This window comes from Sphingobacterium suaedae (genome assembly GCF_042684625.1).
Classification (GTDB): domain Bacteria; phylum Bacteroidota; class Bacteroidia; order Sphingobacteriales; family Sphingobacteriaceae; genus Sphingobacterium; species Sphingobacterium suaedae.
Map to the genome: position 1 here is coordinate 232,914 of NZ_JBHULR010000003.1, position 57,671 is coordinate 290,584.

At 41.2% G+C, this 57,671-nt stretch carries 49 protein-coding genes (2 of these 49 cut by a window edge); 23 read left to right on the forward strand and 26 right to left on the reverse strand.

Annotated features, from left to right (window positions below; all coding sequences use genetic code 11):
* Window positions 1-784 carry the 5' portion of a helix-turn-helix domain-containing protein gene (locus tag ACFSR5_RS04370; RefSeq protein WP_380901096.1) on the reverse strand. 83 nt of this gene lie to the left of the window's left edge, so the window shows 784 of its 867 coding nt (coding positions 1-784); it begins with the start codon at window positions 782-784; the stop codon falls past the left edge of the window.
* A 924-nt stretch (window positions 785-1,708) separates the two neighbouring features.
* Window positions 1,709-3,310 carry an ABC-F family ATP-binding cassette domain-containing protein gene (locus ACFSR5_RS04375; protein WP_380901098.1) on the reverse strand — a complete coding sequence of 534 codons (1,602 nt, stop codon included), beginning with the start codon at window positions 3,308-3,310 and terminating at the stop codon, window positions 1,709-1,711.
* Between the two features lie 639 nt (window positions 3,311-3,949).
* Between ACFSR5_RS04375 and ACFSR5_RS04380 the strand changes: the two genes are divergently transcribed.
* The 7 genes from ACFSR5_RS04380 (at window position 3,950) to fbp (ending at window position 11,881) form a co-directional block, all read left to right on the forward strand.
* Window positions 3,950-4,960, forward strand: coding sequence for an NAD(P)H-dependent glycerol-3-phosphate dehydrogenase (locus ACFSR5_RS04380; protein ID WP_380901100.1), 1,011 nt, complete (start codon window positions 3,950-3,952; stop codon window positions 4,958-4,960).
* Complete coding sequence (gene hemF, locus ACFSR5_RS04385) at window positions 4,961-5,863, forward strand: oxygen-dependent coproporphyrinogen oxidase (RefSeq protein WP_380901102.1); 903 nt, start codon at window positions 4,961-4,963, stop codon at window positions 5,861-5,863.
* 21 nt (window positions 5,864-5,884) lie between these two features.
* Window positions 5,885-7,138, forward strand: coding sequence for a M16 family metallopeptidase (locus tag ACFSR5_RS04390; RefSeq protein WP_380901104.1), 1,254 nt, complete (start codon window positions 5,885-5,887; stop codon window positions 7,136-7,138).
* A complete protein-coding gene (locus ACFSR5_RS04395) occupies window positions 7,128-8,408 on the forward strand; it encodes a M16 family metallopeptidase (protein ID WP_380901106.1) in 1,281 nt (426 codons plus the stop codon). Before ACFSR5_RS04390 ends, ACFSR5_RS04395 begins: the two co-directional genes overlap by 11 nt.
* 84 nt (window positions 8,409-8,492) lie before the next feature.
* The gene (locus ACFSR5_RS04400) at window positions 8,493-9,746 is read left to right on the forward strand and encodes a putative DNA modification/repair radical SAM protein (protein WP_380901108.1); all 1,254 of its coding nucleotides are present in this window, start codon (window positions 8,493-8,495) and stop codon (window positions 9,744-9,746) included.
* On the forward strand, window positions 9,710-10,531 hold the full coding sequence (locus tag ACFSR5_RS04405) for a TIGR03915 family putative DNA repair protein (protein ID WP_380901110.1): 822 nt from the start codon (window positions 9,710-9,712) through the stop codon (window positions 10,529-10,531). The genes ACFSR5_RS04400 and ACFSR5_RS04405 overlap by 37 nt, the downstream gene beginning before the upstream one ends.
* A gap of 303 nt (window positions 10,532-10,834) precedes the next feature.
* Entirely contained in the window at window positions 10,835-11,881 is a 1,047-nt protein-coding gene (gene fbp / locus ACFSR5_RS04410; RefSeq protein WP_380901112.1) for a class 1 fructose-bisphosphatase, read from the forward strand.
* On the opposite strand, the gene ACFSR5_RS04415 is transcribed toward fbp, so the two are convergent.
* From ACFSR5_RS04415 to ACFSR5_RS04445, 7 genes are all read right to left on the reverse strand, one after another.
* Complete coding sequence (locus ACFSR5_RS04415; protein WP_380901114.1) at window positions 11,833-13,221, reverse strand: exonuclease domain-containing protein; 1,389 nt, start codon at window positions 13,219-13,221, stop codon at window positions 11,833-11,835. The two genes, fbp and ACFSR5_RS04415, sit on opposite strands and share 49 nt — an antisense overlap.
* Window positions 13,222-13,278: 57 nt before the next feature.
* Window positions 13,279-14,010: a tRNA threonylcarbamoyladenosine dehydratase gene (locus tag ACFSR5_RS04420; protein ID WP_380901116.1), complete on the reverse strand. Its 732-nt coding sequence runs from the start codon at window positions 14,008-14,010 to the stop codon at window positions 13,279-13,281.
* The gene (locus ACFSR5_RS04425) at window positions 14,007-14,630 is read right to left on the reverse strand and encodes a TatD family hydrolase (protein ID WP_380901118.1); all 624 of its coding nucleotides are present in this window, start codon (window positions 14,628-14,630) and stop codon (window positions 14,007-14,009) included. The genes ACFSR5_RS04420 and ACFSR5_RS04425 overlap by 4 nt, the downstream gene beginning before the upstream one ends.
* Window positions 14,631-14,742: 112 nt before the next feature.
* On the reverse strand, window positions 14,743-16,023 hold the full coding sequence (locus tag ACFSR5_RS04430) for an anthranilate synthase component I family protein (RefSeq protein WP_380901120.1): 1,281 nt from the start codon (window positions 16,021-16,023) through the stop codon (window positions 14,743-14,745).
* Window positions 16,024-16,029: 6 nt separating this feature from the next.
* Complete coding sequence (locus ACFSR5_RS04435; protein ID WP_380901122.1) at window positions 16,030-17,301, reverse strand: adenylosuccinate synthase; 1,272 nt, start codon at window positions 17,299-17,301, stop codon at window positions 16,030-16,032.
* Window positions 17,302-17,432: 131 nt separating this feature from the next.
* Window positions 17,433-17,930 carry a Fur family transcriptional regulator gene (locus ACFSR5_RS04440; protein WP_380901124.1) on the reverse strand — a complete coding sequence of 166 codons (498 nt, stop codon included), beginning with the start codon at window positions 17,928-17,930 and terminating at the stop codon, window positions 17,433-17,435.
* Window positions 17,931-18,012: 82 nt separating this feature from the next.
* Window positions 18,013-20,220 carry a RelA/SpoT family protein gene (locus ACFSR5_RS04445; RefSeq protein ID WP_380901126.1) on the reverse strand — a complete coding sequence of 736 codons (2,208 nt, stop codon included), beginning with the start codon at window positions 20,218-20,220 and terminating at the stop codon, window positions 18,013-18,015.
* Window positions 20,221-20,365: 145 nt separating this feature from the next.
* On the opposite strand from ACFSR5_RS04445, the gene ACFSR5_RS04450 reads away from it, so the two are divergent.
* The 8 genes from ACFSR5_RS04450 (at window position 20,366) to bla (ending at window position 29,299) form a co-directional block, all read left to right on the forward strand.
* On the forward strand, window positions 20,366-21,013 hold the full coding sequence (locus ACFSR5_RS04450) for a DUF4294 domain-containing protein (RefSeq protein ID WP_380901128.1): 648 nt from the start codon (window positions 20,366-20,368) through the stop codon (window positions 21,011-21,013).
* A gap of 22 nt (window positions 21,014-21,035) precedes the next feature.
* Window positions 21,036-21,527, forward strand: coding sequence for a glutathione peroxidase (locus ACFSR5_RS04455; RefSeq protein ID WP_380901130.1), 492 nt, complete (start codon window positions 21,036-21,038; stop codon window positions 21,525-21,527).
* A 44-nt stretch (window positions 21,528-21,571) separates the two neighbouring features.
* Window positions 21,572-22,291, forward strand: coding sequence for a bacillithiol biosynthesis deacetylase BshB1 (gene bshB1 / locus ACFSR5_RS04460; protein WP_380901132.1), 720 nt, complete (start codon window positions 21,572-21,574; stop codon window positions 22,289-22,291).
* 1 nt (window position 22,292) lies between these two features.
* Window positions 22,293-22,685 carry an SMU1112c/YaeR family gloxylase I-like metalloprotein gene (gloA2, locus tag ACFSR5_RS04465; RefSeq protein WP_380901134.1) on the forward strand — a complete coding sequence of 131 codons (393 nt, stop codon included), beginning with the start codon at window positions 22,293-22,295 and terminating at the stop codon, window positions 22,683-22,685.
* Between the two features lie 109 nt (window positions 22,686-22,794).
* On the forward strand, window positions 22,795-23,538 hold the full coding sequence (locus ACFSR5_RS04470) for an ImuA family protein (protein WP_380901136.1): 744 nt from the start codon (window positions 22,795-22,797) through the stop codon (window positions 23,536-23,538).
* Window positions 23,539-23,541: 3 nt separating this feature from the next.
* The gene (locus tag ACFSR5_RS04475) at window positions 23,542-25,044 is read left to right on the forward strand and encodes a Y-family DNA polymerase (RefSeq protein WP_380901138.1); all 1,503 of its coding nucleotides are present in this window, start codon (window positions 23,542-23,544) and stop codon (window positions 25,042-25,044) included.
* A gap of 6 nt (window positions 25,045-25,050) precedes the next feature.
* The gene (locus ACFSR5_RS04480; protein ID WP_380901140.1) at window positions 25,051-28,182 is read left to right on the forward strand and encodes an error-prone DNA polymerase; all 3,132 of its coding nucleotides are present in this window, start codon (window positions 25,051-25,053) and stop codon (window positions 28,180-28,182) included.
* Window positions 28,183-28,402: 220 nt separating this feature from the next.
* Window positions 28,403-29,299 carry a class A beta-lactamase gene (gene bla, locus ACFSR5_RS04485; RefSeq protein WP_380901142.1) on the forward strand — a complete coding sequence of 299 codons (897 nt, stop codon included), beginning with the start codon at window positions 28,403-28,405 and terminating at the stop codon, window positions 29,297-29,299.
* Window positions 29,300-29,468: 169 nt separating this feature from the next.
* Here bla and ACFSR5_RS04490 read toward each other — a convergent pair whose 3' ends face one another.
* Both ACFSR5_RS04490 and ACFSR5_RS04495 read right to left on the reverse strand, forming a co-directional pair.
* Complete coding sequence (locus ACFSR5_RS04490; RefSeq protein ID WP_380901144.1) at window positions 29,469-30,032, reverse strand: porin family protein; 564 nt, start codon at window positions 30,030-30,032, stop codon at window positions 29,469-29,471.
* A 77-nt stretch (window positions 30,033-30,109) separates the two neighbouring features.
* Complete coding sequence (locus ACFSR5_RS04495) at window positions 30,110-30,859, reverse strand: lysophospholipid acyltransferase family protein (protein WP_380901146.1); 750 nt, start codon at window positions 30,857-30,859, stop codon at window positions 30,110-30,112.
* Window positions 30,860-31,159: 300 nt separating this feature from the next.
* On the opposite strand from ACFSR5_RS04495, the gene ACFSR5_RS04500 reads away from it, so the two are divergent.
* Genes ACFSR5_RS04500 through ACFSR5_RS04510 form a run of 3 tightly spaced genes read left to right on the forward strand, consistent with a single transcriptional unit; the run spans window position 31,160 to window position 34,385 of the window.
* Window positions 31,160-31,693 carry an RNA polymerase sigma-70 factor gene (locus ACFSR5_RS04500; RefSeq protein ID WP_380901148.1) on the forward strand — a complete coding sequence of 178 codons (534 nt, stop codon included), beginning with the start codon at window positions 31,160-31,162 and terminating at the stop codon, window positions 31,691-31,693.
* Entirely contained in the window at window positions 31,690-32,655 is a 966-nt protein-coding gene (locus ACFSR5_RS04505; protein ID WP_380901150.1) for a FecR domain-containing protein, read from the forward strand. The genes ACFSR5_RS04500 and ACFSR5_RS04505 overlap by 4 nt, the downstream gene beginning before the upstream one ends.
* Window positions 32,656-32,660: 5 nt before the next feature.
* Window positions 32,661-34,385, forward strand: a complete 1,725-nt coding sequence (locus tag ACFSR5_RS04510) for a hypothetical protein (RefSeq protein ID WP_380901152.1) — start codon at window positions 32,661-32,663, stop codon at window positions 34,383-34,385.
* A 454-nt stretch (window positions 34,386-34,839) separates the two neighbouring features.
* On the opposite strand, the gene ACFSR5_RS04515 is transcribed toward ACFSR5_RS04510, so the two are convergent.
* The 3 genes from ACFSR5_RS04515 to ACFSR5_RS04525 form a co-directional block, all read right to left on the reverse strand.
* A complete protein-coding gene (locus ACFSR5_RS04515) occupies window positions 34,840-35,883 on the reverse strand; it encodes an acyltransferase family protein (protein WP_380901154.1) in 1,044 nt (347 codons plus the stop codon).
* A gap of 116 nt (window positions 35,884-35,999) precedes the next feature.
* Window positions 36,000-36,563, reverse strand: a complete 564-nt coding sequence (locus ACFSR5_RS04520; protein ID WP_380901156.1) for a DUF4230 domain-containing protein — start codon at window positions 36,561-36,563, stop codon at window positions 36,000-36,002.
* A 932-nt stretch (window positions 36,564-37,495) separates the two neighbouring features.
* On the reverse strand, window positions 37,496-37,705 hold the full coding sequence (locus ACFSR5_RS04525; RefSeq protein ID WP_380901158.1) for a hypothetical protein: 210 nt from the start codon (window positions 37,703-37,705) through the stop codon (window positions 37,496-37,498).
* Between the two features lie 483 nt (window positions 37,706-38,188).
* On the opposite strand from ACFSR5_RS04525, the gene ACFSR5_RS04530 reads away from it, so the two are divergent.
* Window positions 38,189-38,833, forward strand: a complete 645-nt coding sequence (locus tag ACFSR5_RS04530; RefSeq protein ID WP_380901160.1) for a 2OG-Fe(II) oxygenase — start codon at window positions 38,189-38,191, stop codon at window positions 38,831-38,833.
* 61 nt (window positions 38,834-38,894) lie between these two features.
* Here the strand turns inward: ACFSR5_RS04530 and ACFSR5_RS04535 are convergent, their stop codons facing one another.
* Both ACFSR5_RS04535 and ACFSR5_RS04540 read right to left on the reverse strand, forming a co-directional pair.
* The gene (locus ACFSR5_RS04535) at window positions 38,895-41,072 is read right to left on the reverse strand and encodes a S9 family peptidase (protein ID WP_380901162.1); all 2,178 of its coding nucleotides are present in this window, start codon (window positions 41,070-41,072) and stop codon (window positions 38,895-38,897) included.
* The gene (locus ACFSR5_RS04540; RefSeq protein ID WP_380901164.1) at window positions 41,065-42,456 is read right to left on the reverse strand and encodes an aminopeptidase P family protein; all 1,392 of its coding nucleotides are present in this window, start codon (window positions 42,454-42,456) and stop codon (window positions 41,065-41,067) included. Before ACFSR5_RS04540 ends, ACFSR5_RS04535 begins: the two co-directional genes overlap by 8 nt.
* Before the next feature lie 279 nt (window positions 42,457-42,735).
* Between ACFSR5_RS04540 and dnaE the strand changes: the two genes are divergently transcribed.
* Together dnaE and trxA are read left to right on the forward strand one after the other, a co-directional pair.
* Window positions 42,736-47,160 (forward strand): DNA polymerase III subunit alpha, encoded by a 4,425-nt coding sequence (gene dnaE, locus ACFSR5_RS04545; RefSeq protein WP_380901166.1) that lies wholly within the window; start codon window positions 42,736-42,738, stop codon window positions 47,158-47,160.
* A gap of 97 nt (window positions 47,161-47,257) precedes the next feature.
* A complete protein-coding gene (trxA, locus tag ACFSR5_RS04550; RefSeq protein ID WP_380901168.1) occupies window positions 47,258-47,575 on the forward strand; it encodes a thioredoxin in 318 nt (105 codons plus the stop codon).
* Between the two features lie 35 nt (window positions 47,576-47,610).
* Here the strand turns inward: trxA and ACFSR5_RS04555 are convergent, their stop codons facing one another.
* The 4 genes from ACFSR5_RS04555 to ACFSR5_RS04570 all read right to left on the reverse strand — a co-directional run bounded on the left by ACFSR5_RS04555 (window position 47,611) and on the right by ACFSR5_RS04570 (window position 51,542).
* A complete protein-coding gene (locus ACFSR5_RS04555) occupies window positions 47,611-48,636 on the reverse strand; it encodes a YCF48-related protein (RefSeq protein ID WP_380901170.1) in 1,026 nt (341 codons plus the stop codon).
* 66 nt (window positions 48,637-48,702) lie between these two features.
* A complete protein-coding gene (locus ACFSR5_RS04560; protein WP_380901172.1) occupies window positions 48,703-49,329 on the reverse strand; it encodes a hypothetical protein in 627 nt (208 codons plus the stop codon).
* 51 nt (window positions 49,330-49,380) lie between these two features.
* The gene (lpxB, locus tag ACFSR5_RS04565; RefSeq protein ID WP_380901174.1) at window positions 49,381-50,502 is read right to left on the reverse strand and encodes a lipid-A-disaccharide synthase; all 1,122 of its coding nucleotides are present in this window, start codon (window positions 50,500-50,502) and stop codon (window positions 49,381-49,383) included.
* A 137-nt stretch (window positions 50,503-50,639) separates the two neighbouring features.
* A complete protein-coding gene (locus ACFSR5_RS04570; protein ID WP_380901176.1) occupies window positions 50,640-51,542 on the reverse strand; it encodes a LysR family transcriptional regulator in 903 nt (300 codons plus the stop codon).
* A gap of 97 nt (window positions 51,543-51,639) precedes the next feature.
* On the opposite strand from ACFSR5_RS04570, the gene ACFSR5_RS04575 reads away from it, so the two are divergent.
* Both ACFSR5_RS04575 and ACFSR5_RS04580 read left to right on the forward strand, forming a co-directional pair.
* A complete protein-coding gene (locus ACFSR5_RS04575) occupies window positions 51,640-52,263 on the forward strand; it encodes an NAD(P)H-dependent oxidoreductase (RefSeq protein ID WP_380901178.1) in 624 nt (207 codons plus the stop codon).
* Window positions 52,264-52,622: 359 nt separating this feature from the next.
* Window positions 52,623-53,915, forward strand: a complete 1,293-nt coding sequence (locus tag ACFSR5_RS04580) for a TCR/Tet family MFS transporter (protein WP_380901180.1) — start codon at window positions 52,623-52,625, stop codon at window positions 53,913-53,915.
* A 44-nt stretch (window positions 53,916-53,959) separates the two neighbouring features.
* Here the strand turns inward: ACFSR5_RS04580 and ACFSR5_RS04585 are convergent, their stop codons facing one another.
* The 6 genes in view from ACFSR5_RS04585 to ACFSR5_RS04610 are tightly spaced (at most 28 nt apart) and all read right to left on the reverse strand, a layout consistent with a single transcriptional unit that may run on beyond the window.
* Window positions 53,960-54,655, reverse strand: a complete 696-nt coding sequence (locus ACFSR5_RS04585; protein ID WP_380901182.1) for a class I SAM-dependent methyltransferase — start codon at window positions 54,653-54,655, stop codon at window positions 53,960-53,962.
* 27 nt (window positions 54,656-54,682) lie between these two features.
* Window positions 54,683-55,015 carry an MbnP family protein gene (locus ACFSR5_RS04590; protein WP_380901184.1) on the reverse strand — a complete coding sequence of 111 codons (333 nt, stop codon included), beginning with the start codon at window positions 55,013-55,015 and terminating at the stop codon, window positions 54,683-54,685.
* Between the two features lie 28 nt (window positions 55,016-55,043).
* Window positions 55,044-55,769, reverse strand: a complete 726-nt coding sequence (locus ACFSR5_RS04595; protein ID WP_134433163.1) for a superoxide dismutase — start codon at window positions 55,767-55,769, stop codon at window positions 55,044-55,046.
* A gap of 19 nt (window positions 55,770-55,788) precedes the next feature.
* Window positions 55,789-56,277 carry a c-type cytochrome gene (locus ACFSR5_RS04600; RefSeq protein ID WP_380901186.1) on the reverse strand — a complete coding sequence of 163 codons (489 nt, stop codon included), beginning with the start codon at window positions 56,275-56,277 and terminating at the stop codon, window positions 55,789-55,791.
* Between the two features lie 25 nt (window positions 56,278-56,302).
* A complete protein-coding gene (locus ACFSR5_RS04605) occupies window positions 56,303-57,253 on the reverse strand; it encodes a transporter (RefSeq protein ID WP_380901188.1) in 951 nt (316 codons plus the stop codon).
* A gap of 10 nt (window positions 57,254-57,263) precedes the next feature.
* Window positions 57,264-57,671, reverse strand: partial view of a cytochrome-c peroxidase gene (locus ACFSR5_RS04610; protein WP_380901190.1) — the end only. The gene runs 660 nt beyond the window's last position; only the last 408 of its 1,068 coding nucleotides appear in the window; its start codon lies beyond the right edge, outside the window; it ends in the stop codon at window positions 57,264-57,266.

Genomic DNA, 57,671 nt, shown 5'->3' on the forward strand with positions numbered 1-57,671 from the left:
AATCGAGTTCATAAGCGATATCGGCGACGCTTTTTGTCGATTCTAACAATAAAAGTTGACTATGCATGATCAAGACTTCCAAAATAAGTTCTTTCGACGATTTTTTAAAAATCGAAGAGACACAACGGTTTAAGTAATTGTTCGAAACGGCCAATTTATCAGCGTAAAAATTAAGTTGCTTTTCTCTTAAGAAATTTTTATGTACCAGTTGCTTGAATGTCATGGCGATTTCTTGTCGCCGATCCAGCCGGTTATTCGACTCGGAGAGTTTAATAACTTTGAGCAAGGCTGATTTCAGTAAACTTTCGGAAAGTTCGCGGTAGGGACGGGGGGTGTACAATTCGTCATATAACAGGCGTATCAACTGGTGAAGGTCGTCACTGTCATGGGCGGATAAATTCAACAACGGCGAAATAGTAAAAATATGCAGAATTTCCTGCTCCCTAAAGAGCGACGTCATCGCCTTATCGTTGATCAAAATACAGTGGCCTTGTGCGGCTTTATCAACAGACGTAATAGCAGAAATATTACCATAATTGCTAATCAGTACAGCCGGAGCCTGAACTAGATAGACGTGCGGACCAATTTGGTGTTTGAAATAACCTTCTGTAATATGAACTAAAAGATTATAGCCAAATAAGATTGGTGGTATTGGAATTTTGAGATGAGGTGCGATTTCGCTGAGACGGAACACTTTAACAGGTGCATGTTTGTGTTTTAAATGCTCTAGGCTTCCAGACATGAACCGTTCTACAAATTCATCTGCATTTACTTGTTTTTCCATTGTAGGCGGCCTATAATACAACTATCCAACGCGTAAATTTAATCATCTTTTACTAGATTATTGATAGGCCGACGTTGTATCGTAAATATTTTTCCAAATGCTTTACATCATTTCTCATTTTTTTTTAAAAATATGTTTAAGCGGTACCCAGTTCAAACCGTGTACTTTTGTAGAAAAGTAATGTACCCATATCGCAGAAAAATTATCAGTAGAAATGTGTAGCGACATCATGTGTCCCGTTTGTTACACTGGAAAAGCCGTTTTGAGCAGGCCTAGACTAAATTTCTAACAAAGAAGCCTAATTGGAGCCGCAAAGCTATCAGCTAAATCCATATTTAAAGCAAATCAACAAGAAAGTTATTATACAAATCTAGTTAACCATACAAGTATTCCTCTTGAACAAGTTAGTCATGTGCGACAAAGTTTCAGAGATAGCAGCACGCGAAGCGTGCAATCTGACGTAGATCAGGCTGTCGTGGCTAATTCTTTTCATGCACATCAACTTGCGCATTTTGTAAAATCGTTCGGCAAGCAGGATGCGGTGGGTGACCATTTGTTTCAACGCATTTTACTGAAGATAAAAATATAGATGACACTGCTGTATTGTCCCATGTTGCTGACGAATAAGGCCTCGATGCCGCCGCCTTTCTCCATACACTTCATAACCATAGCTTGGAAGATCATGTATGTCTAGATGTATACGAGGCACAGCAGATCGGTGTTCGCGGTTTACTTATTTGTTTATGATCGAAAACATGCTGTATTCTCCCATAAGACATCAACGTGTTCTGGCAAACGATTGAAAAACCTTATTCCGAATGAAAGTCACAATCCGGTCTGTTAGTTGTCCTCAACGCCCCCCTTTGCAGCGTGTATAGAATAGAAAGTGCCCCGTATCGTTTATATTTGGGGCACTTTTAAATGTTAATGATGAAGCGTTAAATTGATCTCGCGATGAATGCGAAGATCATTCAAAAAATGCTCGTCGTGTGAAATGACTAACAAGGTACCTTGGTAACTGTTAATTGCGTCAGATAGCAATTCTATATTTTGAATATCAAGATTGTTTGTTGGCTCATCTAATATGATGACATCGGGAGCTTCGCTGGAAAGTGTTAAAACGCATAAGGCCAAACGCATACGTTCCCCTCCGCTTAACGTATTGCAAGGTTTGTTCCACGACGTTTTGTCGAAAAGAAAACGATCTAAGCGCGCTTTAACCTCGTGCTCCTGCAACCCTCTTTGGTTTGCTTGTTGAGCTCGTGTATATACATCGATGTCGGTATCATTTACCAAGGAATAGTCCTGATCAATATACAACGCTCGGCGGGCGAAGTTGGAAATAGTGCCGGACGTCGGCTCTAGTTGTTTAAGTAATAAGCGAACGAGTGTCGTTTTTCCTGCCCCGTTTTTACCTTTAAAGGTCAAACGTTCTCCGCTACGGATTTGTAACGAAATGCCTTCCGTCCACAGGTTGGTTTCAGCATGTCGATACTGAACATTCTGCAAATCGAAGAGGATTTTTCCATGGTGTAGTAACATGTCGGTGAAACCAAACTTCATTTTTTCTACAACGGACCGGTTATTTCGAAGCTCTGTCAGTTCTTGCGACAATCCGTTAATTTTTTCGGTATGCACATCTCGCATTTTAGACGTGCTCTGTTCGGCATTATTGCGCATAGTATTCATCATGATGCGCGCTACACCCGCTTTTTCCTGCTTTTTTTTACCTCGCGCATCCATCCGTTGCTGTCTTTCTAATGTGTCTCTTTCTTTATCTTTTGCTTTCCTTAACTCTTTTTCTCGATGTTGTATGGAAGATTCCAGCGCTTGGGCGGCTATACTTTTTTGATTGGCGTAAAAAGCGTAATTTCCGCCATAGACGGTCACGCCAGATGCATCAAGCTCATACATCGTAGGTAATAAGTTCAAAAGCATCCGGTCATGGCTGACAATGAGCAACGTTTGTTTGCTGTCTCGAATAAAATTGTAAAGCAATTGTCTGCTCGCTGCGTCCAAATGATTACTCGGTTCGTCTAATAAGACAAGGTCGGGTTCATGGATCTGTATGCCAGCTAGGAATACTTTTGTTTTCTGACCGCCACTTAGTGTAGACATAGGAGCAAACAAGTTGATTTCGGCCACATCCCAATAGCGCAGTGCTTGCAAGCTGCGTTCTTCCAATGTCCAATCATCATCTAGAATAAGTAGTTGCTCTTCGGTAGCTTCTCCTTTTAGTATCGTGTATAAAGCTTGCAATTTGGACGCAATCCCTAAGACTTCGGCTATGGAGCATGCATCGTACTGTCCAAAAACCTGAGGAGCATAATAGACAGAAGTAGAACGTTTGACCCGGCCAGCGTTCGGCAGGAGTTCTCCTGCAATTAATCGGAGGAGAGTCGATTTTCCTGATCCATTCTGACCAATTAGTCCAATTTTCTGACCGGATGAAATAGATAATGACAACGCGTGGAATAGACGGGTTTTATCCGGATGGTTATAGGTGATATTCTCTATAGTAAGCATGATTTCTCAAATTAGTAAAAACAAAAACGAAGATTAGGCCTCGCCGGACTTCCAGCAATTTTTTTGTTTATAAAAGAAATCGAATCTTACATATATTAAAATGTATTAATTGGAATATTTGGACAAAGATAAAAATTTCAAACGAAAAATAAAAAATCGGTAAGCGACATGTGCTTACCGATTGAACTCATCCACATAATTGGCGCTTCGTAAATACGATAATAGCCCTCTAAATCTGGTAGTTAAACGAATAAATGGAAACATAATAAAAAAAACATGAACAAAGAAGATGTAAATGACCTCCGTCTGGCTACAGCGGCGGCAAGAAAGGTTTAGCACCGAGAAAAAGACTTTTATACGGTAAGAGTGCTATGTAATAACGTAGAGGCGATGGATTTCCGCCTGCAGAATAGAAAGATACCGCTGCTAACCTTTACCGTGCATTGAAATAGCTCAATCCCATACACGCTTATCTGATTTGCGGAGATTCGTGGGGGGCATTTTGGGAAAGCATAAAGGATGTTCTTGGCTACAATACCATAGCTAAATGCTCAAGTCGTCGGCAACGGTGATTTTCTGCTCTCTTGTCTGTTGGACCATATATAATACGTATATTTGCTGTTTTTACAGGTAGAGTATATGGCGGAATCTGAACCAAAGATTGGGATTGTAGGAAGTGGAAGTTGGGCCACAGCGATGATTAAAATGCTGGGCGACAATGAAGTGCAGAAACATGTTCTGTGGTGGATTAGGAAAATAGAAGATTTAACTTATGTAAAGACCTATCACCATAATCCGAGCTATCTAAGTGCCGTTGAACTTCGCGTAGACGAAACTAACCTATACACGGACGCCAGGCAAGTGATTCAACAAGCTGATATCGTTGTGTTAAATACGCCCTCGGCCTATTTAAAAGCTGCCCTGAGGGAAGTACAGGCAAGTGATTTTGCCGGCAAAATAGTCGTTTCTGCAATCAAGGGGATTATCCCTGACGAAAATCTCATCGTAGGAGAGTATCTCATGAAAGTCTACGGCATTCCAATAGAACAAATTGTTGTGATTGGAGGGCCATGTCACGCTGAAGAAGTGTCGTTGGAGAAGTTATCGTATCTTACGTTGGCGGCTAAGGTTAGTGATCATGCTGAACAGTTAGGAAAGCTCTTGCGTAATAGATATATCAACACCATTATCTCCACAGACATATTCGGGGTGGAATATGGCGCTGTGCTGAAGAACATTTATGCGTTGGCAGGAGGGATCTGTCACGGGCTAGGTTTCGGTGATAATTTCCTGGCGGTGTTAGTTTCTAACGCAATCCGCGAAATGGAAACTTGTGTGAATGCCATTGATCCAGAGGAATCCCGTGACATCAACGCGTCAGCCTATTTAGGCGACTTATTGGTTACGGCTTATTCGCAGTTTAGCCGTAACCGCACATTCGGACACATGATTGGCAAAGGATACACGGTACAATCGGCCCAACTAGAAATGAACATGGTTGCGGAGGGGTATTATGCATCGGCTTGTATTCAGAATATTATTCAAGGTTACGGGCTGAATATGCCTATATGTGACACGGTTTATCAAATATTATATAATAAGCAGCCAGCGGCCCTCGAAGTAAAAAAATTAGCTACAAAACTCACATAAATGAAGTTAACAAAAGAACATATTGCCGACACTTATCGGATCATCCAAGACGAGATTACAAAAGGGCTAGAAACCTTAGACGGCCAGACTAAATTTCAAGAAGAGCTGTGGGATAGGGAAGGTGGTGGTGGTGGCCGAACACGGATTATTCAGGATGGTGCACTGATCGAAAAGGGAGGGGTTAATTTTTCGGCTGTCCACGGAAAACTGCCTGAAACAGTCAAGAATGCCTTCGGTGTCGACGAAGAGGATTTTTTTGCGACGGGGGTATCTATTGTTATTCATCCCAACAACCCTTGGGTGCCAATTATTCATATGAATATCCGATATTTTGAGCTGAACGATCAAATTCGCTGGTTCGGAGGCGGAATTGATCTGACGCCCCATTATGTGATCGAGGATGATGCTAAGTTCTTTCATCAAATGATGAAAAATGTCTGTGACAAACACGCCCCCTCCTTTTATACGGAATTTAAAACGTGGGCAGACAATTATTTCTTTATCAAGCATCGTCAGGAAACACGCGGAATCGGGGGCATATTTTATGATAAGCTTACTCCGGAGAAAACCGGGTTAACCGAACAAAAGCTATTCGATTTTTCGTGTGATCTGGGAAGAGCTTTTCTACCAACGTACACAGAGATCGTGCGCCGTAACAGAGATCGAAAATTCAACGATCGTGAAAAACAATGGCAGTTATTGCGTCGAGGCCGATATGTCGAGTTTAATTTGGTGTATGATTCAGGAACACGTTTCGGATTAGAGACGAATGGTCGGATAGAATCGATATTGATGAGTCTTCCGGCTCAAGCAAATTGGGTGTACGATTTCAAAGCGGAGCCTGGCTCAGCAGAAGAAAAGACCCTTTTATTATTGCAGAAAGACATTAACTGGGCTTTGTAACTTTATACATAAAAATTCTTAATGATAGCATATCAGCGTTTCACACTCGATAACGGTTTGCGCGTATTAGTTCACGAAGATCACAATACGCCCATGGCCTGTGTTAATATTGTATATGATGTTGGAGCTCGGGACGAGTCCCCCGATAAGACCGGTTTCGCTCACCTTTTTGAACACCTCATGTTTGGTGGCTCTATCAACATTCCTAACTATGATGGACCGCTTCAAGAAGTGGGAGGCGAGAATAATGCATTTACCAGTAACGATATTACCAACTATTACATCACCTTACCTTCTGCCAATCTGGAAACTGCATTTTGGTTAGAAAGCGACCGTATGCTGGGATTGGCATTTAGCGAGCAAAGCTTGAACATACAGCGAAATGTCGTTTCAGAAGAATTTAAGCAACGCTATTTAAATCAACCTTACGGCGACGTTTGGCTAAAGTTACGTCCGCTCGCTTATCGTGTACATCCTTATCGATGGGCTACGATAGGAAAAGAATTACGTCATATCGAAGATGCTACCATGGAGGATGTGCGTGCTTTTTTTGCTAAATATTATATTCCAAACAACGCCATCATGGTTGTAACCGGCGATGTTCACCTCCAGGAAATAAAACGACTGACAGAAAAATGGTTTGGAGGAATTCCTTCAGGTAAAAAAGAGGTTCGAAACATCCCTAAAGAACCGGTTCAAGCGGAACCGCGCCGAGAAACTGTTTATGCAGATGTCCCGGTGAATAGCCTATATATGGCTTTTCATGGGCCTGACCGACTGCACCATCAATATGCCGCCATGGACTTAATGTCGGATATTCTGTCCCGAGGCAATTCATCTCGTTTGTACCGCATCTTGGTTAAAGAGCAGCCTTTATTCAGTGAAGTCAATGCTTATGTGATGGGATCGATAGACAATAATTTATTCGTAGTCGAAGGAAAACCATTACCACATGTTTCCATGGAGGAGGCCGAACGTTTACTTTGGAACCAACTTGAGTTGTTAAAGGACGAGTTGGTTACGGATTTCGAGCTGGAAAAGGTGAAGAATAAAATCGAGTCCACTTTAGTCTTTGCAGAATTATCTATCTTGGATAAAGCCATGAATCTTGCATTTTATGAAGTGTTGGGTAACGCCACCTTGTACAACCAAGAAGTCGAAAAATATCTTGCTGTTACCGCTTGTGATATACAGATTATTGCTAATCAGATATTTAATCGCTCAAACTCATCAACATTAATCTACTACGCTAAAGACACGCAACATGTTGAATAGAACAATTGCACCTCCTCAACATCCCATTGCTGGGGCCACTTTGATCGAACCCGAAGAGTTTGTTTTTGAAAATGGATTGCGGGTTTTCATTTTTCAGGCACCGGCGCAAGAATTGATCAAAGCCGAATTCATATTTCAGCATGTATTTTCAGCACCTGAGAATCCGCTTTTGCATACCTGTCTAAGCCATATGATCAAGGAAGGCACGACAACAAGAACAAGTACACAGATTGCGGATGAAATCGATTTTTATGGCGCATATTTGATGCCCGAATATAGTTTCGATCAAACATCATTGACACTTTATACTTTACGTAAGCACGCCTCTTCGCTATGGCCTATTGTTCATGATGTTCTCATGGACGCCGTTATTCCCGAAGCTGAACTGGAAACCTTTATCCGCAATAACAAACAAACTCTGCAGATTTCTATGCAGAAGAACGACTATCTCGCTCGTCGTATTTTCTACAAATATATATTTGGAGAGAGTCGCTATGGCAGTACACCTACAGAAGAAGCGTACGACAGCCTGAGTCGCGAAGATTTATGTGCATTGTATAGAAAGCAGATCCAGCCACACAATTGTACGCTTATTTTATCGGGCAATATCTCATCGCATATGCTCGCAGATGTGCGCTCTTTTTTTGAGACGAACTGGCTATCATCCGACCGCGGATTTAATAGTTCTTCTCCGATATTTCCTGAATTTATTCCAACAACGATAGTCGAAGAGCGTCCGGAGGCTTTACAGTCGGCTATCCGATTGGGATGTCCATCCCTCAACCGGGCACATGCTGATTTTCCGGCTGTGCAATTTGTAAACACCTTGTTTGGTGGCTATTTTGGATCTAGGCTGATGCGTAATATTCGAGAGGAGAAAGGTTATACGTATAGCATAGGTTCGGCCATCGCGAGCTTAAAGCATGGAGGATTTTTCACGATCGCGTCTGAAGTCGGTGCCGAAACCACACGGTCAACACTACAAGAAATTGAAAAAGAATTTGTACAACTTCGTACACTTGAACCTTCAGTCGAGGAGCTCGCACTGGTAAAAAACTACATGATGGGTTCGATTTTGGGAAGCCTCGAATCGATATTTTCTCATGCGGATAAATTCAAGGCAGTATATTTTTACGGGATGACGTTAGACTATTATCGCCATTATAACGAGGCAATACGTAGCATGACTACTCCACGGGTATTAGAAATAGCCCAACAATATTTTGATTATTCGAAATTGGTGAAGATCGTCGTAGGTAAACTGGATTAATTCTTTTAATCATAACCAAAATCAGGTATTTTATCAACTGTGATTTAACACAAAAATACTAATATATTTAGTATTTTTGTGTTTATGGACGATCGATTAACGGAAAAACTCACCATTCTTGCCGATGCTGCGAAATACGATGTCAGTTGCAGCTCTAGCGGCAGTTCTAGAAAAAATAATAACAACGGTTTAGGTAATACTGGGACAGGAATCTGTCATACCTATACCGAAGATGGACGATGCGTATCGTTGTTAAAGATCCTGCTCACAAATCACTGCATCTATGATTGCGCTTATTGTGTATCTCGAAAAAGTAATGATATTAAGCGGGCGGCTTTCACTGTTAAGGAAGTAGTCGATTTAACTATAAGCTTCTATCGACGTAATTATGTCGAAGGGCTATTTTTAAGCTCAGGCATTTTTAAAGATGCCGATTACACCATGGAACGTTTGGTTTTGGTCGCGAAAACGCTTCGCGAACAGTATCATTTCAATGGTTATATTCACTTGAAAGCCATCCCAGGGGCATCACCTGAATTAATACATGCTGCGGGAACTTATGCAGATCGGTTGAGCGTAAACCTGGAAATACCTACTGAAGTGGGATTAAAGTTATTGGCGCCAGATAAAAATCGGAAAGATATGATTGGTCCGATAACGTATTTAAGAAACCAGTTACTGAGAACAGAAGAGGAGAAACAGCTTTTCAAACACACACCACATTTTGCTCCTGCAGGACAGAGTACACAAATGATCATAGGTGCTGCGAATGAATCGGACAAACAAATTATTTCCGTCGCTCAATATTTCTACAGTCATTTTAAAATGAAACGTGTTTATTATTCGGGGTATGTACCTATTTCATTCGACAGTAGACTTCCAGCTATTGGAAGTCATATTCCTACTATTCGAGAAAACCGCTTGTATCAAACAGATTGGCTGATGCGTTTCTATGGATACCGTGCTGACGAAATTGTAAACGATGATCATCCATTGCTTGACTTAGACGTTGATCCTAAGCTCGGCTGGGCTTTACGAAACATGCACATTTTTCCCATTGATGTCAATACAGCACCGCGCAATCTGCTGTTACGTATTCCAGGCGTTGGCGTTTCATCAGTACAGAAGATTCTCGCCACGCGTAAATTCGGGTGCCTTTCTCTAGACACTCTTAAGAAAATAGGCGTTGTGACGAGCCGAGCAAAATATTTCATTACGTGTCGAGGTTATCAGCAGATCTTTTCAGATAAACATCCAGATCAATTAAAACAATTAATTTTGCAACAGGTACCGCATACATTATGCTCCAAACAACATACTCAACTCGTGCTATTTTAGATCAGATGGGCCAAAAGGAGACAATATTTTATTTCGATGGTACCTGGGATGGGGTTTTAACAGCTGTTTTCGATGCATTCGAATATAAGCGTTCGCCGCTGGATTTACGTGATATGCCTGAAAAACAGGTAGATATATTTGCGGATATGCATATGGTGATCACAGAAAAAAGCAAAGCGGATCGTGTGGAGGCAGGCCTACAAAAAAAAGTTGGAAAACGAGCATCAATAGAGCTTTGGCATGTCTATTTATCTGAACAGGCCGGTTCGGCGCTGTTGGTTCTACGTATGGCAATACGCTATTTTTCGGATTTCGGCATGTGTAACAGAAATTACAGTGATCATGATGTGCTTCAGGTCAAACGTATCGTAAAGTCCGTTTCGCGCGAACGGCATCGGATGATGGCGTTCGTACGATTTTGTCTCCTTCAGGACGATCTATATTTTGCGCATGTGGCTCCCGACTTTAATGTGCTTCCGCTGATTACCCGCCATTTCGTCGAACGCTACGCAGATCAGCGTTGGCTAATTTACGATCAAAAACGTGGCTATGGGATCTATTACGATCTGAAAGTGGTAAATGAAGTCCGGTTAAATGATCTGGATGCAGGAACGTTAAAACAAAAGATCGCTGACAAAAAACAGGAAGTAGAGATCGTATATGCTAAATTGTGGAAACGGTACTTCTCCGCCGTCAATATCACAGAGCGGAAAAACCTGACGCTCCATGTGCAGCATGTTCCCAAGCGTTATTGGTCGCTCCTGACGGAAAAAGACGAATACTAAAATTTACGCCTTCAAAAAAGCTGAATTATCGAAATACATCAATCGTTTTAGTTATGCATTGCTAAAAAAATTTTTCTTAAATAAGCGGTTGTCTATCAGACGAATAAATACGTGTATATCGTACAATAAGCTGAAAATCAATTTTTTAATTGGTTTTTCTTCCGTAGTTTTGCTTCGTGAACTTAATAATAAGGGATATGCTCTTCGTAGGTTTTAGCAACTTGACACTCTGTATCGGGCGTTGCATGACCAAGAAGGTTGGGGATGCCCGGAAAATGTACATGCTTAACACCATTTTTTTTCATGGCTTTAAAAACACTGGGGCAGTTTATCATAGAGAAACAGGCCGATTTTCCGTATGCAAAAGGGGAGCTCTCGCGACTATTGCGTGACATAGGAATTGCAGCAAAAGTAATCAATAGAGAAGTAAATAAGGCCGGACTTGCCGATATATTGGGCGAAAATGGAGATCACAACGTGCAAGGCGAGGCACAAAAAAAACTGGATGTTTATGCAGATGAGCAGTTTATCGAAGCTTTGAGCCGGGGTGGAGAATGCTGTTACATCGCTTCAGAAGAACACGAAGAAGGGATTGACCTGACAAAAAGATCAATATCTACAAAAGGGAAATATATGGTATGCATGGACCCGTTAGATGGGTCATCAAATATAGATTTGAATGTCTCCGTCGGATCTATTTTTTCCATTTACCGAAGAAAAGACCCCGAACAACCTATGAATACTGCAGAGATATTGCAATTCGGTCACGAACAGGTGGCAGCAGGCTATATTATTTATGGATCCTCAACGATGTTGGTATATACTACCGGGAAAGGTGTTAATGGGTTTACGTTAGATCCTTCTATCGGTGAATTTTGTCTTTCACATCCGAATATGCGCATTCCAGAAGAGGGCAATACATATTCGGTCAATGAAGGCAATTATTTAAAGTTTCCGCAATATATCAAAGACTATATCAAATACTGCCAAATGGAAGATCTGGCAACTGATAGACCGTATACGTCGAGGTATATCGGCTCTATGGTCGCTGACCTTCATCGCACTCTCATTATAGGAGGAATTTTTTTGTATCCGGAAACGTCAAACTATCCTTCCGGTAAGCTCCGCCTTTTGTACGAATGTAATCCGATGGCGTTTATCATTGAGCAGGCAGGGGGGATGGCTCTTTCTGGTCAACAACGGGTATTAACTATCAAGCCCACACACTTGCACCAGCGTACACCGATTATAATAGGAAGTACAAATATGGTGAGGAAAGTTCAGGAGTTCATGACACGCGATCAGGATACTTCTGAATTGTTGGACAAGAAACTTACCTTTTCAGGATAGCGTGCCGCGTACTGCAAAACGATTTGTTGCATATAAAAATTACTGATGCATTTATCTCGATACGAAACGATATCTTCCACATGTGTCCATTGTTGAATAAAATCGACGAAGCCAAATGCATATAACTTGTCCTCTTTGTAATAGACATAGCTGCTTTCCCCATCGCTGCGTCCTTTGTCAATCAATAGAAACGACTGTTTGTTCGTGTCGAGGTAGTGAAGCAGTCGCGTTATCGTTGCGCTGTATGCGTCTAGTGAAGGAAGGTCAGTGTAGTCAATTCGTTTGTCTTCACGGGTTCGCGTAGAAGGTGAGTAAAATGTGCATAGTGCCGGAGGCAATTGAAATTGATGCATCAAACTACTTAAAAATAAGTTGGCCTCTTGTACAGTTTCGAAGTAGCGAAGTTGCTGTACGCCGAGAATAACCTTACTTACCGCCAAGCGATCGTATCCCCGAATGTCTTGATAGCAAATCAATGCGTATTTAGGTTCATACCGCTTGAGGGCTCGATTATGAATAGGCCAGTGTTTTTTTATCAGTTGGCACTCCATTAGTAGGGCCATTAATTCTGTCCCAGATTCCTCAAAATCAATCGTACAGATGTCATTGATAAACTGTTGCCTACGCAAGCCTGTATTACTTCCTGTGAAATGGCTGAGAACCCGTTTTTTCAAGTTAATAGCTTTCCCGACATATATGATTTTTCCTTTGGCATTGCGGAAGATATAAATCCCGCATGCTTCGGGGATTTTGCTAAATTGCTCCAAAGATAAATGAGTGGGTAGCCGATGTTCTGTATTTTTATTAATACTCTCTTCAATATATTGTTGCTTGTCACGTTGCAACAACAGATTGAAAAGTAGCGCCGTAGCCTGTGCATCGCCCATTGCACGATGACGGTCGCGTAAGGGGACATTCAATTGACTACAAAGTTTTCCTAAACTATAGGATTTAAAGCCCGGAAGTATTTTTCTAGAAAGTCGAACGGTACACAATTTAGGAGCCTGCCAATCATAACCGGCTTGTTTTAATTCTTTAACTAAAAACGAATAGTCGAAATTCACATTGTGCGCTACAAATATCTTACCCTGAAGCAGGTGATAAACATCTTCTGCAATATCTTCAAAAATGGGAGCACCCACAACCATGTCGTCGGTTATACCGGTTAATGTCTGTATAGCCAATGGAATATACGATTGCGGGTTTACCAATGTATGATATTCCTCAATAATTTTTTTTCCGGTATGTATCAGGATCGCTATTTCTGTTATTCGATTCCCTCCAGCATAATTTCCAGTGGTCTCTATATCGACAATCGCAAATTGTTTGGGCTTGTTCACATTACAATATTACTAATTAAATTAGTAATATTGTAATGTGAATAGATATTCTTTATCCTAATCCACTTTCATGCCGATCAAGTCCCGAATTGCGACAGATGCGATAGCGCCTCCAAATGCGGCGGGTAAATAAGACATGGTTCCGTACGCCGACTTTTTGAAATTACTGCCATCGGTGTAAAGCAAGGAATTTTTATCAGGAAGTTCCGTAGAAAATGCTACTTTAACCCCGTCTCGAATGTCGTGCTTACGCAGTTTTTTACGGATATGTTGTGCCAGTTTGCAATTATAGGATTTACTGATATCGGCAATACGTATTTTAGTAGGGTCTACTTTTCCGCCAGCCCCCATCGAACTCACGAACGGAATATGTGCTTCCAGCGCTCGGCGTATAAAGAAAAGTTTGGGTGTGATACTGTCAATAGCTTCGACACAATAGTCGGGCTTTAAGGCCAACAGGTCAGGGATTTTTTCGGGTATTATAAAATCTTGAATAACATGAAGCTCTAATTCAGGATTAATAGCCAATAATCGCTGCTTCATGATCTGCGCTTTAGATTCCCCATGATTCGTGGCAAGGGCAGGAAGTTGCCGATTTCGGTTAGACGGATCGACCGTATCACCATCTATAATGGTCATCTTTCCTACACCAGCTCGGCAGATAAATTCCGCAGAGAAGGATCCTACGCCGCCCAATCCTAAGACCATGACGTGCGAGTTGGCTAATTTTTCTAAGGCTTCGCGTCCTGTTAATGCTTCTGTCCGCGAAAGCCACGATAAATCTTTCATTCTACAAGTTGATAGTTAAATATATTTTCGAAGTTTCGATACAACTGCTGCTTAAGTGAAGGGTTGTCTAATTTTCGAACGCCGCAAAAATACGTATAAACATCTACTATTTTAGTAGATTTATCGTCGGTCTCCAAGAAAATTTTATCTAATGGCGCATCGGTGATCAATTCATCCTTTTTACCGGAAAGCAAGGAGGGGCCTAAGCTCACATAATAACCTGCGTGATATATCTGTTGAGCGAGCAACTGATTTTTTTCAAATCCATGGAAGATAACAGGTACTTGAACACGCTCGTCTTTTAAAATTTTGAGACACTCTTGATGTGCGCGCACGCAATGTACGATTAATGGTTTGTTGACACTGTTAGCAAAAATGACCTGTCTTCTGAATACTTTTTCTTGTAATGTCCACTCTGTGTCACAAAGTTTGTCCAGTCCACATTCGCCGATGGCCAACACGTGCTTTTTTTTGCCATGATCATGTAATGCATCCAGTTGAGCGCTTGGGTTGGTATCAATATACCAGGGATGAATGCCCAATGAACATGGTTGTGCGAATAAGTAATTTTTAGAGATTATAACGTTTGGGAGAGAAAACTCGTGTTCCGTACTTTCCAAAGTACAGTGTGTATGTATATTGATGTAAGGAACATGCATACTCAAATATACGAATTTCGATTGATTCAGAAGTAGTTAGCTGAAAATCTATAAACAACACCCCCGCGTGTGATCAGACAGATGTTTTCAATGTCTCCAGAATTGCAGATGCTTTGAGCAGGCATTCTGCATATTCCCTTTCGGCATCTGCTTCCAACGTGATGGCTCCACCTGTATGAAAGGATAAATAACCGATCGATTGATCGTAGATTATGGAGCGGATAACGACATTAAAGTCGAAATCACCATCAGGAGCAAAGTAACCAATTCCTCCAGAATAAAGGCCACGCTTGCAGGCTTCATAACGCTCACAAAGTTTCATGGCACTGACCTTCGGAGCCCCAGTCATCGATCCTGCTGGAAACGTATTTTTTAGCACCTCGGTGTCCGAAACTTGTGGAGATTTTTCACAAGTAATCGTTGATATCAGTTGATGCACCTGCTTAAAAGTGTGTACCTCCAACCGCTTATCCGCGTTTACAGATCCGGGAATCGCACTGCGTGTTAAATCATTGCGTACGAGATCAACGATCATCACATTTTCTGCAATTTCTTTCGGATTATGGATGAGCGCTTGAATATATGCAGCGTCTTCGTCTTCATTTTTTCCGCGGGGTGCAGTTCCTTTGATGGGTTGTGATATGAGCGTATCTCCGCGCTTTGCTAAGAAACGTTCCGGTGAAGCAGAGAGCACATAACGATGGCGAAATTTAAAGAAACAGGCGAAAGGGGTAGGAGAAATACTATTCAGTGTTCGATACAACAAAAGCGGATCTAACTGAACATCTTCTGCATAAAATTCCTGACAAAGATTTACTTCGTAAATATCCCCCCGCTGTATATGCCGTTGCATGTGGTCGAATGCACGTAAATATTCCTGTTTGGAAAAACGCTTTTGGATGTTAATGGGAGGCAGATTGATCATATCCTCGCGCTGTTGTATATACTGTATCTCTTGAAAAACGGCGTGTGGATCCTTTGCCTGTATCTCGATACTGTCATGAAAAAAATGGATAATTATCGATGGCACAAAAAAGTACGCTTTCGGCCAATGAAGAACCGCGGGGAGTTTCGGTGTAATATCTTCGATTTGATCCTTCAAATCGTAACTGAAAAAGCCAGGCATCCATTGTTGGGGATGCTTGGCTTTAAACGCTTCTAAATCGCTAAATATATCCCGTTCGTCGACGGATTCAAACACATCAATAGCCTGTACAGCTAAAAAGCGGTCTAACTTGCTGTAAGGGTCTGGATGTCCGTTGGATTGAAAGAAACACAATTCATCAAATTGTTGCGCCCAAAGTAACGCGCGTTCCTCAAAACTCGTGTCAATCCGAAAAATGGCTGTAGCCATATTTTTTTACAAAGCAATAGTTTGAACACGATCGGGCCCAACAGACAAATACTTAATCGGTACCTCTAATGCCTTCTCTAAATAAGCAATGTAATTTTTTAATGCAGCAGGAATCTCATCAGCTGTGCGGATTCCTGTGATGTCCTGATTCCATCCTTCCACTTGTTCCAAGATGGGCTCGGCTTGGTTGGTAATGATTTCATAAGGCATGTAGTCGATTATCTCGCCATTGTGTTTGTAATGTGTACACACGTGAATTTTTTCGAACGTATCTAATACATCCGCTTTCATCATGATCAATTCCGTCACACCATTTAGCATGATAGCGTATTTTAGGGCAGGAATGTCGATCCATCCCGTACGGCGCGCACGTCCTGTTGTCGCTCCAAATTCATGACCGAGCTGCCGTAGCTGCTCTCCAGTCTCGTCATCTAGTTCCGTTGGAAAAGGGCCACCGCCTACGCGTGTCGCATAAGCTTTAAAAATGCCATATACTGCCCCAATTTTATTTGGAGCAATACCTAAGCCCGTACATGCGCCCGCCGTTGTTGTATTGGATGAGGTAACGAATGGATAGGATCCAAAATCGACGTCCAATAATGTCCCTTGCGCCCCCTCTGCCAAAACGCGCTTTCCTGATTTTAAATAATTATTTACCAAATGTTCTGCGTCCACGTGCGGAATGGATTTGATAAATTCAATCGCAGCCAAAAAAGATTGTTCTTTCTCAGAGAAATCAGGAATCTCACCATAATGAGATAATATCTCCAAGTGCTTCGTTTTTAATTTTTCATAACGCTCTTGAAAATCGGGAAGAGTTGTATCTCCAACACGCAATCCATTACGACCTGTCTTGTCCATATAAGTTGGGCCAATACCTTTTAAAGTTGAACCAATTTTTCCAGCGCCCATTTTTGATTCGGAGGCTGCATCCAGCAACTGATGGGTAGGAAGAATAAGATGTGCTTTACGAGCGAGAACTAAGGTTCCTTTTCCTACCGGATCGAAGCCAGCCGCACGAAGGTTATCCAATTCCCGTTTTAAGATAATCGGATCGATAACGACGCCACTACCAATTAAGTTTAAAGTACCTTCATTGAATATCCCCGAAGGAATGGTGTTGAGAACAAATTTCTTGTTGTCAAATTCTAATGTGTGTCCAGCGTTAGGACCACCTTGGAAGCGCGCGATCAAATCATACTTAGGACAAAATACGTCAACGATTTTCCCTTTTCCTTCGTCGCCCCATTGCAGGCCCAGAAGCACATCAACTTGCATAATATTTGAAATATTGAGATTTAAAATTAAATGATTCGTTCTACCGTCTTTAAAAAAGATAAAGTTCAGAAAAAATCGATAAGGTCGATCTTTTCTGAACAAAGGTAATACAATAATCTACTATTACTGCATTAATTTGAAATTACAGGTTCTTTCCCTTTAACCACTTTACTTTCCGCTTCTTTATTTTGGCAATCTTCACACACGCCATACAAATTTAGGGAATGATGCTTAATGTCGAATTTAAGCAAGTCGCCCATAAGGCTTTGGATTTGATTTATACGAGGATCACAGAATTCGACTACCTTATTACATTCAATACAAATAACGTGATCATGTTGCTTATATCCATAAGACTTCTCGAATTGAGCCATATTACGGCCGAATTGATGTTTCGTTACGAGATCGCAGGAAACTAACAACTCTAGGGTATTGTAAACCGTTGCGCGACTCACCCGATACTTCTTGTTCTTCATGTGGATGTATAAGGATTCCACGTCGAAGTGATCTGAACGCGAGTAGATTTCCTCTAGAATCGCGTAGCGTTCCGGAGTTTTTCTTAGATTTTTGTTTTCTAAGTAAGCTTCAAATATTTTTTTTACCGTCTGGTAGCTTTCAGCTTGGTTCATAGTGCTTTTTAAAATCTCTTACAAATTTATCATTTTCTATTGTAAAAAACGAGGCTTTCACCCAAGGATGACATTTCCTAGATTAAATATCGGCTTCATAGCGTGTTACGCCTGTAATACCACCAATATCTTTGAGATTCTTCATCAAATTCTCTAACTGTTCGGTGTTGTTTACGAAGACCATAATATTCCCTTCAAATATGCCCTCGTTGCTTGTTATAGCCAAAGAACGAATATTTACATGAAACTCCTGAGAAATCACGTTGGTTATCTTATTCACCAAACCAACGTCGTCAATCCCTACGATACGTAACCCGGTTAAGAAAGCGACATGCGTCTGTGATGATGCCCACTTTGCCTTTAAGATCCGATAACCATAATTAGCCATGAGTTTAGATGCATTTGGACAACTGGTACGGTGTATTTTAATACCATCATTAACGGTTAAAAAACCGAATATATCATCTCCGGGAATGGGGTTGCAACATGGAGCAAGTGTATAATCAACCTGCTGAAAGTCGTCTCCAATAAGGATGGTATCTACCTCCTTTTTATTTATCTTTTCAACAAGTCCCGTGATATGGGAATTGAATTGATTGTGATTTTGTTCGGGTGTTTTTTCACTCGCGGCGTATTCCCGTAAGTTCCTGACATCAACAATTCCCTTGGCTACGTTATAAAAAAGTTCCTGCGAACTAGGATATTTAAAAAAGTTTGCAATTTTATTGATATTATCCGTATTGTATGTGATTTTCAAGGACTTCAGCTTCCGTTCGAGAATTTCCTTACCATCTTCTGCAACGCGTCTTTTTTCTTCTTTTAATGAGGACCGGATTTTGGATTTCGCCTTAGCTGTCACAACAAAGCCTAGCCAATCTTCCTTTGGCGTTTGTTTACTGGATGTGATAATCTCCACCTGGTCACCATTTTGAAGAGGATGACTCAGCGGAACCAATTTGTGGTTCACCTTGGCACCAATACACGTTGCTCCAATATCAGAGTGAATCTCAAAAGCAAAATCCAAAGCAGTCGCTCCATTGGGTAATTGAACCAGTGTACCTTTTGGTGTAAAAATAAAAATCTCATCCGAAAACAGATTCATTTTAAAATCATCGACAAAATCCAGGGCATTTTGCTCTGAGCTACTCAGCATATTACGGACCTTTTGTATCCACTGATCGAGTCCGCTATCCGAATTAGACTCTTTGTATTTCCAGTGGGCAGCAAAGCCCTTCTCTGCAATTTCGTTCATTCGTTTGGTACGAATTTGTACCTCTACCCATTGTCCACGAGGTCCCATGACCGTAGTGTGTAATGACTCATAACCGTTTCCTTTAGGGGAAGAAACCCAATCCCGAAGACGATCTGGGTTCGGTCTATAAAGATCAGTGATGATGGAATACACCTTCCAGCATTCTGTTTTTTCCCGTTCCGTTGGCGTATCAATGATTACTCGTATGGCAAAAAGATCATATACTTCTTCAAAAGGAATAGACTTTTTACGCATTTTATTCCATATGGAATAGATCGATTTGGGGCGGCCGTAGACCTCCGCCTTTATACCTTGTTCTACTAATATTTCTTTAACAGGGCCAATAAAATCAGAAATGAATTTTTCACGCTCCGCTTTTTTCTCATTGAGTTTTCTAGCGATAAATTTATAAGTGTCAGGATCTGTGTATTTCATGGACAGATCTTCTAACTCAGATTTTATGGCGTAGAGTCCAAGTCGATGTGCTAATGGAGCATATAAATAGCTCGTTTCGGAAGCAATCTTTAATTGTTTATGTCTTGCCATAAACTCCATGGTGCGCATATTGTGCAATCTATCCGCTAGCTTGATCAAAATGACGCGGACATCATCCGCCAATGTAAGCAACATTTTTCTGAAATTCTCTGCCTGCATTGAACTGTTCGGATCAAAAATTCCAGAAATTTTCGTCAATCCGTCAATGATCCGAGCCACCTTTTTACCAAATTGGGCTTCGATTTCCTGTAGGGTGATTGAAGTATCTTCTACGACATCGTGTAAGAGTGCACACACAATAGATGTCGTTCCTAGACCAATTTCTTCCGCTGCAATCTGCGCTACGGCGATAGGGTGGTAAATATAGGGCTCACCAGATTTTCGCCGCATATCTTTATGGCTTTCTAGCGCTAAATCAAATGCTTTACGGATCTCTTGTTTATCGCCGCGTTGTAAGGTGGGTTTGCAAGCTCGGAGTAATGCACGGTATCTCTTTCTGATTTCCTTGTTTTCTGCTTCAATGTCAATCACATAATCTTCCATATACACGCTGAAAAAAGTTGCTTTTCTATTTTTTTGTTCTTATTTTTATTATGTTTTCCGAGGTAATAACATAGGAAGGAAAACAATATATAAATATAGCAAATATTTTAGAGACTTTAAAATACGTAAATATTTTCCAAGGGTGATGATGAGGTTAATTGTGTCGGGCATGTACTTGTGTTTTCTTCTTCCGTTGGCAGGGAAAGGACAAGTATTACAAGTGCCGCATTATGGAGATGGAGAAGGGGAAATTGTACAACATTATCCTACTACGCGATTGGAGAACGGGGAAATTGTCCCTTGGTTTCCGATTGATGACGTCCAGGTTACGGCCAAACGGACGTTCAAAACACAGGAAGATAGATTGCGTTATCTTCGTCTAGAACGTAACGTACTACGAGTTCTTCCATATGCCATTTATGCGCAAAAACGTTATGAACAGCTGGATCGAGACCTGGCCTTAGTTTCGTCTAAGCGAGAAGAACAAAGGTTGATCAAAGCTTGTGAACAAGAAATCAAGAATAAGTTTAATGCCGAAATTAAAAATCTGAGTATCTCGCAAGGACAAATATTGATTAAACTGGTGCAACGTCAGACTGGAAACACAAGTTACGAATTGGTAAAAGAAATGAAAGGCGGATTGTCTGCTTTCTTCTATCAGTCGGTGGCAAAAGTCTTTGGGCATAACTTGAAATCTGTTTACGATCCGGAAGAAGATTTCGAAATAGAAAACATCATCCGAGGCTACGAACGGATGCGGCCTATAAAGAATTTACACGGAAACAATTATTGATTCAAAATACGAAAGAACAGTTATGCATACGGTTTATGACTATCATGGCTTACAATTTAACGGAGAGCGGAAATCGTTGCAGGACTATGCAGGTAAGGTATTACTGATTGTCAATACTGCTAGTCAGTGTGTTTTCACCAAACAATTTAAATCACTCGAAAAGCTCTATCAAAAATACAAAAATCAAGGTTTTGAAGTTTTGGCTTTTCCCTCGAATGATTTTCGTGGACAGGAACCCATGACTGGCCTACAATTGGAAACTTTCTGTCGGATACATGAACAGGTTACTTTTCCGGTTTTCAAACGAATCCATGTCGTTGGAAAATATTGCGACCCCTTGTATCAATTTTTGTCCGATAAATCCAAAAACGGTCGGGTAGGTGTTAGACCTCTTTGGAATTTTCATAAATACCTCATCGATAAAGAAGGGAATGTTGTAGACTTCTTTTACAGTCTGACGAATCCGCAAGCATCGCGAGTTATGACAAAAATTGAACAATTAATCGCCAAATAAAAAGGATTAAGTTTTTTTATCTTTGTAGCCAAAATGGAAGGCTTATGAAGTTAGATTTGATGATTATGACAGTGCATCCCGATGATGCTGAGCTGGGCTCTGGAGGCACTATTGCTAAATACGTTAATGCTGGCAAAAATGTAGGAATTATTGATTTAACCCAAGGTGAACTGGGTACGCGTGGAAGTGCACAAATTAGAAAAGAAGAAGCGAGCCGAGCCGCACAAATTCTAGGTGTTGCAATCCGGGAAAACTTAGAACTTCGTGACGGATTTTTTAAAAATGATGAAGAAAACCAACGAATCATCATTCAGTGTATCCGAAAGTATAAACCCGAAATCGTAATCACCAATGCTCTAGACGATCGTCATCCAGACCACGGTAGAGCAAGTCAGCTGGTAAATGACGCACTTTTTTTGAGTGGCTTGCGGCGGATAGAAACCTTCGCAGAAGGTGTTTCTCAAGAGGCCTTTCGGCCGAGATTACAGCTACAACTTATTCAAGACAAATACATACAGCCCGATATTATTCTAGATATTACGCCTTTCTGGGAAATTAAAGAACGGTCTATTTTAGCATATACAACGCAGTTTAATGCGAAAGCAGGGGACACCGAGCCACAAACTTATATTTCCAACCCTGATTTCATGGAATCCACGCGGGGAAGAGCTTCTGAATTTGGTCGTCATATTCAGGTTCGTTATGCAGAAGGATTTACAGCTAGAAAATTACTTGGTGTACAGGATCTTTTTCAATTAATTTGATATGCCCTTAGCGTTACTACACGTACACCATATTGCTATAATCTGTAGTAATTATAACAAATCTCTTCAATTCTACACAGAAATTTTAGGATTAGAGCTGTTAACTGAAGTATTTCGTAAGGAACGAAATTCGTATAAAGCGGATCTCGCTTTGCGCGGACAGTATACCATTGAACTATTTTCCTTTCCTGATCCGCCTGTTCGCCCTTCTTATCCAGAAGCTGCAGGCCTACGACATCTTGCCTTCGAAGTAGCAGATGTATATGCAGCGGTGGTAACTTTGGAAGAATACGGTATTGTATGCGAACCTATCCGCGAAGATGAAAGAACAGGAAAAATGTTTTTCTTTATAGCCGATCCAGACGGTTTACCGATTGAATTTTACGAAAAATAACTTGCAATAGACAGAGATACTCGGCAAAGTATATTCTAAATAGGTTCTCTTTTATTTCTTTTGCTAAAAAAATTAGTATTATCTTTGTGAAGATAAGAAAGGAGAGACTATGCGATCACAATCTGAAAAACAAATTGCCATATCATCCCTGCAACAACAGATATATCAATGGGAAGGATATAAACAAAGCGAAACTCCGGTAATACAACTGGGATTGGGAGAAATAGAGTCTGTTTTTCCGGAAGGAACCTTTCCAGTTGGTGCCATTCATGAATTCATATATAACCAGATGGAGGAGTTGGCAGCAAGCAGTGGATTTATTGGAGCGTTGCTCTCTTTTATACTAAAGGAACAAGGTATGTGTTTGTGGATAAGTCCTGAAAAACAGCTGTATGCACCTGCTATAAAAACATTTGGTTTAAATCCTGATCGTATAGTCTTTGTACATATGCATCGCGAAAAAGACATTTTGTGGGCGTTGGAAGAAGGTCTGAAATGTAGCGGCCTTCTAGCTGTTGTAGCGGAGATCCGTGATCTCAATTTTGTTCAATCAAGAAGATTGCAGCTTGCTGTAGAAAAAAGTGGAGTTACAGGATTTGTTCTACATCCACATAAACGTACATTAGGATCAACCACTTGTATTGCCCGCTGGAATATTAAACCAATTCCCAGTCTAATAATTGATAAGCTACCGGGCATTGGCTTCCCTCAGTGGAAGGTAGATTTACTAAAAGTGAAAAATGCGGATCCCTCACAATGGATTATCAGCTGGCAACACGGCAAATTTTATGGACGGATAATCAAAGAATATTTTCCCAAACCTAACGAATTAGTTAGACAGCAGATTGGATAGGTCATGGAAAAACGGTATGTAGCGATTTGGTTCCCTTTTTTGGTTACGGATTGGTATATAAGACAATTTCCTTTATACAAAAACGTTCCTTTAGCTGCCGTGCTTCCGTTGCATGGACGCATGTGTATTACCGCTGTAAATAGAGCTGCTTTTAATCTTGGTATACATGTAAATATGGTACTTGCAGATGCCAAAGCGGCTGTGCCTGACCTTATTATTTTTCAGGATACCCCCAAGCGATCCTCTACTTTATTGCAGAAGATTGGTTACTGGTGTATTAAATATACGCCTCTAATCGGCTTAGATGGATTGGGGGGATTGATTCTGGATAGTACCGGATGTACACACTTATGGGGGGGAGAAAAAGCTTATCTATCTGATATACAATTGGAATTATCTCAGCGCGGGTACACGGTGAAGGTTGCTGTAGCGAATACCATTGGTGCCGCTTGGGCTTTAGCCAGATATGGGAACCATAACCTCCCTATCGATTCACCAAATATCAACGAAAGCCTCAATAGCCTACCTCCGGAAGCTTTACGACTAGAAAAGACAGTAATAGATCGTTTATATAAGTTAGGTTTAAACACACTGGATAGGTTTATGAACATACCCTTGTCTTCTTTACGGAGAAGGTTTGGTGCAGAGTTGGTACAGCGCATTGAACAGTTCAACGGAACCCGTGAAGAGTGTATACACCCTTTAAAGGCACTTGACCCTTACGAAGAAAAATTACCGTGCATGGAACCGATCAGAACAGCTAAAGGCATCGAAATTGCCATCGAAAAATTAGTGAATCGGATATGCAATAGGCTTGCTAAAGAAGGAAAAGGAATACGGAAGGCCAAAATGATAAGCTATCGCGTAGATGGTAAGCTAATTCCGATCGAGATCGGGACCAATCGGCCTACCGTAAATAAAAAACATCTGCTTGATCTTTTTGTACTTCAAATACAGATGATCGAACCAGCCTTGGGTATTGAACTTTTTACACTTCATGCATCGCATGTCGAAGATTTGGCTTTGTACCAAGAACGTTTGTGGGCCGTTGATCGTACTGTCGAAAACAAGAAATTGGCAGAACTATTAGATCGGTTGAGGGGACGGGATATGGATTGCCATATTCATCGGTATTTACCGGATGAACACCATTGGCCTGAACGTGCTATTCGTACAGCTACATCTTTATTCGAAGAAGCTACGATCCCATGGCCCAGCAATTGCACCAGGCCTACCCGTTTATTACACCCTCCTGAACCCGTTATGGTTACAGCTCCCATTCCGGATTGCCCGCCTTTGATGTTTCGTTATCAGGACGAAGTACATTACATAAAACGTGCCGATGGCCCCGAACGTATTGAACGGGAGTGGTGGTTAGAACAAGGTGAGCATCGAGATTATTATGCGGTCGAAGATGTCAAAGGAAATCGATATTGGCTTTTTCGCTTGGGACATTATTTAGGAGATCGTTCACCGAATTGGTATTTACATGGTTTTTTCGCTTAAGACAAAATGGGATATATCGAATTGCAAACAACAAGTAATTTTAGTTTTCTCCGAGGTGCTTCGCATCCAGATGAATTAATTAAGCAGGCGGCAACTTTAGGTTATGAAGCCATTGCGATGACCGATCGGAACAGTTTGGCGGGTATTGTCCGGGCACACGTTGCAGCCAAGAAATGGAATATCCGACTCATTCTAGGATGCCGGGTGGATCTGATGGATGGTCATAGTCTTTTAGCTTACCCGATTAATAAAAAAGGGTATGGGAATTTGTGTACCTTATTGACTAAAGGAAACTTACGCGCAGAGAAGGGAAGTTGTCATTTATATAAATCAGATGTTTACGATCATCAACTGGACATTCTTTTTATTGTCACTCCTCCAGAAAACCTGCAAGAAAATTTTGAACTTCCTTTCGAATATGTACAGGATGTATCCGAATATGCTACCCACCTGAAAGAAAACCTCTACTTAGGTATGTCGAAGCTTTATCAGGGAGATGATGCGAAACGTTTGTATCGTATCTCTACTTTCGGATGGAAATTGGGGATTCCATTGGTAGCTTTGGGCGATGTGTACTATCACGAGCCTGAGCGTCGTGAATTACAAGATGTATTGACGTGTATTCGGGAAAAATGCACGATACAACAAGCCGGTTTTCGTTTACACGCAAATGCAGAGAGATACTTGAAATCAAGTGTGGAAATGGAACGACTTTTTTGCAATTATCCCGAAGCTTTAGCCAATACCATGAATATTGTTGAAACCTGTCGTTTTTCCTTAGATGAACTACGTTATGTATATCCTCAGGAGTTGACAAGCGAAGGCCGGACTCCACAAGAGGAACTAACCCGGCTAGTTTGGAAGGGGGCCAAGATGTGTTTTAGCAAAGAAGAATTGCAAAAGCATTGTGCTGCCATTCAGATGGAGTTGGACTTTATCGAACGAAAAGAGTATGCCTCCTATTTTCTAACGGTATACGATTATGTGCGTTTCGCGCGGGAGCGAAATATCCTTTGCCAGGGAAGGGGATCAGCAGCAAACTCGATCGTTTGTTTTTGTTTAGGCATTACCTCGGTCAATCCTACACAAATTAAGTTGCTTTTTGCACGGTTTATGTCCGATGCACGGGACGAGCCGCCCGATATTGACGTGGATTTTGAGCACGAACGAAGGGAGGAGGTAATCCAGTACATTTATGAAAAATACGGACGTAATCGTGCAGCAATTGTAGCAACTGTAACACAAGAACGCGCTAAAGGTGCTTTACGAGATGTTGGCAAGGCTATGGGATTATCTATGGATGCGTTAGGTAAGGTTTCTCAAACAATTGGATCACATTGGGATATCGAAATAGAACCGGAGCGCTTTGCTGAACAAGGGTTTAATATAGAAGATCCGCATTTTAAAAAGGTTTTAATGCTTAGTAGTCAACTTTTGGGCTTTCCCCGGCAACTGGGACAGCATACTGGAGGTTTCGTGATTACACAGGGAAACATTCATGAACTCTGTCCCATTATCAATGCTCGTATGGAAAACCGGACGAACCTAGAGTGGAATAAGGATGACCTAGAAGCTCTTGGCTTTCTGAAAGTGGACGTTTTAGGACTGGGCATGTTAACGTGTATCCGTAGAGCTTTTGATTTAGTAAAAACACATTATGGGAAGGAGCTGACACTCGCTATGCAAGCCAATGATCCTAAGGTCTATGAAATGATTAGCGAGGCGGATACACTGGGCGTGTTCCAAATCGAAAGCCGTGCTCAAATGTCCATGTTGCCACGCCTGCGTCCAAGAGAGTTTTATGATTTGGTTATCGAGGTGGCCATCGTACGACCTGGTCCAATTCAAGGCGATATGGTTCATCCTTACTTACGAAGAAGAAATGAAGAAGAAGCCGAAGAGTATCCATCGGAAGAAATCAGAGAGGTGTTGAAACGTACCATGGGTGTTCCATTATTTCAAGAACAAGCCATGGAAATTGCAATTGTCGCTGCAGGCTTTACTGCCGCGGAAGCGGATGCACTGCGCCGGAGCATGGCGACTTTTAAGTCTAAAGGAGAGGTCAGTGCTTTTCGAAAGAAGATGGTGGAAGGCATGGTAAGTAAGGGATATGAAGAAGAATTTGCCATTCGCGTTTTTAGACAGTTGGAAGGATTTGGAAGTTATGGTTTCCCAGAAAGTCATGCTGCATCTTTTGCTATGTTGGTTTATGTATCAAGTTATATTAAATGTTATTTCCCCGCGATTTTTGCTGCTGCGTTATTGAATAGTCAACCCATGGGATTTTATCAACCAGCGCAAATTGTTATTGATGCGCAGAAACATGGTGTAATCGTACTTCCAGTGGATATTAATTATTCTTATTGGGATAATACCTTGGAGAAAGCACATTCAGGAGAAAATAATTTACGACTAGGCTTTAGGCAGGTAAAAGGACTGCACGAAGAAGATATACAACAGATAATAAGGCATCGAAACGAAAGCTATCAACGAGTGGATCAATTGGCCAATATACTGTCGACCCCAGTATTGGAGCGTTTGGCAGATGCGGATGCTTTTCGTTCCATGGGATTGGATCGGAGACAGGCGCTTTGGGAGATCGCTGCTCTCCAAGATAGACCTATTGCACTGTTTCGGAATCATGTATCAAATAGTGTAATGGAGGGACAGATTTCTCTTCCTCTGATGACACCTAGTGAACATGTGGTGCAAGATTATGCACATATTGGTTTATCGGTAAAGGCGCATCCCGTGAGCTTCTTACGAGACAAATTAGATGCATCGCATGTTGTCCCTAACCATAAGCTTATCCGTGTTAAAAATGGTATGCCGGTTAAAGTATGTGGCTTGGTAACGGTCAGGCAACGACCGGGAACAGCAAAAGGCGTCCTTTTTGTAACTATTGAAGATGAAACAGGATTTGCAAATTTGGTCGTTTGGGGAAAGGTATTTGAAAAATACAGGAGGGAAATCTTACAATCTAAATTATTATTAGCGGAAGGACATATTCAAGTTGAACGTACCGTGATCCACGTCGTGGTAAAAAAATGTTATAATTTAAATAGTTGGTTGGTACAGCTTGAGGATGGACAATTATATGGAGACGACGTTTTTCATAAAGGGCGTAATTTCCAGTGATCCGATTAAAATCTTCTTTCCCGTTCGTCTAAACCTATTAGGGACGACAACGGGTATGTCGGAATTTTCCAAATTATGTAAACTTAATACCTTGAAAAACGCCTTTTCTAACCTTTTTTAGCTCAAAGCTGCACATTCTTTATAAGTCGTTCAATTCGTCAATGCCCTTGTTTTGCTCTTTCAATTACTTATCTTTATACGACAATTCGTTTTATAATTTATGAACATAGTTACCCGTACCTTTTGCACATTTGCCTGTACAACGTCTTTGTTTTGTCAACTACAAGCCCAAGAATCAGCACTTGAATCAGAAATCAAACAATATATCGCTACAAAGAAAGCGACAGTTGGTGTATCCATTATTAATCCTGAATGTCAAGACACATTTTACATCCATGGGAACAAACATTTTCCCATGCAAAGTGTTTTTAAGTTTCACATTGCGACCGCAATGTTAGCTCGGGTGGATCAAGGTGTCTTTTCGTTAAATCAGATCATTCCCATACGGAATGAGGATCTAACGCCGGATATTTGGAGTCCGTTGCGGGAAAAATATCCCAGTGGTGTTAAGTTGCCTTTATCTGAAATTATTATCTATATGCTTTCACAAAGCGATAATGTAGCATGTGATGTTCTATTAAAATTGCTAGGCGGACCGGCGGAGGTAGAACGTTATATAAAAAGTAAAGGTATATCAAACATTGGGATCGCAATCAACGAAGAAACCATGCAGAACAATTGGGATCTCCAATTTCAGAATTGGACGACGCCCAAAGCCTGCACCAAAGCTCTAGAAACCTTCTTCTATAATCGCCATCAAGAACTTTCCGAAACGAGTCATGCATTTTTATGGGATGTTATGAAAAAAACAGAAACGGGCGCAAATAGATTAAAAAGGGGGGTGCCTCCTGGAACTATCGTAGCACACAAAACGGGATTTTCTGGAACGAGGAACGGCGTTACCGAAGCGGTTCACGATGTAGGTGTTCTTTTTTTACCTAGCAGCACACCTATTTTCATTACCGTCTTCGTATCACATTCTTTAGAGGATATTGCCACGAATGAAGCTATAATCGCAAAAGTGGCTCAACTTACATATGCTTATTATACAAAATAATTCTTACTGATAACTGTTCAAAAAAAATCCCGAAGCGGGGAGCTCCAGGATTTTACCAAACCAATTATTAACCTAAATTATGAAATTATACGTAAATAACGACTTCCTGTAAGCAGTAGTATATTTTTATTGATTTCTTAACTATTTTTAACATTTACGTCTGTTGTTGTCAAAACTTATAACCGACCGATAAACTAACTACCCGATTGCGACTATCCAGATCTTTGCTGCTTTTATTCAAGCCATGATTATACCGCAAGTCCAACGTGTAGTTTTTGAAGTCTAATCCGAGGTTGATCATTGCATCGTATGTAAACGATTTAAAATCCGAACCTGAGGTTACCCTTTCCTTCTTGAGCTGATAATTGAACTGAGGGCCTAATGCCCCGCGTAATTTTATATCATCCCGCTCATAAAAAGCACACCCCACCTGTATAGGCAAATTCAGCTGATAGAACGAAGGTGTGTAATCTTTTTGTGAAAATTGGTAAGAAGATTTATAAATTGACAGGTTTAGTTCTGGCTGAATATAAAATCTTCCGGAAGTACGTGCAAAGATCCCAGCCTGTACACCAAACTGCGCGTTGTCGTCAGTCACCTTGCTCCCATAGGAGGGCAGGCTATATAAACCTCCCAGTTTGGCTCCAAAATCTATTTCTTGAGCTTGGGCGGTATCCGGTGAACTGAAGCAAACGATCAAAGCGATTGCACCTAACTGCATTACTGTTTTCATGTTTTTTGTGTTTTTCATCTATTTAATTCTGATATATATTTATGATAAGACAAACTCAAGAGGCTGTACCCTTATTTTTATTTCCAACGTCGGTGTGTCCATAACCACCAACTCGGATCTTTTTGTATGCTTTCCTCCAACATGTGCGCGAATGTCTCGGTAACATATCCGTTTGCGGTTTTGCCAGCATATTCGCAGATCGGCTTAATATCGAGCGTCCATACGTTCTTCCCGGTACGTTGTAATTCAACGTATCCTACATAGGCATTGAGGCGTTTTGCTAGTTGTTCGGCTCCGACGAACATACGTGTTGCCTGATGAAGAAAGTGCACAGTTAAACCTCGATTGTGTCCCGGAAATTGATCGGCTATGAAAAATGTAATCGATGCACGTTGTTTTTCTTTCATTAAAATGCGTAATGCCTGACCTGCCGGTAGCAGACGTACACCATATTGCGATCTTTTTCGATATAGAAAACGATTTAATATTTTGTTTTTTAATGGTTTATATAATGCCTGAACAGGTATACTAGTGTGCTGTGGCAACTTGCTTAGTATTTCCCAATTGCCATAATGCCCTAAAAGCAAAACAATGGGTTGTTCTTTTTGGACCGTTCCCTGTAAAACATCACTCGTCGTCTCGGATATCCGTAACTTAACAAATCTCGGAAACATTCCTTCCCAAAGGATACGTCCGAAATTCGTATAAAATCGACGGCTTTGCTCTGAAATCTCTTGATAGGAAAAACTAGGAAACGCTCGGGAAAGATTTTGTATACAAACACTTAACCTATATTTGTATACTTGTCCGATAAAATAACCTAACATATGGATGGGATTTATATGAAAAAATCAGTGTTTCGTGTTTAGTCAGCAGATTCATGTAGGTAGATCACCCATAGTCCTAAAAGTGCAGATAAGAGTGAGACTAAGGAGATGATTATGACGCACAGGGATAAAATAATAGTCATGTTGTGTTCTTTTTTATAGATGACAACCGAGGTCCTTCTTACCCTCATTTTTTATGAAAAAAAATGAACAGAAAAAAATAAGGGTAGAGCTAAGTAAAGTTGTCTTATCTATATAGCCAAATGAGACTGGCTATCGGTTTATTTTTGTAATCATAATATGATACACACAAAGGAAAAAAAATTTGAGGCGGTTTTTCGAGAGCACTTCAAAGAACTTCATGGATATGCCTATCGCATGATAGGAAATTCCGATGCCGCTGAAGAAATTGTTCAGCACGTATTTTTGAAATTATGGGAGCGAGATTGGGAAAAAACTCTCCAAAGTTCATGGAAAGCATATCTTTATCGATCCGTTCATAACCAAACCTTAAATACGTTAAAAAGATATAAACTGCAACAACGCTATGAGGCTTATCAAACGGTACATGCAGAAAACCTACAAGATCTCCCTTTCGGCGAGCAGGAACTGAAAAAGGAACTGCACGCAGCATTAGCCAAGTTGCCCGAAAAAAGTAGGATCGTGTTTGAGATGAGCCGCTTTCAAGAACTAAGGTATAAGGAGATAGCTGATACGTTGAATCTATCCGTAAAAACGGTAGAAGGGCATATGACGAAAGCATTAAGGCATCTTCGCGTGCATTTAATTGATTATTTAACAGTTTTGGTTTTACTGTTTACGTACAAATTATGAAAAGAGATTGGATTATAAGATATGTACAGGGCGAATTGAGTCCCGAGGAAAGCGCCCAAGTAGAGCGTTGGATTCAGCAAAAAACTGAATACAAGAAAAAATATTTGGAAATGAAGAAATTATGGGAAATGAGTTCCGTGCTGAAAGAGACTCCGGACGTCGATGTGGATCGGGCTTGGGAAACTTTTGTAGACAAACGTGAAGAACGTCTGAAAAAAAAAATGGGGCCGGTTCGGTCGCTGCGTCAAAAGAAAATCCTTTGGATAAATGCAGCTGTTAGTGCAGGTATTCTGGGGCTGTTGTCCATCTGGTTTTTCAAGTTTGATGCAAGTAAAAACGTGTTTCTGAAAACGGGTGAACAAACTCAACAGGCGCAGCTTCCAGATGGTAGCTCCGTCGCACTGAACCGTCATACGCACTTAAAATATAGAAAGGGTGTATTTGACGAAAACAGGAGGGTACTCCTACAACAAGGAGAAGCTTTTTTTAATGTAAAAAGAGATGAGAGTCGACCGTTTATTATTAAAAGTGGAAACACGCAAATTACCGTTCTGGGAACAAGTTTTCACGTACGGCGAGCAGAAAGCCTCACGGAGGTGATTGTGGCAAGTGGAGCTGTACGTGTGTCATATGCCGACAAACAATTGATTTTAAAGCCACACCAAATGGTAACAATCTCTGATACTAGCAAACATATCGTAGCTATCGATACAGTTCGCGATCAACTTTATCGGTACTATATCCATCAGGAGTTCATTTTCGACCATACACCACTTGTTCGGGTTTTTGCAACCCTAGGCAAGGCTTACGATGTGAAATTTAAGATAGATAACCCGGAAACGGCGAAGCTGCCACTAACAGCGACCTTTGAGCAACAGTCTCTTTCTGATATGCTAAAAGTTATTGTTCGCACATTCGACTTATCTGTGGAGAAGCGCGGCAACACATATCACATTAAATAGTTATTATGTCAAAATATAGAATTATCCGGAATCTTAAAATTATAATATATATTATCCGCAAGGCTAAATTGTTCGGTGCGTTTCTTTTTTTCTTAACCGTACATTGGCAATCTGTTGCGCAGGGAAAACTCGCAACGCATGTTAATATGCCACGCTTTGAACAGACAAGCCTACGCGAGGTATTTGCCACGTTAAACGAAAAATATGCTATTGAATTTTCGTACCATAGTCATCTTATACAGTTGGACAGCTCCGTTTCAGTTCGCTCTTATAAAGGACTTTGCATAGATTATCTAGAACGTATATTGGGTGGTCAGTATGCATTCAAGGAGACTGCGACACATATTATCATTACCTACGCTCCACAACGCATGGATGTCGTAGTCGATATGAATACAGATGACCGAAACAGAGCTGTCGTTTCGGGATATATCCGAGACTTACGAACGGATGAAGCTATAGCCAATGCAAGTATATACGACAAATTTACATATGATGCTTCAACCTTGTCTAACCAGGAGGGGTACTTTCAGTTGGATATCAAGAAGCCCGAACACGTTGTCGCGATTTCATTGAGCAAAGCAAACTACAAGGATACCTCGCTAATGCTTCTCCTTCCAATAGACGCGTTAAAACTTAGCAATAAAAAAATGAAAATGGGGTTCTATAGGGAACACGATTTGGAGAAAAACGTGTTTAACAATTTTTTTGGACGTCTTTTTACAAATTCGTCACAACGTGTACACAGCATGAATCTTGGAGGATTCTTTGCGTATAGTCCATTTCAAATGTCGCTGACGCCAGGGTTAAGTACCCATGGATTCTTCGAGTCTCAGGTCGTGAACAATTTCTCATTGAACGTCATAGGTGGATCAACTGCTGGTGTGCATGGCACAGAGCTTGCTGGTGCATTCAACGTCAACCAATATGATGTGCATGGTGCTCAATTTTCGGGCGTATTCAATGTAGTTGGCGGTCATGTACGAGGTCTCCAAATGGCTGGCGGAGCCAATGTTATACTGCATAATTTTTACGGTACACAAATCGCTGGTATATGGAACAATACAGACACATTGAAGAGGGGAATACAATTGGCCGGAGGCGTGAATCTAGCCGATGGTTCGCATGGCATGCAAACTGCTGGAATAGCCAATATTTCTCGTGGAATTGCGGGTAGCCAAATAGCTGGTGGGATTAATATTGCAGACAAAGTAAGCGGCATACAGTTGGCAGGTCTGCTTAATGTGGCAGATAGTAGTGATTATCCAATAGCCGTCTTTAATTTCATCCGAAATGGAAAAAAAGAAGTTTCTATTCAGCTGGATGAGAGTCGTTTGTTAAGTGCCCATTTTCGATCTGGTGGACGCGTTCTATATAGTATGTTGGGATTGGGGCGTTATATTGAACATCCAGATATGGGGTATGCTGTTGAATTTGGATTAGGGGCGCGATTGTTAGAGAAGCGTCGATTTGCTTTAGCAACGGAACTTGTTCAACGTTCCAATTTTAATGACAAATTTCGGCATCAAGAAGCGCAACGATACGCCTTACGTGTTATTCCAAGCGTTCGATTGACAAATCATTGGCAGATATATTTTGCACCCAGCTTCAACTATTCAGAAGCGACAAGTGATCTCCAAATTGGTAGACAATGGAACGTGTGGGGAGATAAACGTAATAAGAATACCTTGCATTTCGGAGGTGCCGTCGGATTATCGTTTGTTTTCTAAATGATGTAATAATTATACCGTGAAAGCCCGATATATCTATACCGGGCTTTCCTATATATTGAGCTTATTCATTACACTCTACAGATTGAGCTACATGATAATAAATAAACTCTTGTTCATATATAACGCACATTGCTTGGATTTGTTTTCAACTTTACAAAAGAAATCCCAATGCTGGGAACATCGGGATTGATCAAACAATTACTTAATTTATTATGAAATGTTTATCAGTATATCTTTAACGGTATAAAAACGTTCTTTAGTATACCGTTCCGCTGGGGAAACAATTAGAAAAAAAAGGAAAGTCCGAGATTTACATCTTGGACTTTCACTTTTAGTAAGTTTATTTGTTATACCCTATACATTCAGCATACAGCTAACAAACAGACTTTTTGTATGGAAATAACGATTTCGTATCCAGAAAGTTTTAAGAAACGGAAAATTTTACCATATACTATTCCACTTTTAGTTGCAGCCACCGTCTAAGAGGGATATCGATATACCTCATAATTAGATAAGCAAGCAATACTAACAGCAGCACGCTACAGCCCACAACCCAAGGAAGGTGTGCGGCATGGAAATACTCCGAGCGCAGATATCCAGCAAATATCCATAATGTCCAATAATGAGTCATGTATAACGGATAGGAAACATCGCCTAAAAACGTGCATATCCGTTCGACAGGATAATTTGTACTGGCGCCTGCGCCAAGTGATATAAGGAACGGAAAATAAAATAGAACTATACCCGATTCAGCGAGCCAATTGTACTTAAAAAAAGGCGAGAACAAGGCCAATAGTAATAATACTGCAGGAAGTATAAATCCCCCTCGGTTTTTAATAATGATTTTTTTTCGCCATACAAACAATCCGGCACAAAACGAGTAAGCTAAACGGATGCCCCCAACTTCCCAATTGTCGCGTGACCAACCTCCAGCAAGATTTCCGTCTCGATAGGCGACATAGACTAATAACAATGCGGCGGGTACGAGTACAACTACGAGCACGTGTTTGCGGATACGTGACAACATGAACACGTAACTTAGATTGGCCACATATTCCCAAAAAAGCGACCATGCCGGTGCGTTGAATCCGAAAAGATTGTAAGATTTGCTGGCCAGAGCAGGATACGGAATAAGAAGGATAGAATAGACAAAAAGTTTAAAAGTGTCTACAATTCCGGTTGGTTCTTCCATATAGAAAGGATCCAAAAGATAGCCGAAAAGCCCCAATGTCGATCCGATGAACACTAGGGGATGTAAACGAATAAGCCGTCGGATTATAAAACGACTCGTCCCTATCGTTTTTATTTTATCGTCATACGCATAGGCCATTACGAAGCCGGAAAGGCAGAAAAAAAAGTCTACTGCAAGAAATCCGTGTCCGGCGAAATTGTCCTTGAAATCCGTGATAATCCATTCCATAAAGTGGAAAATCACCACTGCGATAGCGGCAACTCCACGCAATCCATCTAAAACGGCAAAATGTTGTTTTTGCATGCTGAACAAAGCGGCTTAAAATATTATCTTCGCTTAGCTATAGCGCAGCTATAGCTAAGCGAAGATAATATTTTAAATATAGCTTACGCAAATCAAACTAGATAAACTAGCGGACACTATAGCTCAAATGATATATTCATCTTCGTAAAACCAAGTCCTTGCAACAACGGCCGGAAGACGTGCAGTGCGTTCGTTTTGGTTTCCTGTAAAATGTCGGACTTCATAACTTCCTTGGTAACCTCTAGTTCAGCACCTTTGAAAGCTTCGTCTACTAAGGCTGCCTCTCTAAAAAACGCCATTTTAGTATCGTAAACTTTTGAAGCTTTATGATCAATTTTCACGTAACATATTTCAGGCTTGGGCAGTTGGATAGAAACTGAATCACCAACAACCTGTATATGATCAGGATTTAGCTTAGTTAAATCTACACACCCGACCGCATCGGCTTTCACAATAAGAAGCACGCTTGCGTCAGGTAAAAAGGTACTGATATTCTTATGCTCGATTACATCGCTGAATCTATATTTAACCAACTCTAGTTTACCCATGGCCTCGACGCGTTCAATTAATACCTGATGCTTCGCATCTACTGTTGGCTTGTTACTGTATTTTACAACAAGCATCCAAGTAAGAAGAGTGATAAATGTCAAAACGAGTACAATTTTCAAGAATTTTATCATATATGAACCTTGTCAAAAGGCATTCCAATAGACGGAAATATTTGTAATTATTTTGCTATAAATCAGCAGTTTTATCTGTTGATTTCCTGCATAGAGCATACATTGATGCATTTTTTCTCAACTACTTTGCCCATGTGGCAGATCCAGCCAGGAGTCCGCATTTTCCAATGAGCGCGCTTAAAAACGAACATCCCGAAGCGGGGAGCTTCAGGATGTTACTACTAACCAATTATTAACCTAAATTATGAATTACCTTTATAACGGAAAGTTTTGCTAAATCGTATCAAGCAACGTTGTATTGCTTGTTAACCTGACATTAAATTGACAATGAGCCTGAAAATCTAAATATGAGCTTGCTTCCATAGGACAAGAAGCAACGTAAAAAACCGAAAGACGCGATCACGCAATAACCTATGGAAACTTGGGCTTGTTATACGGGATGGACGGCAGATACGACGCCATAGCTGAAAAAGATGTTGCAGCTATCCCTGCTGCGTTGGGAAAGCGTCCGTTAAAGTATGGAAAAAAGCAATTCGCCCCTGATTTTCTTCCATCATTTTATGGAAGAAGAGTGGTAGTTCTTCCATTTGCTGATAAGTACGGGGCAATATCTTTTCCCCGTATTAACTGAAAGATAGGAATTCTTGTAGCAGCTCGTTGCATTGTCGAATAAATGCCTCATTGAAAATACAAAAGCAGCTTTTTTGAGAGCCGGACTGTGATATTTCCAACCCGTTACTACCTTTACACGCAGAGCGTTCAAATATTAATATGAGGCTTGTCGAATGCCTGCGCCTGCTCAGTGTGATAGCCAATCCGTTTATAAAATGCCTCAATATTTCCGACCTGTTCCATGTGGCAAAATTATAGAATTCAAACACTAAAATTTTGCAAAATAGGATTTTTCGACAAAGACTGGACCGACACGTTAATTATTTTTTTAAGCTAACTCCTTGAAGTTGATCGGTAACAGCTTTGATGACGGTATCTTTTAAAGTAGTCGTGTCTAAATTTCCAGCGGTATAAAATTGGTCGATCTCTTCTTCGCAACGGAAGGCTATTTCCAAACGAAGTGTGATAGTCGGCCGTTCGTTGTCATGGGATACAGTTGCATCTTGGACGTTTAGTTTTAGTATGTTCATATTGCTTGTTTTAAAAACAGAACGTTTAATTGGACAATTCGTTCATGACGCTTCACATAAACGGAACATGATTACGACGGGAACCTACTAGAAAGTCCTAAGGCGGGGAACCCTAAGACTTTTCAAACTAACCAATATAAACTAACTTATGAAGTATTTTGCTAAGCTTTCTTTTATAACGACGGAAAGTTCGAATAAATACATCAGATTATCGACTTTAACAAGTTTTAACAGGAGGATCTGCATGTCGTATTGCTGCATTTTACTAATCTAAAGGTACACCGGCTACACGGCCGTGCATCCAAACTTTTCTACTTGCTTTTTTGTCCATTGAAATAAAAGTTGGAATTGTCTCAGATGGAATGAAGAAATACATGTATCTGCCTAGCAAGGATATCAAGTAAGTGGTAGCACACTATTTATTTTTCAAATTGTGCGAATGCTTGTGCTTCGCCTATTACTTTTGTGCTTATTTTTTACTCCATGAGTACGATACAAATTAATCCTGTTTATGAGCAAATCATTGACGGCTTATTGACACAAAATTTCTCTGTGGTCGACAATTTTTTCACACCGGAAGAAGCAAAGGTATTACGAGAGCAGGTTCAAAAAAAGCATGAAGAACATACGTTTAAATCTGCCGCTATCGGCCAGCAACAGGAGGAGCAGGTGGTCAAAAAAATCCGTAGCGACTCTATCCTGTGGATAGATCAGGCCCTTCAGGATGATGTGGAGCGTGTGTTTTTTGATAAGATTAACGATTTTATTGCTTATCTCAATCGAACATGCTATCTAGGAATCGAGGATTCCGAATTCCATTACGCGGTGTATAAGCCCGGGACATTTTACAAGCGACATCTAGATGTTTTTCGAAATGATCAGCGGCGGACCCTTTCGGTGGTTTTCTATCTCAACGACGAAGTTTGGTCATCCACATATGGCGGGCAGTTGACGCTTTATCTCCCACGGGAGGGCGGTCAAGAAACAGAAGTTGAAATACCTCCGATTTTGGGCCGGTTAGCTATTTTTGATAGCCGCCTGATTGAGCACGAGGTAAAAGAAGTTAACCGTACGCGATACAGTATTACTGGTTGGCTAAAAAACCGAGGCGAATCTATCCTCTTTTAAGATGTATTACTAAAAAAGTCCTTGGGCATTGACCGAGGACTTTTTCCATTGTTTTTTGCTTTTAACGGCCGCCCGGTGGACAGTTCTCCTGTAGAAATTTCGTATACGTTTTCTGAAGATGTTCCGTTGTGCCCTCGCCTTCACTGATCGAATGACTTCGGTTTGGATAGGACATGAGTTGAAAGGCGATTCGATGTCGTATTAATTCATTGATATAGATTTCGGCATTTTGGTAATGCACATTATCATCGCCTGTGCCATGTATCAATAGTAAATTACCAGTAATGTATTTGGCGTAAGTAATTGCGGAACCGTTGATGAAGTCTTCTTCATTTTCTTGTGGAAGTCCCATATAGCGTTCTTGATAGATATTGTCGTAAAGTAATTGGTTAGTGACAGGCGCGATAGAAATTCCGGTCTGATAGATGTTCGGATATTGTCCGAGCAAATTCAACGTGGAAGCACCTCCGCCTGACCAACCCCAAACAGCAACACGTGTTGTATCTATGAATCCAAATTTAAAGACTTCTTTGGCTCCCATGGCTTGGTCACGGATATTCAATCGACCGATATTGCGATAAATGGATTTGCGCCACATTCGCCCTTTTGGAGCTGGTGTGCCTCGGTTTTCTAACGACACATAAACATAACCGTCTGCAGCCATGTCTCCAACATACAAGAAATTTTTTCCGGTATAAAAATTATCCGTAACAGTTTGTGAGGCAGGTTCTCCATACACGTAAAAGACAACAGGATATTTTTTGCTTGGATCAAAATTTTTAGGTTTAACCATCCAACCATCCAGCGTAATTCCGTCTACGGTAGTAACCTGAAAGAACTCGGTTTTAGCATCGGAGGGATCTGCGTTTTTTTGCCTGGCGAACGGAACGAGTTCTTCATGATTTGGAAGGGATACGATCGCATCATCGTATTGAGCGATGGTGCTGTTATGTTTAAATATAGCTACTCTACCATTCGGTGAGATGTCGTAGGTGTTCGTGCCGGCAAATGATGCCGGGGTAACGCGAGTGGATCGACCTCCTTTTAAGTCAATTTTGTAAAGATATTTCTGTGTAGCATTGGATGGCGATGCATAAAAATAAACGTTGTTTCGTTGTGTGTCAAATAATGCGAGGCTAATTATGTCGAACGTATCTTTGCTGATTAGTCGCTCTTTACCCGTCAAATCAATGGCATAAAGCTGGCGCCATCCGCCTTTTTCCGATAGCCAAAGAAATTCTTTTCCGTTGTCCACCCAATCCCAGCCACTCGGATCATTGTTATTCCAACGCGATTTAATATCAATCCAAGCGACGTCTCGTTCCTCGTGTATGATTGAGCCCATCCCATTCGCGGCATTGGCAATCCAAATCAAGCTTTCATTCTGTTTCCGGTTTAATCGTTGTAAAATAACGCCTTTGCCATCCAAAAGCCACTCCATTCGTGGAATATAATGCTGGCTTTCGTCACCATCCAATTTTACTTTAATCGTATTTTTAGATCCGACATCTACGATCCATACACTTGTGGCAGACGGAGGCAAGCCAACTTTGGGATATTCTACCGGTACCGTAAACGAATATAAACTGTCCGTATTATTAATCATCAGAAAATTGCGCGTACTGCTGACATCTTGTTTCCAGAATGCAATCTTCGTACCATCAGGTGACCATCGGAAGCCATCTTTGGTTCCAAATTCCTCTTCATAAGCCCAGTCAAAAGTACCGTTAATGATTTTGTTGCCACCATCCGACGTAAGTAGCGTAATTTGATGCGTGCTTAAGTCTTCGACATAGAGGTTATGCTTGCAAACATAAGCTACCTGTTGCCCATTGGGCGAGAACTTTGCAAACATAAGCGACGAAGTAGGCAAACCTTCACCAAGTTGTGTCAACTTTCGCGTTGCTTTATTAAACAGCCAGTAGTCGCCCCTTGTGTTTTCTCGCCAAACTCGCTTCGTGTTCGTAAACAGCAGGAGGCTACCGTTTGTCGGTGAAACTTGGAAGCTTTGTACATCAAGCGGTGTATTTGTGCCTGTTGGAACAAGATCGGCTTTGTTAAGAAAAGGTCTGCTTTCACCTGGACGCAGTACATTGGTCACTGTAATTTCTTTATTTGAAAAATTATAATATCCGTTTCCATCACTTGTCCATTGTCGTTGAGCCAAGACTGCAAAACTCGAGACAACAAGCGCTACGGAAAGGGTTATTTCTTTGGCTAAATGATTTATTTTATACATAGTTTGCTCTATAATTTTCAATCTCATCCGCTGTTTTAATTAATTCCGGTCCAAGCAGACGATAGCTATCTTGAGTAATCAAAAAGTCATCTTCGATACGTATGCCCCCGAAGTCACGATATGTTTCAAGTTTACTATAATTGATAAAATCAGATAGTTTATTTTCGGCTCTCCATTGATCAATAAGCTCGGGAATGATGTAGATACCGGGTTCTACGGTAACTACGAAACCTGGTTCGAGCGCTTTTCCAAGACGCAGAGATTTTAAACCAAACGTCCGCGTATCTTTCGGCGCTGAAGCGGTATAACCAATATATTGCTCGCCAAGATCTTCCATGTCATGTACATCGAGTCCTATCAAGTGACCAAGCCCACACTGAAAAAACATGGTATGTGCATGCTGTTTTACAGCTTCTTTGGCGTTACCTTTCATCAGTCCTATAGCAATTAAGCCTTCTACTAATGATTCACAGGCATGCAAGTGAATTTCTTTAAACGAAACCCCTGGCTGTAAACGGGATTTTGCAGATTGGAAGGCGTAATATACGATGTCGTAGAGCTCTCGTTGTTTCGATGTAAAACGCTTCCCGACGGGAAAGGTCCGTGTTAAATCACCCGCATATCCACGATATGTCTCAGCGCCGGAGTCATTCAATAAGAGATCTCCCTCCTTGAGTAGATGTTGCTGATACGAATTATGTAAGATCTCTCCGTGAATGGTTAAAATCGGGGGATAAGCAAGTGAACACCCCTGATCCGCAGCAAAATGTCGAATGGCACTAGCTATCTCACGTTCACGCATGCCTGGCTTCGCAAGCCGCATTGCGAGCAAATGCATCTCGGCGGACACTCGAACAGCTTCCTCAATTTCTGACACTTCTTGAGTCTCTTTGATAGAACGCTGCGCAACCACCGCTTCAATGAATATAATGGACGGGTGGAATGATGTAAGAGGCCGGTTTAGCAGGTGATGCAAAAGGATTTTATTGCTCGGCTGATAAGGAGGCAGATAATGCACTTCTCTATTCGTAGCGAGGGCCTCTTGCACATACGCAAAAAGACTGTTGTACGGTCTGGATTCGGTAACGTTGGTTTCCAGACATCTTTCGTGAAGTGTTTGCTGCTGACCCATCCACACAATTTGGTCCATCGTCATTTCATCTCCAAAAACGATAGTTTGACCTTCATCTATATCTATGACAGCGGCAAGAGATGGGGCGTTGATACCGAAATAGTAGAGAAAGGTACTATCTTGACGAAATGGATAGGTATTGTGCTCAAAATTGATCGGATGTTCGATATTGCCAAGAAACAATAGGATACCATTTCCTATGCGATCACGAAGCACTTCTCTACGGTTTCTATACGTATCTGCTGAAAACATGTTTTTTTTAATTTAGTCCGTTTTGTAAATTACGGTAAAAATGAAAAAACTAAAAAAAGAATCGTTTGCATATTTTAGCCACTTATACTCATATTTTACAATTTAGAAAGCTTTACCGCCCGTCTCGACGTGCGTGAGGGTTCCTCAAAGAATCAAATATGGCCATTTTTTCTAGGTTATGCGTCACGAAGATACCGATTATTTGACAACAAATTATATATTGAGATAGGTCAATACACGTCTTATTTTTTAACTTTGTGAGAAGAGAAAGGGAATTAGATGTATATAATTTTTGATACCGAAACAACCGGTTTGCCTAAACGCTGGGACGCGCCTATTACCGATACGGATAATTGGCCACGCTGTATTCAGATAGCCTGGCAGTTGCATGATGAGATGGGTAGATTGGTAGAGCATCAGGATTATCTGATCAGACCCGACGGATTTAATATACCGTACGACTCGGAAAAAATACATGGAATATCTACGGAGCTTGCGGAACAAGATGGTGTTCCACTATCTGATGTTTTGATCAAGTTTAACGAAGCCTTAAGCAAGTCAAAGTTTGTCGTTGGACAAAATATTGGTTTTGATATCAATATTATGGGTGCCGAATTTTACCGTTATGGTGTTGATTCGCCTATGTCGGCGCTGCCTGTGTTAGATACCTGTACCGAAGTAACTGCCGAATTATTGCAATTGCCTGGAGGGCGAGGTGGACGTTATAAATTACCAAACCTGACTGAACTTCATGCATTTTTGTTTGGAGTTCCATTTGCTGAGGCCCACAATGCAACGGCCGATGTGGAAGCGACTACGCGTTGTTTCTTCGAGCTCGTTCGCCGGGAGGTGTTTACTCCTACTGAACTGTTGGTGGATACTGGGTATTTCATCGAATTCAGGCAACAAAATCCGACCCCCATACAACCGTTGGGGCTGCGACATATCAATCTAAAAGCTGCTTCGGACGCCATTCGTAAACAAAATAAAGGGGCGGCGACGACAACGGAAATCGACGAAGAAGTTAGAAAAGCTTTCGATGAAGCTGAATTTGCACATCTACATAATCACTCACAATTTTCGGTCCTGCAATCCACAATTTCTATACCTGCATTGGTGGAGGCAGCTGGTAAGGCGAATATGGCGGCAGTTGCGCTTACAGACCACGGGAATATGATGGGAGCTTTTCATTTTGTAAATAAAGCGCTGGGTTTTAATAAAGAAATAGAAGCAAAAAATGCGGAAGCCGCAGAAAGAGGGGATTCACCCAACGGACGTATCATTAAACCGATCGTGGGCGGTGAATTCTATGTTTGTGAAGATCACAAGGACAAAACTCGAAAAGATAACGGTTACCAAATCGTTTTTTTAGCAAAAAACAAAAATGGATACCACAATCTAGCCAAGATGGCTTCAGTGGCCTATACTGATGGATTTTATTACGTACCTCGGATCGATCGCTCCGTTGTTGAGCGGTATAAAGAAGACTTAATTGTTTTGTCGGGCAACTTGCATGGGGAAGTGCCCAGCAAAGTATTGAATATTGGTGAAGCGCAGGCTGAGGATGCATTGATTTGGTGGAAAGAACAGTTTGCGGACGATTTTTATATCGAATTGATGCGTCATGGGCAGGAGGATGAAGATCGGGTTAACGAAACACTAATCCAGTTGGCGCATAAGCACGGTGTCAAGTTGATTGCGACTAACAACACCTATTACTTACGAAAGGAGGATGCGCATGCACATGATATCCTTTTGTGTGTAAAGGATGGTGAAAAGCTTTCTACACCAAAAGGACGGGGTAGGGGATTTCGATTTGGATTGCCGAACCAAGAATACTATTTCAAGTCGGCGGCAGAAATGAAGAAAGCATTTGCTGATATTCCTGAAGCGATCATTAACATTCAAGAGGTGCTCGACAAAATTGAAATATATTCATTGAATCGCGACGTTTTATTGCCTAAGTTCGAGATACCGGAAGAATTTCAACACGCTGAGGATCTGGTGGATGGAGGTAAACGAGGGGAAAATGCGTTCCTGAGACATTTAACCTATCGGGGCGCCGAACAACGCTATAGCGTTATCGACGAAGTAGTAACTGAGCGTTTGGATTTTGAACTCGCGACCATTGAAAAGACTGGATATCCTGGCTATTTTTTGATTGTACAGGACTTTATTGCAGCAGCTCGGTCGATGGGTGTGTCTGTAGGTCCCGGACGCGGGTCGGCTGCTGGATCTGCTGTAGCGTACTGTTTAGGTATAACGAATCTTGACCCTATAAAATACGATTTACTATTTGAACGATTCTTAAATCCGGATCGGGTTTCTATGCCCGATATCGATGTCGACTTCGACGACGAAGGCCGAGGGCGTGTTATGCAATACGTCATCGATAAGTATGGTGCTTCGCAGGTGGCTCAGATCATTACCTATGGTACGATGGCAGCGAAATCATCCATTAAGGATACCGCTCGTGTGCTTGATCTACCCTTACAGGACGCTAACGAAATAGCAAAGCTTATTCCTAATCTAAAGCTTAGCAAAATTTTTACGATGGACGACAAGGGACTTAAAGATGTCTTACGTTCAGAGGAAATCGAAGCTGTAAACCGTTTAAAATCCTTGGCAGACGGTGCGGGGTTGGAGGCTGAAACAATTAAGCAGGCTCGTGTATTGGAAGGTTCGATGCGAAATACCGGTGTACATGCCTGCGGAGTCATCATCACACCCGATGATATTACGAATTTCGTTCCCGTTTCGTTAGCAAAGGATTCCGATCTTTTCGTTACCCAATTTGATAACTCCGTTGTGGAAAGTGCAGGTTTACTCAAGATGGACTTTTTGGGGCTTAAGACCTTGACGTTGATTAAGGACACCGTCGTGAATGTCAAACTACGTCATGGTGTCGAGTTGGATCCCGACAAATTTCCTATCGATGATTTGTTGACCTACGAGCTCTTTCAACGGGGTGAAACAATCGGAGTTTTTCAGTACGAGTCGCCCGGTATGCAGAAATATATGAAGGAATTAAAACCTACAGTATTTGCAGATTTGATCGCCATGAATGCGTTGTACCGACCCGGACCAATGGAATATATACCATCATTTATTAAGCGTAAACATGGTATTGAACCAATTACGTACGATTTAGATGCCTGCGAAGAGTATTTACAAGAGACTTATGGGATCACCGTCTATCAGGAACAGGTCATGCTTCTTTCGCAAAAACTCGCGGGCTTTTCTAAGGGAGATGCCGACGTTTTGCGGAAGGCGATGGGTAAAAAGCAAAAGGCTGTTCTTGACAAAATGAAACCCAAGTTTGTTGACCAAGCGGCCGAAAAGGGACACAGCCCTAAAACTTTGGAAAAAATTTGGACAGATTGGGAAGCATTCGCTTCTTACGCCTTCAACAAGTCGCACTCCACATGTTATGCGTGGGTCGCGTATCAAACGGCCTATCTGAAAGCGCATTATCCAGCAGAATATATGGCGGCTGTGCTGTCTAACAATATGAACGACATCAAACAGGTTACATTTTTCATGGAAGAGTGTCGACGGATGGGACTTTCAGTATTGGGGCCGGATGTCAATGAATCTTATCATAAATTCACTGTCAACGACCAAGGCGCGATTCGTTTCGGGATGGGAGCAGTCAAAGGAGTAGGTGCAGGCGCCGTGGATACCATTGTCGAAACCAGAGAAAAAGGCGGTAAGTATAAATCTGTTTTTGATTTAGCCAAACGCATCGACTTACGTTCGGCAAATAAAAAGGCATTTGAAAGCCTCGCTTATGCAGGAGGATTTGACAGCTTCACGAATACACACAGGGCACAGTATTTTTATATGGACGGTGACAATTCAACGGGACTCGAAAAAGCGATACGATATGGGAATAGAGTTAAAGATAGCGAAAGCTCTGCTCAAGCCAGTCTATTTGGAGGATCCGCTGCGGCCGAATTGCCAGAACCTGTATTAGCACCGTGTTCAGCTTGGGGTTTAATCGAAAAATTGAAATATGAGAAAGACGTCATTGGCATTTATCTAACCAGTCATCCGCTTGATAACTACAAGTTCGAAATCAAACATTTCTGTTCGAACCGTGTCTCCGATTTACAGCTAATCAACAAAGTAAAAGCCAGTGAGGTAGAGGAAGAGGTTTTACTGGATTTTAACCGTATAAAGAATAAAGAGGTGGTTATCGGCGGAATTATTGCCATGGCCAACCATCGGATAGCGAAGTCGGGAAAACCGTTCGGTTCGTTCATAATCGAAGATTATAGCGATTCGTTTGAAATCATGGTTTTCGGGGAAGACTACGTGAAATTTAAAGGTTATCTACAGGAGGGATTTTTCGTGCAGATTCGTGGATTAGTGCAGGAACGTTTTAAACAAGTCGGAAACTGGGGGTTTGAATTGAAACATATACAGTTATTATCAGACCTCCGCGATAAGATGGCCAAATCATTCACAATACAGCTCCCTCTTCACCTACTTGATGACCAGTTGGTGCAGCAGGTACGCTCCTTAGTAGAATCAACCAAACAGGAGGGGGGGGAGTCAAATTGCCAATTAAAGTTTAAAATTTTAGATGTGCAGGATGAGTTAGCTATTGAAATGCCCGCGAAATCCACCAGAATCAATTTGACGAATGAATTTTTAGATGGGTTGGAAAAACTGGAGGGAGTAAATTATAGATTAAATTGATAAGCTATAAAAATTTATGAATAGCCGGTGACTATTATCTATGGTCAAATCTTTATCTTTGTTATTATTGTCAAGCAAAAATTAAAAAGGACATATTATGGCATTAGAAATTACAGATAGCAACTTTGAGGAACTGGTATTAAAAGCAGATAAACCCGTATTGATCGATTTTTGGGCAGAGTGGTGTGGACCCTGTCGCATGGTAGGACCGGTCGTTGATGAGATCGCCTCAGAATATGATGGACAGGCTGTTGTCGGAAAAGTCAACGTAGATCACAATCCTGAAATTTCGGTAAAGTACGGTATCCGAAATATTCCAGCATTGTTGTTTTTCAAGAACGGCGAGATCGTTGACAAACAAATCGGTGCTGTTCCAAAATCTGTTTTAGTTGAAAAACTTACTAAACAGTTCTAAAACAAAAAAGCTGACCGATTGGTCAGCTTTTTTGTTTAGAGTATCAATTTCGAAATATTTCCCTGACTACCGACAAGATAGATCTCCTTTTTTCGCTTTCCTACAGCGAAGCTATTGAAACTCTCTGCCGAAAGGTTTTTCCATGTATAGCCCCCATCATACGAAATGTCGGTTCCCGATGTACCGGTTGTGAGGATGACATGCTTGTCCAGATATTTAACGCAGGATTTAAAACCACTACCGGAATTATTCGGTTTAACCCACGTGAAGCCCCCATCTTGGGTCAACAGAATGGCCTGCTCTGAAATGCTATCGCGCTTATAATCTCCCCCTACAACAATGCCAATTTTGTCGGTGCGAAAGTCGACGGAAAAAATTCCTTGGCTAGCTGATCCTTGAATAATGGGACAGGGAAGTTTCTCCATTTTGAGTTTTTTTTCATTGCGTCGAAAGAGATGAGCGCTGACACCTCCTGTGCCCACCCATAGATCGTTTCTGAAATAACATAACGATGTCCCGCTCGCTGCAAAAGCAGCCTCACCTTCCTCTGCTAGGAGCAATATAAAGTCCGAAACATCGTTCCATGTTTTTCCTCGGTCTTTGCTGTGCAAGAGCTGAAAGCGGCCGTCGAAGGGATCCCCTATAACGAATCCTTCTGCGCCATTAAAATCGATTCCGTCTAAAAAAGCAGCTGGGCGGTCGTCGCGGTACACTTCGGTCCAAGAGATCCCACCATCGGATGTCCTCAAGATAACAGCAGGGCTGCCCGCACTAACTATGATGGCTTCTTTTTCAGAAAATACTTCTATGTCGCGAAAATCATAGTTTTGGTAGCCGTTAGGGTTTACCCATAGCCAGCTTTTACCGCCATCTACTGATTTACCTACTGTGCCTTTGGAACCGCTGACCCATACACACGAGGTTTTATACGTTTCGACCCCACGAAAGCTCACCGCATCTTTACGAGCTATCGGTAAAAAATGTTGCGCAAAGCTAAGAGAAGACACGGCGCAAAGCAATATCGATGTTATTGTTTTGAGATAGTCAGAAAACACGGTCATCTTTTATATAAAATTTAGCGATTGACATGTACTCCTTACAAATAGCGTAGAAAACATGGTATAAAGTTATTTTTGTTTAAGTACGATTTCACCGTCTTTTCCAGGAGAACCTGAATAGATCTGACCTTGCGGGACGCCGCGTAGCCCCGGCGCGGAAGTGGCAATGCGGGAATATATTTGATTGAGATCGCTGGTCGGATTGGTCGTCCTTCCTCCTGCAGATACATCTATGTATAGATAGTTCGGTCCCTTTTTGTCGGACGTTTGGGGAGTGATACCGCTGTATGCAAACCGAACATGTCCGCCGTCGCCATTCGGAAAGGTTTTTGTTCCATTCATTGCATCCTGCCCCCGGGCAACCACATACAATGAACCTAGTTTGACTAAATGCATCTCAATATCAAAGTTTGATGCATTGTTTTGTCTACCGATGCCGCTAATAAATGCGCGGTTTCCGATCTCGGCATAGTTAACGATCAATTTTACGTTCTTCTTACCAAAGAATTGCAATGACGATTTGTCTTTCATGATGAGCGTATCAATATAAATAACAGCAGAAGAATCTCTGTTATTGAAGTGCTTCTTCTCCTTTTTACGGAGCTCTAACTTTGGGATGTGCTGTTCCGTGGATTGTGCGATTCCGTGTCCTGAAATAAACAGGGAAACTATACCGATGATGATTTTTATTCTCATAACGTTTCGTATTATGTTGTAGTTAGTTAGAACAACAATTCTTTCAAAGGTTTAGTTTGCACGCTCGCTGCTATATGCTACAATGAGTTTCGCTGTTTTTTCTGAAGCTCCGGGCTCTCCGAGCTTTTCGGCTAAGATATCATAGTTTTCTAAGACACTACTTCGAAGTGCGGGATTATTAATAAGTTCGTCTAATTCATCGGCGATAGTGCGGGTATTGCAATCTTCTTGAATAAGCTCGCGAACGGACAGAAAGCCGTTTATCAAATTGACCAACGAGATGAATTTCACGTTCACCAACCACTTAGCAATCCATACAGTGATCGTATTTGCTTTGTAAACAACAACTTGTGGAACCTTCAATATCGCCGTTTCCAATGTAGCAGTGCCGCTTGTCACGACAGCAGCCTCTGCGTGTTGTAGCAAATCGTACGTCTGCTGAAAGACAACAGGGATAGGCAATTCACCTATAAATTGGCTGTAATATGCCTCGCTGAAGTCGGGAGCACCTGCGATAACAAATTGATGTGCTGGGAAAAGATAGTATAAATCGATCATTTCCGGCAGTAGTTTCTCGATCTCCATTTGACGGCTCCCCGGCAAAAGCGCAATTATCGGACGTTCATTTAATCCATTCCTTTCGGTAAAGTTTGGATTTGGCGTATGAGCTGCAATTGCATCTAACAAAGGATTGCCTACATAATCTACTCGGTAACTATATGTTTTGTAAAAATCCACTTCGAAAGGGAGAATACAAAACATGTGGTCTACCACCTTTTTTATTTTATGAACACGACTTCGATTCCATGCCCATATTTTTGGAGATATATAGTAGCAAGTATGAATTCCTATCTTTTTAGCGAATTCGGCGATTTTTAGATTGAGACCAGGGAAATCAATGAGGATAAGGATATCTGGTTTGATCTTTTGGATATCCGACTTTATAATTTTTAGATTTCTTCTGATTTTCCCTAGATTTTTCAAAACCTCAATAAAGCCCATATAGGCCATTACAGACGTATGAATCACAGGCTGTAAACCAGCTGCTTCTTTCATTTTATCACCGCCAACGATATGAAAGGTAGCTTGTCTATCTTCTCGCTTTAGTGCATGAATTAAATTCGCTCCATGCAGATCCCCGGACGTTTCTCCCGCTATCAAATAATATTTCATTCGTATTAAATTGTGTAGGTTAAAGATACACCATTCCATTATAAATGATGAAGAAATAGGGAGATATCCATAAAAAAGAAACGTAAAAAATCCTTCTAATATCAATCCTGATAAATGATTTTTGTGTTTTCACGGTTCTATGCTTCCCATTTTTGTCGTAATAACTCTTGCAATTCAGCTATTTCTTTTCGGTACATCGTTTTTTTTCGAGTGCCAAAAAACAACGTATTTTCAAGTGGCGTATCACCTTCCCATATTAGCTTAACTTGCCCCGCTGAAATCGCGTCACGACAAAGAAAATCTGGGACAATGGAAAAACCCGTGCCATTGCTTAAGCAGCGAATAATTGAACTTATATTAGGAACAATATAATTGGGACTAAAATCTGGATGCTCACCGAAATGTTTCAGCCAGAAATTTTTAAGGTGTTCCATATCCGCAGCCGTGCTGTACCACAATTGTTCTTTTAGGAATTCTATGGCCGACTTCTTTTTACCGGCTTGGATAAATCGAGCCAACGAGTCCGTATTCGTCTTACTCCCCGCAATTAGAACAATACGCTCTTTTGAAAATGGCACATAATCCAAACCTTGCTGGTTTCCCCTTTTTGGGGTGACAATCAAGTCGAGAAAGCCGCCATCTAAGTCGTGCTGCATTTGAGGGTATTCGCCAAACTTAATAATTAGGTTGAAGGGCAGCATGGTAATATGTTCTTCTAAAGTATACTGGAACGTTTCGAAGCACATCCCTACACTAAGTGTTGCACGTTCTGTTACAGATCGTTTATGGAAGTGTTGTTCTGCGGCTTCCATTTTTTTTAACGGCTCTAATACAGAATTATAAAGGATCTTTCCCTTTTCGGTCGGTACCATCTTTCGCGCCGATCGGTCGAAAAGTTTATAACCTGTAAATGTTTCCAATGAATTTAAATGCAAGCTAACACCGGGTTGCGAAATAAATAGGTCGTGAGCCGCGGCAGATAGCGTGCCGGTTTCGTAAATAGCTTTAAATGTTCTTAGCCATTCTAAATTCCACTTCATAACTATAATTATTATAATACAAATGTACAATTTAAATTATTTGTATTATAAAAAAGATGAACAGATCTTTGTGCCATTAACATAAAATCACAGGGATATGCATGTTTTTATTTTAAACGCCGGACAAGAATTTGCTCACTCAGGAGGAAAATTCAATGAAATGATAACGGACTGGACAATATCTATATTGAAAGAAAAAAATATAACATTTCGAATAACTAATATCAACAACCAATATGACCCATTGCAGGAGGTTGAACATTTCAAATGGGCAGATGTCGTTATTTATCATACACCTATATGGTGGTTCCAGGTGCCAAATAGGTTAAAGAAATATATCGATGAGGTATTTACGGCGGGGCATCAGAATGGCATGTACACAAGTGATGGACGTAGCCGGAGCAATCCGGCTGTTCATTACGGGACGGGGGGGTTAATGAGCGGCAAAAAATATATGGTTACAACAACATGGAACGCACCTGATACCGCTTTTACGTTGCCGGGAGAATTTTTTGATCAACGGTCGGTAGATGATGGTGTATTATTCGGTTTTCACAAGATGAATCAGTTTGTTGGTATGGAAAGAATGGATGGATTTCATTTTCATGATCTTGAAAAAAATGCAACGATGCAAAGGATTGATCGATATAAAAATTTGTATATGGATCACTTAAGTACCATTATAACGAAGCAAACACACCGAACACACACGTCTATTTAACTGCTATTATAAATGCAAGGCGAATATCGCCAAGAAATTAGGACCTTTTTATTGCATTACTGGACGAAACAACAAAGGGGGACGCATGTATACTATATGATCTACATGAAGATGAACATGATAACAATACGTTAATTTTTTTGTGAAATATGGATAAATAAACAGGGGATGGAGGTAGACAACAAAAGGAGCTATACAAAATTCGGGCGACTAAGTGTGGAAAAGCTACAGGAACCAGCGCATTTTTCTTATGAAGAATTTTACAGGAACACGGAATTAAAAAAGATCACCTTGTGATAGATAAGCGTGCGTGTATACAAACTCGATGCATTTGTTGGAAGTTAATCCGATAGGGTCGGATGGGGTTAACAGTTAAGCTTTCCCATCGGGGGTATAAAATATTTTCGGATTTTTTTTACTTTTACGGCGCTATGGAAAATAAAAAAAAGAAAGCAGCTATCGGATTCATATTCATCACGTTGCTAATTGATATTACCGGATGGGGAATAATCATTCCGGTGGTTCCAAAATTAATTGAAGAACTTATCCATAGCGATATTAGTGAAGCTGCCACATATGGTGGTTGGCTTGGATTTGCTTACGCGTTTACACAGTTCGTCTGCTCTCCTGTGGTGGGCAATCTGAGCGACAAATATGGAAGGCGACCTGTTATTCTGATTTCTTTATTTGGATTCGCAATCGATTATATTTTTCTGGCGCTTGCGCCAAATATTTGGTGGCTTTTTGTCGGAAGGGTAATAGCTGGTGTCACCGGAGCAAGCTTTACAACGGCTAGCGCGTATATCGCTGATATCTCAACGGATGAGGATCGGGCTAAAAACTTTGGACTCATTGGCGCAGCCTTTGGTCTGGGGTTTATTATTGGCCCTGTACTTGGAGGATTGCTCGGACATTATGGTTCCCGTGTTCCTTTCTATGCAGCAGCAGGATTATGTTTGCTTAACTTTCTGTACGGTTACTTTATTCTTCCCGAGAGTTTGGAAAAAGAAAAGAGGCGTACATTTGATTGGCGAAGGGCGAACCCCATCGGTTCATTCAAGTTTTTGGGAAAGCACCCCGAAATTTCTGGGCTTATTGTTGCATTGATTTTAATTTATATCGCTGGTCATGCCGTACAAAGCAACTGGAATTTTTTTACGATGTATGAATTTAACTGGACGGAACGAATGGTGGGTATTTCGTTGGGTGTCATCGGATTATTGATAGGATTGGTTCAGGGTGTGCTGATTCGGTGGACGACACCCAAACTGGGCGAACAAAAAAGCATCTATTACGGTTTGATTTTCTACGCGATTGGAATGCTATTGTTTTCTTTTGCGTCGCAAGGTTGGATGATGTTTTTGTTTCTAATCCCATATTGCTTGGGGGGGATATGTGGGCCGGCATTGCAATCGGTTATCACTAAGAATGTCCCGTCCAATGAACAAGGTGAACTGCAGGGAGCGCTGACGAGTCTGATGAGCGCTACCGCAATTGTCGGCCCTCCAATGATGACAAATTTGTTTTATTTTTTCACGCATGACAAAGCACCGTTTAAGTTCTCGGGGGCACCTTTCTTTCTCGCTTTCCTCTTGATGACAGTTAGCATCGTCATCGTGTATAGTGCTTTTCAACGGAAAAGGAAGGTATAGCCCGATTGCAAACCAAGTAATGCGGGCTGTCAGCGCAGCAGCGCTCAATCGGGTTTTGTAGCCGTTACCATAAAAAGCCCAGTAGGTCGTTCATCGGTCTTTAAAATACGCGATTGCGCTTGTTGATCGGATTCAATCGAACGAAAACCAGCACGTTCTAAGATTACCGCATCATATGCCGGACGTTTGTGTTTGCTTATATCGAGGCATGCTTTGATGATATTTGCTTCTTCCATGATTTCGGCAGGATAGCGTTCGTGCCCCTCTTGGGAGAATACAACACTTCCGAAATCACCGTCGAAATTTATAAATTTTCCTCCCGGTTTTAGAACCCGATAGACCTCTCTATAACAAGCTAGTAGGTCGGGAACTGTCCACGTCATCAAACGCGTAAACACGATGTCAAATGAGTCATCGGCAAATGTCAAGCGTTGTGCATCCATAACCCTATAGTCAACCGTAAGCTTTTGTTTCCGAGATACATTTCCGGCTTCAGAGATCATTGCTGGTGAAACATCAATTGCAGTTACCTCATAACCACATAAAGCCATGATGTTTGCAAAGTAACCGGAGGCAGTACCTAATTCTAATATTTTCCGCTCAGAGATTGCTGATGGCATCGGTAATGCTTGAAAAAATTCGAGCCAGTAAGTCGTTTCCGGTAGAAGCCAAGCGTCTTCTTTCTCTTCTCTCCAAATCTCACTTTGTTTGTCCCAATAAGAGGTAATTTGATTCATCATATTCTTAGTTACTAGATTATTGCATACCTACGTTAAATCTGTATTCTTTAATTCGTTGGCGAAGAAACAAAAAATAATGTCCTTAGTTTCCTCGATCAGGTAATAAGAGTTTGGGATTTCGATCCATTCACCATTCTGTTTTTGTAATCGAATATTGCTTACCCAATATCTAAAACTATTAAATGTATAGGTCTTGCCATCAATGTCGAAAGCCTTATCAAGCGCAAAATCCTCGTTGCCTAACACATTGTCAAATTCGATGGAAAGATTTCCACCTACTACTTCCACAAGTTCTGTGTCCTTAGAACAAGATGCCATCATTGTCAATAATGCGATAGAAAAAAAACTCTTTTTGATCATTTGTTTATTGTATTGTGTATAATTAATTTTATTTGGATGTACGATATAGATGTTCCACCTGCTCCCAGTTTACAATCTCCCACCATTTATCGACATAGTCGGCCCGCTTATTCTGATAGTTCAGATAATAAGCATGTTCCCACACATCGAGTCCCAAGATCGGAGTACCTTTGAATGACGACACATCCATTAAAGGATTGTCCTGATTGGGTGTCGAACCAATTTTTAATTGATTGCCGTCTTTTACCAGCCATGCCCATCCCGAGCCAAACTGGCCTAATGCGGCTTTAGAAAATTGTTCTTTAAACGAGTCGAAAGATCCAAAACTGCTTCTAATCGCTTGGTCAAGCTGTCCTGTTGGTACATTGTTGTCTGTTGGTTTACGGAGAATAGACCAGAACAGTTCGTGGTTAAATGCTCCTCCCGCATTATTGCGGAGCTTCGTAGAATAGTTGGATATACGGGAAAACAAATCCTTTACATGAGCTGCCGATACGTTTTCCGAAATAATGGCTTCGTTCGCACTGGTGATATATGTCCCGTAGTGACGCACATAGTGTATTTCCATAGTAGCCGTGTCGATGACAGGCTCCAGTTCATTATAGGAATAGTTCAGGCTTGCCTTCTCAAATTTGAATTTGCTAGTTACCTTCGATTCTAGCGTACTACCTGCAAATGTCTTATTGGTTAACAATAAACCGGTAGCCAGTGTTAAACTACCTCTAACAAAGTCTCTTCTATTTGTTGTTTTCATGATAAATGGATTTTAGTTTCTAATTCGTTCTTGCATCTTCCTGTCTTAAATATTCCAGTATAGACTTTGCTTCCTGTTCATTTAGGCCAACACTGACCATCGTACTTTCGAAGTCGTCTTTTATGGCAAGTGCATCCGGATCCTTATCAAACATTTCCTGTGTATTTAATAGCAGATTCAGTATCCATTCCGGTGTTCTTTTCTTCGTTACACCTTTCAAAGCTGGGCCAAGCTTGTTTTCGCTGTATTCATGACACATCGTACACTTCACGATGAAAAGTTTATTTCCTTCATCTGCAACAGTCTGGTCAAATTCAGGTTGTGTAAATGACGTTATAGGTCCGATCCCTTTGTTGCCTTCTTTAAGGTAATCGTGGACGACCATTTCTTTAGGTTGGTCTGCTTTAGTCTGCGGTGGAGCTGCTGAACTGTTTGTCTTCGGACTGTTGTTGCATGCAATAGCTGTAGCGAGAAGACCAACGGCTAATATTATATTTAATTTTTTCATATATCGATTTATTTTACTGGTGAAATCAAAAGGAGAATGATACATGGGTCATAAAACGATTTTCAGCCTTTATACGTCCATCTGCGAGCTTTTGGTTGATCGGAGTCTGAAAATTTCCGCCAATAGAGATTGCCCCGACATTGATCTCAACACCTGCAATTCCCATCGTGGAATGTCCACCAGACTGGCTAACGTCAAAGCGGTTATAAAGCACATCTTTTGGCTGTGTTTCATATAGCACACCTGCATTAGGAGAAATACGTACTTTGTTCTTTATATTGAACTTATAGTATCCCAGTGCATTAATCGTTAATTTGTTGGCATAACGATAATCATGCTTGTTTTCTGTATTGATCTTATACGTTGCATTAACGTTGAGCCCGGCATCCATCAAACGAATGTCGTAAGCTGCATTGATCATAAAGTCTGTACTCGCCGTTCCTAATTGGAAGTTATTCGGAGCACCCATCTCTGCACTGGACTGTTCGCTGGTATCATATTTACCGGTAGGCGCCTTGATTCCTGCCCCCACCCATAACGACTGCATCAGAAGTTTGTTCGTTCCTGTCGTACGGACATCATCCAGAAGTTTGTAATGCCCCATAACAACAATATCACCAAGCCCGTTCTTCTTTCCGGTTTCCAAGCTGTTGTTACCAATGGTCCGCTCATTAAAACTATACGGAATTATCGCCATTACCCTCCAACGTTCTCCGAAATTCCATGCGCCCCAAAGCTCCATCGTACGATAGGTTTCATTCGTTGAATTCGGTGTACGGATACCGTTAGGGCCAAGGTGAGTCTGTAGTCTATTCTGTTGGTATCGTAAACCGACAAAACGTTTGTTGAAGTTCGGTAAGATGCCCAAGTAGTAGCTTCCGACTCCACAGCCGCAGACATCACAGGCTACTGACATGGGTATGTTTGCAAAAAGTGCGACAACGGAAAAAATCGATAGTATTATTCTCTTTCTCATATTCTAATAGCTAATTGACTATAAAATCAGAGCCGAATGGTTCTGAAAGTAATTTGTTCGACAAAAAGGCAGGGTCTTCCAGTGTTTTCAGAAAGGCCATTAAATCTGTTTTTTCATCCTCGGTCATGGCAATGCCCAATGTGCCGTTAGATTGACGGAACAGTGGATCCAATGTCGGTGAATCTACCATATCATGGCGATAATGGTCGAGCATACGACTAACGGTCAGATAGCGTCCGTCGTGTGTATAAGGTGCGGTAAAGGAAAGGTTCCTTAAAGAGGGTACCTTGAATTTGTATTCGTCCTTTACGTTACCCGTTACGATAGCTCTTCCTTTGTCATTACTTCTATTGGGACGTATACCATTGTTACGATAACTAAGATCCGTGAACAAGGGTTCTTTGTGGCAGTTCGCACA

Excerpts from the sequence above, each read along its gene's own strand:
- ACFSR5_RS04595 (WP_134433163.1), bottom strand. The coding sequence starts at position 55,769 with ATGAAAACAACAAATAGAAGAGACTTTGTTAGAGGTAGTTTAACACTG.
- bla (WP_380901142.1), top strand. The coding sequence starts at position 28,403 with ATGAACATAGTTACCCGTACCTTTTGCACATTTGCCTGTACAACGTCT.
- ACFSR5_RS04505 (WP_380901150.1), top strand. The coding sequence starts at position 31,690 with ATGAAAAGAGATTGGATTATAAGATATGTACAGGGCGAATTGAGTCCC.
- ACFSR5_RS04400 (WP_380901108.1), top strand. The coding sequence starts at position 8,493 with ATGGACGATCGATTAACGGAAAAACTCACCATTCTTGCCGATGCTGCG.
- ACFSR5_RS04495 (WP_380901146.1), bottom strand. The coding sequence starts at position 30,859 with ATGTTAGGTTATTTTATCGGACAAGTATACAAATATAGGTTAAGTGTT.
- ACFSR5_RS04575 (WP_380901178.1), top strand. The coding sequence starts at position 51,640 with ATGCATGTTTTTATTTTAAACGCCGGACAAGAATTTGCTCACTCAGGA.
- ACFSR5_RS04435 (WP_380901122.1), bottom strand. The coding sequence starts at position 17,301 with ATGCAAGTTGATGTGCTTCTGGGCCTGCAATGGGGCGACGAAGGAAAA.
- ACFSR5_RS04530 (WP_380901160.1), top strand. The coding sequence starts at position 38,189 with ATGAGTACGATACAAATTAATCCTGTTTATGAGCAAATCATTGACGGC.
- ACFSR5_RS04375 (WP_380901098.1), bottom strand. The coding sequence starts at position 3,310 with ATGCTTACTATAGAGAATATCACCTATAACCATCCGGATAAAACCCGT.
- ACFSR5_RS04430 (WP_380901120.1), bottom strand. The coding sequence starts at position 16,023 with ATGGCTACAGCCATTTTTCGGATTGACACGAGTTTTGAGGAACGCGCG.
- gloA2 (WP_380901134.1), top strand. The coding sequence starts at position 22,293 with ATGCCCTTAGCGTTACTACACGTACACCATATTGCTATAATCTGTAGT.
- trxA (WP_380901168.1), top strand. The coding sequence starts at position 47,258 with ATGGCATTAGAAATTACAGATAGCAACTTTGAGGAACTGGTATTAAAA.
- ACFSR5_RS04470 (WP_380901136.1), top strand. The coding sequence starts at position 22,795 with ATGCGATCACAATCTGAAAAACAAATTGCCATATCATCCCTGCAACAA.
- ACFSR5_RS04450 (WP_380901128.1), top strand. The coding sequence starts at position 20,366 with ATGATGAGGTTAATTGTGTCGGGCATGTACTTGTGTTTTCTTCTTCCG.
- ACFSR5_RS04605 (WP_380901188.1), bottom strand. The coding sequence starts at position 57,253 with ATGAGAAAGAGAATAATACTATCGATTTTTTCCGTTGTCGCACTTTTT.
- ACFSR5_RS04520 (WP_380901156.1), bottom strand. The coding sequence starts at position 36,563 with ATGATAAAATTCTTGAAAATTGTACTCGTTTTGACATTTATCACTCTT.
- ACFSR5_RS04535 (WP_380901162.1), bottom strand. The coding sequence starts at position 41,072 with ATGTATAAAATAAATCATTTAGCCAAAGAAATAACCCTTTCCGTAGCG.
- ACFSR5_RS04440 (WP_380901124.1), bottom strand. The coding sequence starts at position 17,930 with ATGAACCAAGCTGAAAGCTACCAGACGGTAAAAAAAATATTTGAAGCT.
- dnaE (WP_380901166.1), top strand. The coding sequence starts at position 42,736 with ATGTATATAATTTTTGATACCGAAACAACCGGTTTGCCTAAACGCTGG.
- ACFSR5_RS04480 (WP_380901140.1), top strand. The coding sequence starts at position 25,051 with ATGGGATATATCGAATTGCAAACAACAAGTAATTTTAGTTTTCTCCGA.
- ACFSR5_RS04420 (WP_380901116.1), bottom strand. The coding sequence starts at position 14,010 with ATGAAAGATTTATCGTGGCTTTCGCGGACAGAAGCATTAACAGGACGC.
- ACFSR5_RS04445 (WP_380901126.1), bottom strand. The coding sequence starts at position 20,220 with ATGGAAGATTATGTGATTGACATTGAAGCAGAAAACAAGGAAATCAGA.
- ACFSR5_RS04600 (WP_380901186.1), bottom strand. The coding sequence starts at position 56,277 with ATGAAAAAATTAAATATAATATTAGCCGTTGGTCTTCTCGCTACAGCT.
- ACFSR5_RS04475 (WP_380901138.1), top strand. The coding sequence starts at position 23,542 with ATGGAAAAACGGTATGTAGCGATTTGGTTCCCTTTTTTGGTTACGGAT.
- ACFSR5_RS04555 (WP_380901170.1), bottom strand. The coding sequence starts at position 48,636 with ATGACCGTGTTTTCTGACTATCTCAAAACAATAACATCGATATTGCTT.
- ACFSR5_RS04560 (WP_380901172.1), bottom strand. The coding sequence starts at position 49,329 with ATGAGAATAAAAATCATCATCGGTATAGTTTCCCTGTTTATTTCAGGA.
- ACFSR5_RS04380 (WP_380901100.1), top strand. The coding sequence starts at position 3,950 with ATGGCGGAATCTGAACCAAAGATTGGGATTGTAGGAAGTGGAAGTTGG.
- ACFSR5_RS04390 (WP_380901104.1), top strand. The coding sequence starts at position 5,885 with ATGATAGCATATCAGCGTTTCACACTCGATAACGGTTTGCGCGTATTA.
- ACFSR5_RS04590 (WP_380901184.1), bottom strand. The coding sequence starts at position 55,015 with ATGATCAAAAAGAGTTTTTTTTCTATCGCATTATTGACAATGATGGCA.
- ACFSR5_RS04500 (WP_380901148.1), top strand. The coding sequence starts at position 31,160 with ATGATACACACAAAGGAAAAAAAATTTGAGGCGGTTTTTCGAGAGCAC.
- ACFSR5_RS04490 (WP_380901144.1), bottom strand. The coding sequence starts at position 30,032 with ATGAAAACAGTAATGCAGTTAGGTGCAATCGCTTTGATCGTTTGCTTC.
- ACFSR5_RS04510 (WP_380901152.1), top strand. The coding sequence starts at position 32,661 with ATGTCAAAATATAGAATTATCCGGAATCTTAAAATTATAATATATATT.
- fbp (WP_380901112.1), top strand. The coding sequence starts at position 10,835 with ATGGCTTTAAAAACACTGGGGCAGTTTATCATAGAGAAACAGGCCGAT.
- ACFSR5_RS04525 (WP_380901158.1), bottom strand. The coding sequence starts at position 37,705 with ATGAACATACTAAAACTAAACGTCCAAGATGCAACTGTATCCCATGAC.
- ACFSR5_RS04540 (WP_380901164.1), bottom strand. The coding sequence starts at position 42,456 with ATGTTTTCAGCAGATACGTATAGAAACCGTAGAGAAGTGCTTCGTGAT.
- hemF (WP_380901102.1), top strand. The coding sequence starts at position 4,961 with ATGAAGTTAACAAAAGAACATATTGCCGACACTTATCGGATCATCCAA.
- ACFSR5_RS04405 (WP_380901110.1), top strand. The coding sequence starts at position 9,710 with ATGCTCCAAACAACATACTCAACTCGTGCTATTTTAGATCAGATGGGC.
- lpxB (WP_380901174.1), bottom strand. The coding sequence starts at position 50,502 with ATGAAATATTATTTGATAGCGGGAGAAACGTCCGGGGATCTGCATGGA.
- ACFSR5_RS04580 (WP_380901180.1), top strand. The coding sequence starts at position 52,623 with ATGGGGTTAACAGTTAAGCTTTCCCATCGGGGGTATAAAATATTTTCG.
- ACFSR5_RS04455 (WP_380901130.1), top strand. The coding sequence starts at position 21,036 with ATGCATACGGTTTATGACTATCATGGCTTACAATTTAACGGAGAGCGG.
- ACFSR5_RS04570 (WP_380901176.1), bottom strand. The coding sequence starts at position 51,542 with ATGAAGTGGAATTTAGAATGGCTAAGAACATTTAAAGCTATTTACGAA.
- ACFSR5_RS04395 (WP_380901106.1), top strand. The coding sequence starts at position 7,128 with ATGTTGAATAGAACAATTGCACCTCCTCAACATCCCATTGCTGGGGCC.
- ACFSR5_RS04515 (WP_380901154.1), bottom strand. The coding sequence starts at position 35,883 with ATGCAAAAACAACATTTTGCCGTTTTAGATGGATTGCGTGGAGTTGCC.
- ACFSR5_RS04585 (WP_380901182.1), bottom strand. The coding sequence starts at position 54,655 with ATGATGAATCAAATTACCTCTTATTGGGACAAACAAAGTGAGATTTGG.
- bshB1 (WP_380901132.1), top strand. The coding sequence starts at position 21,572 with ATGAAGTTAGATTTGATGATTATGACAGTGCATCCCGATGATGCTGAG.